Origin of the sequence: Acidovorax sp. PRC11 (genome assembly GCF_031844105.1) — a bacterium.
Classification (GTDB): Bacteria; Pseudomonadota; Gammaproteobacteria; order Burkholderiales; family Burkholderiaceae_C; genus Paracidovorax.
On the sequence record NZ_JAUZUQ010000004.1, the window covers coordinates 108,573 to 166,243 of the forward strand.

Below are 57,671 nucleotides of genomic sequence, written 5' to 3' on the forward strand. Positions count from 1 at the left end.
GCCGTCGGGCGTGCGTGTAGGACATGCTCTGCGCCGCGGGGCGCAACGGCACACCGGGATTTTCAGCAGGGGCCACCGGCAGGCGAGGTCCGCCTGGGACCTGTCTTACCCATGCTATACATCGACCCACGTAACTGCCATCCCAGAGGACCGCATGCCCCTATCGATCCACTCCTTCCTGAAACCCACCGTGGCAGCGCTGGCGATCGCCGGCGGCGGCGCGGTGTGCGCCCAGGGCACGCCCATCGATGCCGCGGCGTTCGACGCGCTGGTGGCGCAGGGCCCCGTCGCGAGCGCCGAAGCCATCGCCGCGAGCCCGTGGGCCAGCAAGATCAAACAGGCCGGCACGCTGCGCCTGGGAGGCACGCAAACGTCGAACCTGTTCTCGCTGCTGAACGAGAAGGACGGCAAGCTGCGCGGCTTCGATGCGGGCATCGCCCAGCTCCTCACGCGCTACATCCTGGGCGATGCCTCCAAGGTCCAGTTCACGCAGGTGAACTCGTCCACGCGCGAGCAGGTGCTGATCAACGGCCAGGTGGACACGGTTATCGCCACCTATTCCATCACGCCCGCGCGCGCCGAGAAAATTTCCTTCGCCGGGCCGTACTACACCTCGCAGGCTGCGGTGCTGGTGAAGGCGAACAACCAGGCCATCCAGTCCTACAACGACCTGGGTGGCAACAAGGTCGCCACGCAGGCGGGCTCCACGGGTCCGGCGATCCTCGCGCAGTTCGCGCCCAAGAGCACCGTGCAGGAGTTCCAGACGCACCAGGAGGCGCTGGATTCGCTGCGCCAGGGCCGCGTGGCCGCCTACGTGACCGACTACACGCTGCTGCTCAATACCCTGAGCCTGGGCACCGGCGACGCCAAGCTCGCGGGCGCCCCGTTCGGCGCGCAGGACCCGTACGGCATCGGCCTGCCCAAGGGCTCGGACGGCGTGGCCTTCGTCAACGCGTTCCTGAAGAAGATCGAGGCCGACGGCACCTGGGCCAAGCTCTGGACGATCGCCATCGGCCAGCGCACCGGCAGCACGGCCGTCCCGACGCCGCCCGCGCTGCCCTGAACCGATGGGCGAGGTTGCCAAGCTCCTGGCCGACCACGGGCCTGCCTTCGGGCAGGCCCTTTTGCTGACCTGGAAGCTCACCGCGCTGTCGTTCGTGCCGGGCGTGCTGCTGGGCTTGGGGGTGGCGATGCTGCGGCTCTTTCCGCTGCCGCCGCTGCGCTGGGTGCTCACCCTCTACGTCGAGACCTTCCGCAACATCCCCAGCGTGGCGCTGCTGATCTTCATCGTGTTCGCGCTGCCCGATCTCGAGTTCGTGATCGACTACGAGCCCAGCGTGGTCCTGACGCTGGTGCTGGTCTGCTCCGCGTTCACGGCGGACTACGTGCGCTCGGGCATCAACACCATCCCCGGCGGGCAGATCGAGGCCGCGCTCAGCCTGGGGATGCGGCCCGCGCGCATCATCTGGTCGGTGGTGCTGCCGCAGGCGCTGCGCTCGGTGGTGCAGCCGATGACGTCGCTGCTCATCGCGCTGATGCTGTCCACCTCGCTCGCGTCGCAGGTGCCGTTCCCGGGCCGGGAACTCACCACGCTCGTCTCCAAGATCGCCACCGACTCCGCCGCCGGCATGGCCGCCTTCGCCGTCGCGGCCGCGATGTACGTGGCCACCGGCCTGCTCATCGCCTGGGCCGGCGCGGCGCTGGACCGGAAGCTGCGGATCCTGCGATGAACCGATCCCTCGAAGACATCCTGTTCGGCGCGCCGACGCCCCGGGCCCGCACCCTCAGCCGCGGGATGAGCGTGGTCGCGGCGGGCGTGCTGCTTTTGCTCGCGGCCGGCATCGTATGGCGCTTCCATGCCGTCGGGCAGCTCGATGCCCGCTACTGGAAATTCTTCGCCTGGCCGACGACCTGGGCCTTCCTGGCCAAGGGCCTGCTCGGTACGCTGGCCTCGGCGGCGATGGCCGCGGTGATCGCGCTCTCCCTGGGCCTGGTGCTGTTGGCGGGGCGCCTGGCGCGGACGCGCCTCGTGCGCTGGCCGGCCGTGGCGGCCATCGAGTTCCTGCGGGGCACGCCGACGCTGCTGCTCATCTACGTGTGCTTCCTGGTGCTACCGTCGGTCGGCATCAAGCTCAGTACCTACTGGATGCTGACCCTGCCCATCGGTTTGAGCACCGCCGCGGTGGTGGCCGAGGTCTACCGCTCGGGCGTGCTCGCCGTGCCGCGCGGCCAGGCCGATGCCGCGCGCAGCCTGGGCATGACGGAGATCCAGGTGTTTTTCTCGATCGTGTTCCCGCAGGCGCTGCGCTACATCGTGCCGGCGCTGGTCGCCCAACTGGTGATCGTGGTGAAGGACACCACCTTCGGCTATGTCGTCACCTATGGCGAGTTGATGCAGAACGCCCGCGTGCTCATCGCCAACTACCACTCGCTGGTGCCGGTGTACCTCATCGTGGCGGCGCTGTACTGCCTGGTGAACTACGCGATCTCGCGGGCGAGCCGGCGGCTGGGGCGGCCGGTGCATTGAGAGCGGCCGTGTGCCGGGCGGCTGCTGACGGCGCCCGAACCCGATCCGGCGATTCCCGCCGCGGCTATGCCTGGCTGCTGCGCGCGACCAGCGATGCCGCCAGCAGCCGCGCGGACTTCGCGCTCACGCCCTTGCCCGTGATCGACAGCGCCGGCGAATGGGCGAGCATGCGTGCAAACACCGCCTGCACTTCGTCCGCGCGGATGTCGCCGATCAGCGCGATCGTCTCGTCCAGCGGCGTGGCGGTGCCGTGCGCGAACACTTCCTCCACGGCCCGCTCCATCGTCGCGAAGGGCCGCTCGCTGGCCCGCACGCGGGAGACGGTGAGCTGGTTCTTCGCGCGCTCCAGGTGCACCGGGTCGATCGCGGATGCCTGCGCCTGCAGCAATTCGCCCGTGGCACGCACCAACGCTTCGACCTTGTCCGGCGTGGTCACCGCATGCATCACGAAATTGAGCCACGCGTCGCCACTGTCGATCGTGGCATCGGCGTTGTAGGCCAGGCCCAGCCGCTCGCGCACCGTGTCCACCAGCGGCGAGGACATGCCGCCGCCGAACAGGTTCGCCGCGAGCGCTGCGGCCAGGCGCCAGCGTGGGGGCAGCAGGGCCTGCACCGTGCATGCATCCTGCCATTCCGGCGCGCAAGGACCGGGCAGCGGATAGGCGATGTTCAGGAACACCTGCGACACCTGCGTGAAGCGGCGTGCCACGGCCTGGCCGACGTGCGGGGCGGGCGCGGGCGGCTGCACCCCGGCGTCGGCCTGTGCCCCCGATGCGGACACAGGCGCGGGCATGGCAGAGAACAATTCTTCCGCGCGCCGCATCCATGCATCGACGTCGAAGTTCCCCGCAGCCGCCACGATGGTCTTGCCGGCCACGTAGTGCCGCTGCACGTGCCGCACCAGGTCATCGCGCGTAAAGCCTTCGATGTTCTCCACCGTGCCGATCACCGGCATGCCCATCGGATCGTCGCCCCACAGCGCGCGGTCCAGCAGATCGCTGGAGCTGTCCTCCGGGTCCTCGTCGTACTCGATCGCCTCCTGCCGGATCACGTCCAGCTCGCGCTGCAGCTCGGCCTCGGGGAACGTGCTGTGCAGCACGATGTCCGCCGTCATGCCCAGCAGCTGCAGCGCATGCTGCCCCAGCCCGGTCATGAAGTAGCCGGTGCTGTCCTTGCCCGTGTAGGCGTTCACGTCCGCGCCCAGCCGCTCCGCATCGAGGTTGATCGCCTGCACCGACCGCGTGGCCGTGCCCTTGAACGCCATGTGCTCCAGCACGTGGCTGATGCCGTTGGTCTCCGGCGTCTCGTCGCGCGAACCCACGCGCAGGAACACGCCGACGCTGGCGCTCTGCACGTGGAGCATGGGGAGGGCGAGGAGGCGGACGCCGTTGGGGAGGGTGTGGAGGAGGGGAGAGGAAGAGGGAGAAGGAGAGGGGGAGGACGAACTCCCCATGGATGTGCGCGCGCTCATGCCTGGGCCCATGGGTTGATGACGGTGACGCCTGCCGCTTCGAAGGGGCTGGTGTCGCGGGTTGCGACGGCAAAGCCGTTGGCCGCAGCAATGGCGGCGATGTAGCCATCGGCCGTAGCGATAGCCAGGCCGGCGCTGCGTGACTTTGCGATCAGCTTGGCATAGGACTGCGTGCAGGCCAGATCGAAAGGCAGTACCCGGCCCGCGAACAGGGGCAGCACGCGCTTTTCCAGGTTGTCCTGGAGGCCTGCGCGCCGCTTGCCTGCCGGCAGCAGGGCGACGCCCGCCCGCAATTCCGCCACCGTGATGGCGGAAAGGAACAGGGTTTCCATGGCCTGGGCATCGATCCACTCGATCACGCGCGGCTCCGGGGCTTGCCGCAGCGGCTCCGACATCACGTTGGTGTCCAGCAGGATCATTCGAAACTCACCGGGCGGGAGGGCGCCTTGTCGCGCACCTGTTCGAACACCGCGAATTCCTCATCGCTCAGCCGGGCTTGGCGCCCCATGTCGGCCAGTAGCGAACCCAGTTTCACACGCCCCTGGGGGCTGATGGCGGATTCGAGGATGTCGCGCACTTCGGCCTCCATGCTGTGGCCGTGTCGGGCGGCACGGACGCGGAGGGCGCGGTGTACTTCTTCGGGGAGGTTGCGGACGGTGAGCATGGCCATGGTGGGGTTCTCGAGTGCGTTCGATGCATGCATTTTATGACAATGCATGCAAATGGCTTGGCTCCGTCCCCTGATGTCATCAAAACCAACGCCAGCCCCCGAGGCAACGGCTCCCCGAGCACCCACCGCTGGTCAGCTTCGTCCATCACCGTCACCTTCCCGCATATCCGGCGACTGAGGTGGTGCGCTGTCGGCCTGTCTGGCGCAATGGCTACAGCGTCGTGTCGTCGGTGCTGCAGGGCGGCCACCTGTGGCAGTGGATCGTGGTGGTGATGCTTACCAAGATCGTGGCGACTGCGCTGAGTTCGGGCAGCGGCGCCATCGGCGGCGTGTTCACGCCCTCGCTGTTCGTCGGCGCCACGGCCGGCAGCGTGCTCGCCCAGCTCGCGGCCCTGGCGCTGCCCGCCGCCTGGGTGGGCGACCCGCGCGCTTTGGCCCTCATCGGCATGGCCGCCGTGCTCACCGCCGTGACCCATGCCCCGCTGATGGCCATCGTGATGGTGCTGGAGATGACGAACCAGTTCCAGATGACGGTGCCGGTGATGCTGGCCTGCGTGGTTGCGTATGCGGTGAGTACGCAGTTCGGGGGGCGGCCGTTGTATGGGAATCCGATTGAGGAGCAGCGGTGAGGGGTGGAGCGGGGCGGGTTTGTGGTGTCGGGATTGCTTTGTGGCTCGCGGCCGCTTGTCTATGACCGATTCAGGCTGATCTCAGTCATTCGCATATGCCGGCCTAGATGGCGGAAACTAGCAGCAACGGTCTTTCATCCGAGCGCTTCATCTAAGATCGGCGCCGGTGCATGTGCAAATGGCTGCCGACCGGCGACAAGGGCCCAAGCTGTTTCATAATCCCCAGGAATGCAAGCAAATTCAATCGCTCTGGGTTCAGGCGCCCAAGGTGCGGTTGAGCCGCTGCTTCGCTGGGCCGGCAGCAAGAAAAAGCTGCTTCCGGTGTTGCTAGCTGCCGTGCCAGCCGACGCCGAGCGCTACATCGAGCCCTTCGCGGGCTCGGCCGTCCTCTTCCTGCGCTTAGGGGCGGCGCATGCGGTTCTGAGCGACCTCAACGAATCGCTGATTGAGACCTACCGCGTCATTCAGCGCTGCCCACGTGCCGTGTGGGAGCGGGCTTCGATGCTCGGCGACACACCTGAAGACTACTACGCGATCCGCGCGGTCCCGCGCGAGCATCTGAACGTCTTTGAGCGCGCGGCACAGTTCGTCTACCTCAACCGCTACTGCTTTAATGGCGTATATCGCACCAACCGAGCAGGCCAGTTCAACGTAGCACGCGGTAAGGGTCACCTCTTCATGCCTGACCTCAATGCGTTCAAGGCGTTCGCGGGACGACTGCGCGAGGCCGAGCTGCGCTGCAGCGACTTCGAAGAGATCCTGGGCGAGGCAGCGACTGGAGATTTTGTCTATCTCGACCCACCATATGCCCTCGGTGACAAGAGGGATCGCGGCGAGTACGGCTGTGACGCCTTCCGCGAGAAGGACGAGCGTCGGTTGATCGCCGCGCTGCTCGCAGCTGACCGTCGGGGCGCAAAGATCCTGCTGTCTTATTCGCCGGCAGCGACCGTGTTGCAAGCTCTCAAGAAATGGCGCCGCCATAATCTCACCGTCGTACGCAACGTGGCTGGCTTCACTGCGGCCCGTAGGTCGGCCGACGAGGTGCTGCTGTCCAACTACGATTGGTCGCGCGGTTAGGATCTCGATAAACCAATAGTCAAGGGAGCGCGTAGTGGAGGACGCTACCGAGCGAGAGCAAAGCCCCGTCGAGGCTGTCTTCGCGATTTTGGGTGATCCGCACTTCACTGAAGAGCACGGGTCCCACCTCAAGATTAATAAGGGTGGTGAGCTGGCCAGCAACGTCCCGACCACTAACCCTTGGGCGGGACTCAATGACCTGGTCGCTTCTCGAGGGCTGAAGGCCGACGCTATCCTGTGTCCGGGCGACATCGCCTTTCAGAGCAGCGCCATCACGCTGTCTGCCGGCTGGAAACACATGGTCGACCTGGGCGAACGCATGGGCTGCGAGCACGTCATCTGTGCCACAGGAAACCATGACGTGACCTCCCGCAGCCAGGCTGAAAACCTAAAGAAAGCGGTGATTCGCAACCTGAAGGCAGGCTACGGCCCGTTCGAACAGCTGAAGTGTTTGCACCCGCCCTATCCGTCGGTGACGCGTGGGGACACAGACCACCTGCAGGGGCGAGACCATCGCGTGCGCTATTTCGGCGCCGGCCTGTTGCTGGTGACGGCAGCCAAGTACCAGATACTGATCGTGAATAGCTGCGGCGAGCACGGGCACGACGAGTTCGAGCACGAGCGCGGCACCTTCCCGCCCTCGGCCGTCAATGAACTAAAGGCTGCGCTGAAGCAGTGCGACCCGGCGAAGATCAGCGTAGCTGTCATGCATCATCCTCCGGAATCGCATACCCAGGATGGTGCTGGCGCCCACGATTTCGTGGACAACGGGCAGGAACTGCTAAAGCTCCTGGCCGACCAAGGCGACTGGCTGGTCGTGCATGGGCACAAGCATGAGGCCCGGCTGAGACAGGCATCGGGCAGTGGCCTGCAGCCCATAGTTTTCGGGGCGGCGAGCCTGGCCATTCACATTGAGGCAGTCAAGGGCACTGTGAGGAACCAGTTCTACCTGCTCAAAGTCCGCCTGGAGCCTCGCGGCCTCATAGGCCGGTTCCAGACCTGGGACTGGTCCACCGGGCGTGGCTGGGAGCCTGCTAGGCCGGATGGCGACGGCATCTACGACGGTGCGGCCTTCGGCGCGCGCGAACCGGGTCGGGTGATCACCGACATCGTGGCGCTGTCACCCTTGCCTATGGACTGGAGCGAGGTTATACGCCGAGTGCCCGACGCGGATCTGCTGCCCCCCGAGGCCCGCAATCAGGTTCGCCAGCGCCTGCGCGCGCGGCACAGCCTGCACATCCACATCGACAGCAAGGACGGCCAGTGGACCAAGCTTGAAAAGGTAGCATCATGAGTCGCCAGACCTTCCTTGAACCATTTAACGCCAAGGCGATGTCCTACGCCGAGGTGGCGAGGACGTTTGTGCCGTCCACGAAGTTCACGCAGCTAGCCGGTGCCTGGAATTCGGTGCTGGTGGGTCCGCGAGGCGGGGGCAAGACTACGCTGTTCAAAATGCTCAGCGTGGAGGGACAGGAAGCCTGGACCGGCGCTGCCGCCGAACCATACAAAATGACGGTGGGTTACACCGGCATCTACGTTCCCTCGGATATCGCCTGGGGCACGATGCTTGAATCGCTGATGGAGGCTGGCCAGGGCGAGACAGTCGGCGTGCTGTTCTCCGAGGCCGCCTTCGTCACACACGTGCTACTTGCCGTGGCGACCGGCATGGACAGGCATGTGGCGCTGAACCCCGTGCAGCACCCTGAACTTGGCGCCGACGCCACGACGTGCGGGCCGACGCAGGTCGACCTGGAGCGGGCGGTCGCAACAATCGCGACGTTGTGGAAAGTCCAGCCCATATCGCTGTCTCCTGCTAGCCTGGTCGACGCCTTGAGGGCGCGGCTGCTCGACATCAAGCGCGACGCCCGGCTGCGGGCCAAACTCAAGCTCACCGGCATCCCGACCCAGGAATACCTCGGCATGGATATGCTGGAGTCAGCCTCGCAGGCACTGCAGGCCTTTGACGTGGCCTATCAACAGCCGGACCATCGCTGGTGTCTCCTGCTCGACGAGTTCGAGGTGGCGCCCATGCACCTGCAAAAGACGGTGCTGGCCGCGATGCGCGCGAGCGGCGCGCAAAAGCTCCTCTTGAAGGTGGCTCTCGCTCCCTGCGGCCCAGACCTGCTATACGAGCAGCAGTCCGGTGCCCCACCCAGCCAGAACAACGACGTGCAACAGGTCGAGCTCTGGTACGCGGACAAGACCGAGGCCAGCGAGTTCTGCCAGCAGGTGTTCTTGTCGCGTAGCAGCTCCTACCCCGCACTAGCCGGCAAGATGCCGAGCGAGGTTTTCGGCACCTCGGCCTACGCCGTGGTCGACGACAGCGAGGACGCAGCGCAGATTGGCCTGTTCACGCTAGCAGGGCGCAACAAGAAGCAGGTGGCCGAGCAGTTCCAATCGCTAGCTGAGAAAGACTCGACTTTTCAGGAGTTCCTGCGTCGCAAGCAAATCGATGTGTCGCGTGAGTTGGGTATGCAGCCCAGCGATCCCCACGGCAATACCCTGCGCAAGATTGCACCGTTGGTAGCCTTCCGCAATGCCTACAAGGGCAAGAGCGTCGGAAAGAAGCGCGGCGTGAAGCCATTTAACACGGCCTACTCCGGCTGGGAATCTATCGCGGCGATCAGTGAGGGCAACCCGCGCTGGCTGATCGGTCTCATCACCCGCATCATGTCCAATAGCGACCAAGCCCAATTTCCGGTGCCGACGCCGCAGCAGACTGCCGGGGTGCAATGGAACTGCCAGCGCTATGCCGAAATGTTGCAGTCTGTCGCCAACGAGCAATTCGGTTCCATCAAGACCTCCACGCCTATCTACGAGGTGCTGTCCAAGATCGGTGACTACTTCCACAACCGGCTCGTCAGGACGGCCTTCGTCGAAGACCCGCCCATGTCGTTCATCGTAGATGAGCGAGTCAGCGACGACGTGGAACACGCGCTGCGCATCGCCATTAACCATGGTGCTATCGTCTGCTATCAAATAGCTGCCGATGTCGGTGGATTCCGTACCCTACGCGGCTTGCGGTTCCGACTGACCTATTTGCTGGCGCCGGTCTTCAAGCTGCCGATGCGCAAATCGAAGTCGGTCTCGCTGTCCACCATTCTGTTGGCCAAGCCAGAAACACCGATGAGCCAGAATGAGCCTACCGGCGAGTTGACACAGGGGGACCTATGGGCGAACTAGCCGTCCGCAACCTGAGGCAAAAGCGAATCGAAGGAGTAGGCCCAACCGTAAGCGTGGGCGAGGCGCCGACCCTGATGGTCATTGCCGCCGACTCCGGTTCGCGCCGGAGCCACCTGCTTAATTTGCTGCAGGACGAAATCGCCTCTATCGACTCTCGGGTCATCGCAGTCTGCGACGCACCTGTAACTCCCGATCCCAAGTCGCTGCGCCGCAAGCAGGTTGAGCAGCTGACCTGCGCCGCTGCATGTGAGGCTGTTCGCACCCTGGCGCGCGATGCGAATGGTGTCGCATCGCTCCTCATTGACCTGTCCTGCTTGGCCCGACAGCACATCGGCGGGCTTTTCGCCGCGGTCAAGGACCTAGCCAAGGAAGGCCCGGTCGAGCTGCAGATTGCCTACAGCCTGGCGCGGTTCGTAAAGCCGCCTGTGCACTGGTCAACAGCCATCCGCCGCATCGCCCCAGTTAACAGCGAGTTCGCCGGTTGGACGGCCGCGCCGGATAACCCGATCGAGCTTGTCATCGCGCTCGGCTACGAAAAAGGCAAGGCCATCGGCGCGGCGGAGTATCTGGAGCCGGGCGACACATGGCTCTTCGTGCCGACGTCACCGGAGGAGAAGTACCTCCGCGAGGTCAAGCTGCAGAACAAAGAGCTGCTGCTTGAACGTAAGACCAAACAGCTGGAGTACGAGGTGTTATCGCCAGTCGATGCCTATCACGCGTTGCTATCGCTGGTACGCGGCATGCGCAACGTGGCGCGCCCCATCCTGCTGCCCTTTGGCCCCAAGATCTTTTTCGGCCTGTCCCTCCTTGTCGCGATGGTGATCGGCGAGGCCGCCGTTTGGTTCGTCGACGGTGAGAATACCAGCAGCTCCGATATGAGCCAGCCATCGCGTCATGCAGTGATCATGGGTTGCCGCATCGAACCAATCTCGGAAACTGCTGCTATTGCTTAGACGTCGCGTCGACAATTGTTTCGATGGGACCAATGACTGTTCGAGCCGGGCAACGTGAGCACGCGCGATCACGGCGACTGTCAGCTCCCGCTGCAGAGCTGTCTTTCCGAACGCGTAGGGTGCCGAGGCTTGTGCGGCCCAGGTAGAGCAACAAGGCGGGCGATGCAATTGCGCGGCGCCGCTGCAGTTGCAAATCACCCGCGCACCAACACCAGCCCCGGCGGCAACGCCTCCCCGAACACCCGCCGCTGGTCCGCTTCATCCAGCACCGTCACCTCCCGCACCATCGCCACCCAGCCCGGCGCAGCATGTGCGGCCTCCAACTGCCCGGCGATCTGCGTGCGAAACTCCTCCGGCAAATCCCGCGCCCGGTCCCCCGTGGCCTGCGCGATCTGGGCCACGGCGAAGGCCGCGGCCTCGTGCCGGGCCCAGTCGGGCGCGATGTCGGCCTCGATCTGTGCGAGCCAGCCCTGCACGGTGTCGGGGGGCAACACGTGGTGCACGCTGGCATACAGCGGCTGGCGCGCGCCCAGGCGGCCCAGGGCCCACCAGAGTTCGGCCGTGGGGCGTTGTGGTTGCTGTTGTCGCTGTTGTTGTTGCTTCAGCCGCTGCAGCAGCCAGCCGCCGAACTGCGTCTTGTCGGCCGGCTGGATGCGCTCGAACGAGGCGGCCATGCGCAGCAGTTCGTCGGGCGCCTGCATGCGCGGACCTTCAGGAGCGGGGATGTCGGTGCCGCCCGGGGGCTGCAGGTAGTAGGCGATGACGTCGTAGACCATCTGCTGCTGTTCGGCGTCCAGGCCGCCCGCGATGCGGCGCCAGAGGGTCCACCATTCGGACCATTGCTGGCTGTCGTCGCTGTGGGCGATGCCGGGGCCGAACAGCTCCCACATCTGCTGCATGCGCCAGCCGTCGAGCGGGTCGCCGAAGCCGGGGCGCAGGGTGAAGCCGACGAGGTTGAACCAGGTGCGTTCGTGCTGGGCGGAGCGGCGGCGGCGCTTGGCGCCCTGGAGCAGGGCGCCGAAGAGGGTGCGCAACAGCGGCGTGGGCCAGGTGGTGCGGTCGCCGAGCAGGCGCTCCAGGGTGGCTCGCAATTGGCGGACCTCTTTCGCATCCACGCCCTGTTGCTTCTTGCCACCGTAGACGCGGTCGATGGCGGCGAGGGCTTGGGGCAGGCGCGGGTGGGTGGCTGTGGTTTTAGCGTTGGCGTTGGATGGGGCTGCGGCGGAGGAGGACTTTGCGCCGGCATGGGTGCCGGAATCCGAATCGCCATCGGCCTGCACATCCTGCGTGGCTGCATCGCCGCGCAATTGAAATTCGAGCTGCCAACGCCGGGGGGGCTGGGCGCTTTTGCCGTCGCTGTCGGCTCCTTCCGCGTTCACGGCGACGCAGTGCATTTCCAGCGTGCCGACATCGGTGATGCGGGCTTCGAGCTGCACCTCGACCTGTGCGGCACCGCCAGCCTGCGCTTTTGGCAGCACGGTGGCGATGGGGGGCAGGCGCTGCAGGCCTTCGTCACCGTCCTGCAGGGTGACGAGGTCCCCGGCTTGGTGGTGGCGATCGGCGGCGCTGGTGGCCAGGTTGAAGCGCACGGGCCGGCCCAAACGCAGGTGGAACCGCCGGTCCGCGAGCCGCACGGTGTCGCCTTCGGGGGTGCCGTAGGGCAGCACGCAGACGCCCTGGCCGCCATCGAGCGTAAGGTAGTAGGCGCGGGCCGCGCTGCTGCGGATGCGGGGTGCGCTGCCGGCGCGGGCCATGGCGTAGGCGACGGCGCCGCGTGCGACGGCGGCGTCGAGGCGGGGTTCATCGACCGCCAGCAGGCGGATGGGCGGGGCGCCGGCCGGCTGCCAGCCGCGCAGGGTGGCGAGCAGGCGGTCGCGCAGGGCCTGGGCGTGGAACACGCCGCCGTTGAGCAGCACGGTGTCGGGCAGGGCGCCGCCCTGGCGCTGCAGGAAGGCGGCGATATGGCGGGTGATGGCGGCGTCGTGGGCGTAGGGCAGGCCGAATTCGACGAGGGCGCCGCGCGCACGCAGGGGCTGCGCATCCGCCGCGACCTGCGGGAAGAACCCTTCCACCAGCAGCCGGTCCACGTCGGCGCGCGTGAGGGTGGCGGAGCGCGCGCCGCCGATCAGCCGGCTGCCGCTGCCCTGGAGCGTGACGGTGGTCTCCGCGGGGCCGTCCGGGGCGAGCAGGCGCTCCTTGGCGCTGCGGCAGCGCTGGGTGAGCTGCGCGAGCTGGATGGCCGAGAGCGGGGCATGCGCGGGCTGGCCGGGGTGGCTTGTTTGGCCCGCGGGCCCGCCCGACAGCCGCGGCTCGATCCAGCGCGCGAGCGCGAGGTCCATGTTGTCGCCGCCGAGCACGAGGTGGTCGCCCACGCCGGTGCGCGCGAGCTGCGGCTGGCCGGCGGCGTCCAGCGTGACGTCGATCAGCGTGAGGTCGGTGGTGCCGCCGCCCACGTCCACCACGAGCAGGCGGCGGGTGTCGGCCAACTGGCTCGCGAGGTCGGTGCGGTGGGCGAACACCCAGTCGTAGAACGCGGCCTGCGGTTCTTCGATGAGGTGGACTGCTCCCAGGCCGGCGAGCGCGGCGGCTTGCAGGGTGAGCTGGCGCGCGCCTTCGTCGAACGAGGCGGGCACGGTGAGCACGGTGGGCTGCTGCGCGAGCGGAGCGTCGGGGTGGGCGTGGTCCCAGGCGTGGCGCAGGTGGCGCAGGTAGCTGGCGCTGGCCTCCAGCGGGGAGACCTTGGGCACCTCATCGGGCGCGCCCCAGGGCAGGATGGCGGCGGTGCGGTCCACGGCGGGGTGCGACAGCCAGCTCTTGGCGCTGGCCACGAGCCTGCCGGGCGTCTGCTGGCCGAGTTCGCGCGCGAAGGCGCCGAGGATGGCGGGTTCCTGCGATGGCCAGGGCAGGGGCAGGTCGGCCTGGGCGAGCGCGCCTTCGGCCGCATGGAAGCGCAGCGAGGGCAGCAGGGGCCGCGGCGCGACCTCGCCGGCCGCGATGCTCTGCGGGATGGGGAAGACCTGGATGTCGTCCGCGCCCAGGGGCGCGAACGCGAGCACGGTGTGGGTCGTGCCCAGGTCGATGCCGATGCGGAAGGCGGCCGCCATCACGCGTCGCGGACGTCGAACTCCACCTTCCACTGCGCACCGCCCGAAGCCTCGGCCAGCAGTTCCAGCGTGCCGATGTCGGTCACGCGCGCGCGCAGCTGCACGGGCACGACCTCGCCCGCGGCGCGGCCTTCGGCGGGCAGCGTGGCCTCGATCTGCGCGAGTTCCTGCAGTTCCTCGGGCGACCAGAAGTCCAGCAGGGTGCCGGGCTGGTCGCCCCGCCGCACGGACGATCCGAAGAAGCGGAAGCGCACGGACTCGCCGACGACGAGGCCCAGTTGCTGCGGCGGCAGCGGCGCCTCGGAGCCTTCCTCCATGCCGAAGGGCGCGACGCACAGGGCCTGCACGGGCGGTTCCAGGCCAGGGACGGCAGGCATGCTGGATTCGATGCCGACGTAGTAGGCCTGGGCCGTGCCGCCGCGGATGCGGATGCCGCGGCCCTGGCGCACCTGGCCGTAATAGGCGGCGCCGCGCGCGACGGCGTGGTCCATGTCGGCGCCCTGCAGCAGGCGGGCAGTGGGTGCGCCGTCGGCGGCGAGCCAGGCGTTGAGCGTGGAGAGCACCCGATCGGCCAGCAGTTCGGACTTGAACACGCCGCCGTTGAACAGCACGGCCGTGGGGTGCAGGAAGGTCGCGCCCTCGGGCTGGGCGAAGCCCGGCAACTGCGCGGTGGCGCCGACCTGGCGGCCCAGCAGCGCGGCGAGGTGGCGGGTGACGGCGGCATCCTGCGCGTAGGGCAGGCCGATCTGCGTGAGGCCGGCGCGCGGGCGGGTGATGGGCCGCGCGCTGCTCTCGACGGCCGGGAAGAAGCCTTCGAGCAGGATGGTGGAGAGCAGTTCGCGCTGCAGCTCGGTGCGGATGGAGCCGCCGATGAGCTTGGAGCCGCGGCTGGGCACGACCAGGGGCACGCTCTGCAGGCCGGGGTCGCTCAGCAGTTGCTCCTTGGCCAGGCGGCACGCATAGGTGAGTGCGCGCATCTGCCAGGGGTCGAGCTGTTTGCCTTCGGCGGCCAAACCGCGCGCGACGCCGTGGGCGAGTGCCAGGTCCATGTTGTCGCCGCCGAGCAGGATGTGTTCGCCCACGGCCACGCGGTTCAGCTGCAGGTTGCCCGCGTCTTCGGTGACGGCGATGAGCGAGAAGTCGCTGGTGCCGCCGCCCACGTCGACGACGAGGATCACGTCGCCCACCTGCACCTGCTTGCGCCAGTCGCCCGCGCTGCCCGCGATCCAGCTGTAGAGCGCGGCCTGGGGTTCTTCCAGCAGCGTGATGCCGTGGTAGCCCGCGGCCTGGGCGGCCTCGGCCGTGAGTTCGCGCGCGGCCGGGTCGAACGATGCGGGGATGGTGACGGTGACGGACTGCTGGTCGAACGGTGCCTCGGGGTGGCGGTGGTTCCAGGCGTCGCGCAGGTGCTGCAGGTAGTGGGTGCTGGCGGCCAGCGGCGAGATGCGTTCGACCTCGGGCGGCGCGTCGGCCGGCAGGATGCCGGCGCGGCGGTCCACCCCGGCATGGCCGAGCCAGCTCTTGGCGCTGGAGACGAGGCGGATCGGGGTGAGCGCGCCGTGGCTGCGCGCCCATTCGCCGGTGATGCGGCCGGGCGCGGCGTTCCAGGGCAGGGCGAGGTCGCCGGGCGCGAATTCGCTGTCGTGCGGCACGTAGAGGAAGGAGGGCAGCAGGGAATAGTCCTGCACGGCCCCGGGGCCGCTTTGCTGGGCGACGGGCAGGATCTCGGGTGCCGCGCCCTCGCTGTGCAGATCGACCCAGGAGAGCGCGCTGTGCGTGGTGCCGAGATCGATGCCGATGGCGTATTTCGCTTCGCTCACAGCTCGACCTCCGCGGGCGCGATCACGCGCGTGTCGTGCCCTTCGGTGAGGGCGGGCAGGCGCACGGCGGCGGCGCGCCAGCCCTTGTGCTGCAACGTGCCGGTGAAGGGCGGCTGGCCGACCACGTTGCCGGTGACGCGCACGGCGGCGGCGTCGAAGCCGGCCGGCAGCGTCAGGCGGCTGCCTTCGGCCTCGGTGCGCACGGGTTCGAGATCGAACGTGTCCTGCAGCACCTTGCGGGCGCCGCCGTGCAGCAGGCGCGCAGCGCCGCCCACGTCGGCATCGGAATAGGCGCCGATGTCTTCCTGCAGGAAATCGACGAAGCGCGCTTCGCGCTGCAGCAGGGCGAGCAGTTGCAGGGCGGCGTCGACATCGGCGGTGGCTCGCACGGCAGGCGGGGCGGGCACCGGAGCCGGGGGCGGTGGTGCCTGCACGGGGGCCGGTGCGGGAGCGGGCGGCGGCACTTCGCTGGCCAGCGGCGCGCCGCTGCGCAGCGCCTGCACGCGCGCGGCCAGGCGGCCGTCGCCCAGCAGGGCGAAGAAGCTGCCGATGGCGAGGGACAGGCGGGAGAGGAAGGGGAGTTCTTGGGGTTCGGTCATGGGTCGGTCGGTGGTGGCGCCCTGGGGGCGCAACAGCGGCGGGTGGGCCGGACGGGCGCCGGGCCGTTCAGCCGCTATTGTCTTCAATGCGGGAAGGCCAGCGGAAAACCGGATTTTTCTCCGGGGGGTACTCCCGTGTTCCGGACGCGATGGGCGCTGCCACCGAGTGCTTATCCGCTGCCGGGGCGCGAGCAGCACAATGCACCATGCCCCGGACTCTCCGCATTCGCGATGCTGCCGCCGCTGCCCTGGTGGCCGCCGGGTTGGCGGCCGGCTGTGGGCGTGAGCTGCCTGAACCGCCCGCGCCGCCGAATGAGGTGGAATCGGCGCTGGGGAATGCCAAGCCGGGCGAAGTGTTCCAGGGCCTGCTGGCCGGGCAGCCGGTGCACCTGGTGGTGCACGATTGCGAGGTGTTCCGCATCCAGGATGCAGGGAGAGGCAAGCCAGCCTGGGAGCGCGTGCTGGCCCCCGAGCCCTATCCCTTCTTCACGCGGTGCGAGCGCCAGTCGCTGGCCGCCGACGCGGGTGGCGTGACGGCCGTGCTGGGCCGCATGGCGCTGGGCGCAGGTGGGTGCTGCGCGGCGGGCGGCACCTACCGTTCGGTCGATGGGCAGGCCTGGAAGAAGGTCCGCTGAGCCGCCCGACCGCCGCGGAGCACGTTATTGCATGAACCAGCCGTGGCTCACCACCAGCGACTGGCCGGTGAGCGCATTCGTGGGGAAGGCGGCGAACAGCAGGGCGGCGCGCGCGACGTCGTCGGTGGTGGTGAATTCGCCGTCCACGGTGTCCTTCAGCATGACGTTCTTCACCACTTCCTCTTCGGTGATGCCCAGCGTTTTAGCCTGTTCGGGGATCTGTTTTTCCACGAGGGGCGTGCGCACGAAGCCGGGGCAGATCACGTTGGCGCGCACGCCCTTGGAGGCGCCTTCCTTGGCGACCGTCTTGCACAGGCCGATCAGGCCGTGCTTGGCCGTGACGTAGGGGGCCTTGAGCTTGGAGGCTTCCTTGGAGTGCACCGAGCCCATGTAGATCACGCTGCCGCCGCGGCCCTGGGCGTACATGTGCCTGAGGCAGGCGCGCGTGGTGAGGAAGGCTCCGTCGAGGTGGATGGCGAGCATCTTCTTCCAGTCGGCGAACGTGAATTCTTCCACCGGGTGCACGATCTGGATGCCGGCGTTGCTCACCAGGATGTCGATGCCGCCGAAGGCCTTGGCGGCATCTTCGACGGCGGCGTCCACCTGGGCCTCGTCCGTCACGTCGACGGCGACGCCCAGGGCCTGGGCGCCCGTGGCCTTCAGTTCTGCCGCGGTGGCGTCGGCGGCGTCCTTGTTCAGGTCGGCGATCACGATCCTGGCGCCTTCCTTCGCGAAGAGGGTGGCGATTTCCTTGCCGATGCCGCTGGCCGAGCCGGTGATGAAGGCGACCTTGTCCTTGAGTTGCATGGGGTGCTCCTGAAGTGGGTGGTGATGGAGGATGGAGGACGGAAAAGTGTTCAGGCGAGGCAGTCGTGTTCGACGGTGCCGAGCGCCAGCGTCATGTCGGCGATGCGGTGCACGGCGGTTTCCACTTTGCGCACCGGCAGGTCGGCCACGGGGGCGAGCGCGTGGGAATGCGCGATGCCGGCGAGCACCGGGCCGGGATCGGGCTGCCGGTATTCGAGGCCCATGGTAGCGCTGGCCACGCGCACGCGGCCGTAGTCCAGCGTGCCGACGATCACGTCGGTTCGTGGCTGAACGCGGGGTGGGCGAGCTTGTTCGGAAAACCCCACAGCTCGCCTCCGCCGGCCATGGGCGGATGGTCGCCGAGGTACATCGCGGGTACGTGGGCCCCTTGCTCGACCCCGCTATCGGTGCGCAATCGGACCGGATTCACCGGGCCCGATTCGGTGGAGCAGGGCGGGGTCGCGGCGCGGCGTGAAGACGCCGGGAATGCCGAACCACACGGCCGAGGCGGCGCTCCACTGGTTGAGCAGGGCCCGGTCGCCCAGGCCCTTCGGGCACCTGCTGCCCGGAGCCCGAAGAGACGAGGTTCCAGAATTCCCGCAGGCGCCCGACGCGGCGCTCCGGCGCATTGCCCGCGATGAGCGCGGCGTTGACATACGCATTTCCGGCCCGGTGGCCGGTGCGTGGTACCTCAGGAGGCCGCGTGGGGGAGGGCCAGGTGCTGCCCGGGTGTGCGGGTCGCCGGGCCGGCCGGGGTGGCACCGAGGCGGAAGAAGGCGACGGATTCGACCAGGTTGTCGGCCTGGCTCTTCAGGCTGCCCGCGGCGGCGGCCGATTCCTCGACCAGCGCGGCGTTCTGCTGGGTGACCTGGTCCATCTGCACGACCGCTTCTCCCACCTGGGAAACGCCCTGGCTCTGTTCATTGCTGGCGGTGCTGATTTCCGCGACGATATCGGTCACGCGGCGGATCGATTCCACGACGTCCGACATCGTCGCGCCCGCACGGTCCACCTGCATGGTGCCCTGTCCGACGCGTTCGACGCTCGTGGAGATCAGCTCCTTGATCTCCTTGGCGGCGGCGGCGCTGCGCTGGGCGAGGTTGCGCACTTCGCTGGCCACTACCGCGAAGCCGCGGCCCTGCTCGCCGGCGCGGGCCGCCTCCACGGCGGCATTCAGCGCCAGGATGTTGGTCTGGAAGGCGATGCCGTCGATCGTGCCGATGATGTCCGCGATCTGGCGGGAACTCTCCTCGATGCCCTTCATGGTCTCCACCACCTGGCCGACCGCCTCGCCCCCCTGCGTGGCCACGCGCGAGGCCTGGATCGCCAGGCCGTTGGCCTGGCCGGCGTTGTCCGCGTTGCGCCGCACCGTGGAGCTGAGTTCCTCCATGGAAGCCGCGGTTTCTTCCAGCGCGGAGGCCTGCTGCTCGGTGCGCGCGGAGAGGTCGTGGTTGCCCTGCGCGATCTGCGAGCTGGCGGCGGCCACGGCCTCGGCGCTGCTGCGCACGCTGCCCACGACCCGCGCGAGGCTGTCGCGCATGTCCGCCAGGCGGTGCACCAACTGGCCGACTTCGTCCCGGCCCCCGGTGTCGATGTGCACGGCGAGGTTGCCCGCCGCCACTTCCGACAGCGCGTCGCCCGCGAGCCGCAGCGAATCGCGCAGGCGCCGCACCAGCGCCGCTCCCATGGCGAGGGCCAGTACGACGCAGGCGGCGACGGCGGCCAGCATGCCGGCACGGAGCTTGCCGTAGAGGGCGGTTGCGTCGTCGTTCTCGTGGCGCGCACCCTCCAGCTGCACGTCGACCAGCTTGGCGATGACTTCCTGCAGCGGATCGATGGCGGGGTACATCTCGCGGGCTGCGTAGTCCGCCAGCTGCTGCCGGTCGCCCGCGAGCATGAGCGCCGACAGTCGCGCCGTGGCGATGTCGGCCGTGGCCAGGAGCGGCTTCATCTGCTCCATCAGCCGGGTTTCCTCGGACATCAGCTGGGTGTCGCCGAACGCTTTCAGATTCGCCCGGACGGTGTCGGTCGCCTGCCGGATCTGCTGTGCGCCGTGGGCGCCGGTGAATGCACCGTCGCGGACCTTGTGGGCCGCATCGACGACGTTCACGGCGTACATGTCGGACACCGCCTTCAGGTACTTCAGGGGCAGGACACGGTCTTCGTAGACCGAGTGGAGACCTTCGTTGGCGCGGCCCATGCCGTAGAGGCCGAGCGAACCCAGAATGGCCAGCGCCGAGCAGAGCACGGCGAGAAGAAGGACAAGGCGCGTGGTGAGTTTCATGGTAAGCAGGCTGGGGCTTGCAGGGGCGTGATTGCCGAGTCTGCCACATTTTGGATATTTTCTATCATTTCAACTATATTGGTGTGAGCTATTGACAAGTCGAAAATCTTAGAAGAATGAAAGGTGCCGGGGCCGCTGCCCACTTCTGCATAGTCGAGTGAAGACCAGGACTTGCGGCACACCGCTCACAGGGAACTGTAAATATTCAAATACAAATAATTCCTATTCCACAGATTTTTTGTATCATCGCTTTCCACCCGCCGGAACCCTTTCGGCCACCACAGGAAAGCGATCCCTATGTCCTCGCCGTTGTCAGACCCTTCCCTGGCCGATGTGTTCGTCGCCCACCGGGCACAGCTGTGGCGCGTCGCACGGCAGATCGTGAACACCGAAGACCTCGCCGACGACGTGATGCAGGATGCGTACCTGAAGCTGGCGGAAGGGCCTCGCGACCGGGTGGCGGAGCGGCCGATCGGCTACTGCTGCCAGGTGGTGCGCAACCTGGCGCTGGACTACTGCCGCCGCCACCGCGTGGAAGCCAGCTACCGCACGTTCGACATCGACGTCGAGACGGTCGACGTGCCCTGCCATCGCTCCCCCGACCGCCGCATGTGCGAGCAGCAGGTGATCCATGCGATCGACGAGGTGCTCTCGCAGCTGCCTGCGCGCACGCGGATGGTGTTCGAGCTCTACCGCATCGAGGGGCTGACGCAGCGCCAGATCGCCGAGCGCCTGGGCTGTGCGCTGGGGCTGGTGAACGGGCTGATCGCCGATGCGGCCCGGGCAGTCGCGCGTTGCCGCGTCCACATGATGCCGGCGCCGTAGCAGACCGCTGCGCAGCCGCCGGAATACCCCGCGGGCGGCGTCGGACGGGCCGGCAGGGCGCCGCTGGCGATGCGCTAGGCTCGGCGCATGACTGCACCGTACGACGAGGATCCTGTCTGGGAAGCGGCCTGGGCATGGGTCCAGCGTGAATTCGACCAGGAAACCTTCGATGCGCCGGCACGCGAGGCCCTGGCGGCCTGGCTGCGGGCCGATCCCCTGCACCGCGCGCGCTACGACGAGGCCGCGCGGCTGTGGCTGCTGGCGGGCATGGTGCCGCGCCGCACGGGGGAATAGCGCTCCCGCATCCCTTCCGCATCCTCGATCGCACGGGGTGCGGTGAACACTTCGGCCCGCCAACCGTCTTGTGAAGGCAGGCCCGCCCCGCGCACCTTCCTTCCCGTGTCGTCGCGAAGGGCATGGACGGCGGCCCGATGTTCAACCGCACAAGGGATGCACCGATGTCTACGAGCTGCTTCGACCGCGAGGACGAAACCTTCATCGTCCTGATCAACCACGAGGAACAGTATTCGATCTGGCCCCACTGGAAGGCCGTGCCCGAGGGCTGGCGGGTGGTGGAGGGCGTGCGGGGCGACAAGAAGACCGTCGTCGCCTATGTGGACGGCGCCTGGACGGACATGCGGCCGAAGTCGCTGCGCGACTGGATGGCGCAGCAGGATGCGGCCGCGCCCGCCGGGGGCACTGCGGCCGCGGCGGCCTGACGGCGATGGTGTACGGGGCGGATCGGGCGGACCCGGTGGTTCCTGGAGACCTGGTGCTGCTGTGCCTGCCCTGCGCGGGCGCGAGCGCCACGATGTACCTGCGCTGGCAGCGGAGCCTGACCGCGCGGCTGCGGGTGGTGCCCGTGGAGCTGCCCGGCCGCGGCGCGCGCATGGGCGAGCCGTTCGCGGCGTCGTACGACAGCCTCGTCGGGCCGCTGGCGCAGGCCTGCCTGCGGGCGGCGGGCGGCGCCCGGTTCGCGCTCTTCGGGCACAGCATGGGCGCCTTGCTCGCCTATGGCGTGGCCTGCCGCCTGCAGGCGGAGCTGGGCGTGCGGCCGGCGGCGCTGGCGGTGTCGGCCTGCGCCGCGCCCGCGGTGCGCAGCGGCGAGCGCTACGCGGAACCGCTGGACGACGCGCGGCTGATGGCGGACCTGCGAGCGCAGGGCGGTACGCCCGACGCCGTGTTCGCCGAACCTGAACTGCTGCGCCTCACGCTGGACGTGCTGCGGGCCGACTACCGGCTGTGCCACGGCTTCCGCCGGAGCGCGGTCGGCGCGCCGCTGGCGTGCCCGGTGCATGTCTTCGGCGGTGTGCGCGACCGCATCACCGAGCAGGAGCTGCGGGCCTGGTCGCTGGAGACGCACGGGCCCGTGACGCTGGACCGGTTCGAGGGCGGGCACTTCTTCCTGCGCGAAGGCGAGGCCGGTTTTCTGCGGGTGCTGGCTGCGCGGCTGTTGCAGGCCGAGGCCCTGGAAAGGTCGCCGGAGTCCCTGGCGTCCGCCGCCTGAGACGCACAGCCCCGAACCGGCCCCGCGCCGCCTTTTTCTTTGTTGTCGATCGTCCGGCAGCCGATGCGTGGCATGCGGCGGGCCGGCAGCGCCCTGCGCGCACGAGGAGTTTCCATGCATGACTTGCCGACACCCTTCCGGCCATCCCGGATCGAAGCGGCGGGGCGGCCCGCGGGGCCGGACCATTTCGTCGAGCGGCTGCGCACGCTGGCGCAGAGCCGGCCCGACGCGCCCTGGCTGACCGTGGTCGACGAGGTGGCCGGGGTGCGTCGCGAAGTGACGCTCACCTACGCGGAGTTCGCCCGCCGCGTGCACGCCCTGGCCGCGCGGCTGCAGCAGCGGTTCGCGCCGGGCGACCGCGCGCTGGTGCTGCAGGACAACGACGAGCACTATGCCGTCAGCATGCTCGCCTGCTTCCACTGCGGCGTGGTCGCGGTGCCGGTATTCCCGCCGGAATCGCAGCGGCCCCAGCACCTGGCGCGCCTGCAGGGCATCGCGCGGGACTGCGGCGCGGCCTGCGTGCTTACCACGCAGCCTTGGGAGGCACTGGTGCGCACCGGCTTCCCGGGGCTGGAGGTGATCGCGGGCGATGCGGTGGACCTCGCGCTCGCCCAGGCCTGGCAACTGCATGAACCGGCCGACGACGATCTGGCCTTCCTGCAGTACACCTCCGGCTCCACGGGGGACCCCAAGGGCGTGATGGTGACGCACGGCAACCTCGTGGCCAACGAGCGCGCGATCCAGGAAGGCATGGAGGTGGGGCCCGCGGACTGCTTCGTCACATGGGCGCCGCTGTTCCACGACATGGGGCTGATCGGCGGGCTGCTGCAGCCGCTCTACAGCGGTGCCGCGCTGGTGCTGGTGTCGCCGCGCTACTTCCTGGAGCGGCCGGCGCGCTGGCTGGAGCTGGTGTCGCGCTACCGCGGCACGGTGAGTGGCGGGCCGGATTTCGCCTACCGCCTGTGCGTGGAACGGGTGAGCGATGCGCAGGCCGCGGGGCTGGATCTGTCCTGCTGGCGCGTGGCCTACAGCGGCGCGGAGCCCGTGCGGGCCGACACCATGGCGGCCTTCGCCGAACGCTTCGCGGCGCAGGGGTTCGACGCAGGCGCGGTGCATGCGTGCTATGGCCTGGCCGAAGCCACGCTCTACGTGACGGGCGTGCGGCTCGGATCGGGCCTGTGGGCGCGCGATTTCTCCGCGCAGGCCCTGGCCGTGGGCGCCGCGACGCCCTGCGGTGCGGGTGATGGAACCCTGCTGGTGGGCTGCGGCAGCCCGGCGAGCGGCCATGCGGTGCAGATCATGGACGTGGCATCGCTCGCGCCGGCCGATGCCGGCTGCGTGGGCGAGATCTGGGCGGGCGGGCCGAGCGTGGCGGCCGGCTACTGGGGCAAGCCGGAGGCGACGGCCGCCACCTTCGTGGAGCACGGCGGGCGGCGCTGGCTGCGCACCGGGGACCTGGGCTTCGTGCACGGCGGCCAGCTCGTGGTGACCGGGCGCACCAAGGACCTGATCATCCTGCGCGGCCACAACGTCTATCCCCAGGATGTGGAGCGGACGATCGAGGCCGGGGTGGAGGCGGTGCGCAAGGGCCGCGTGGCGGTCTTCGCGGTGCAGGGGCCGCGGGGCGAGGGCATCGGCGCGGCGGTGGAGGTGTCGCGCGGCATGCAGAAGCGGGTGCCGCCGCGCGCGCTGGTGGAGGCCCTGAGCGCGGCCGTGAGCGAGGCGGTGGGCGAGCCGCTGTCGGCCGTGCTGCTGCAGCAGCCCGGCACGCTGCCCAAGACCACCAGCGGCAAGCTGCAGCGCAGCGCCTGCCGCGCGGCCTGGATGGAGCGCAGCCCCGATGCCTATGCCATCTACGAATGGGGCGGCTTCGTGCGGGGCGGGCCGGATGCCGAGGCGCTCCCGAACGGCGCGCCGGAGGCGCTCGATGAACTCGAATCCGAAGTCGCGTCCATCTGGCGGGACGTGTTGCGCGACGGCGCGCAGCCGCCGCTGGCTCGCGATGCCCATTTCTTCGTGCTGGGCGGCAATTCGCTCGCGGCCACCCAGGCGGCGGCGCGCATCGCGCAGCGTTTCGGCGTGGCGTTCGCACCGCGCGTGCTGTTCGACCATCCGCGCCTGGGCGCCTGCGCGCAGGCGCTGCGCGACGCACTGGCGGCCGGCAGCGGCGGGGTGCCGAGCGCGGTGGAGCCGCTGCCGCCGGCGCTGCGCGGCACGCCCCGGCCGCTGTCGCCTGCGCAGGCGCGCCAGTGGTTCCTGTGGAAGCTCGCGCCCGCGGACGCGGCCTACCATGTGGGGGCGGCGCTGTGGCTCGACGGCCCGCTCGATGCCGCGGCGGCGCGGGCTGCGCTGCAGGACGTGGTGCACCGGCAGGCTTCGTTGCGCACCGTGTTCGGTGAAGGCGCGGACGGCGTTCCCCATCAGCAGGTGCAGGACGCGCTGCGGGAACTCCCGCTCGACCTGGCGGACCTCCGGCGCACCGCCTGCGCGGATCGGACCGACGCCGTGCGCGACCGGCTGGACGCGCTGCAGGCCCGGCCGTTCGATCTGCCCGGCGGTGGCGTGCCCTGGCGCGCGGCGCTGCTGCGGCTGGACGACCGCACCCATGTGCTCGCGGTGGCGATGCACCACATCCTCTCGGACGGGGCTTCGATGCCGCTGTGGGCCACCGAATGGCTCGAAGCCTACGGCGCGCGCCGCCAGGGCCTGGATGCCCGGAGCGTGCCGGCGCTGCAGTACATCGACTACGCGGCCTGGGCGCAGGCCCGGCTGCACGCGGGCGAGGAAGCGCGCCAGGCGGCCTGGTGGCGGAAGCGCCTGGCGGGATGGAACGCGTCGCCCTGCGAGGTGCGTCCGGACCATCCCCGCCCGGCACGCGCCCGCTACACCGCACGCCGCCATGCCGTCGAGGTGCCCGCGGCGGTGGTGCAGGGGCTGCAGGCGCTGCGGGCCCGGGAGGGCGCGACCCCGTTCATGGTGCTGCTGGCGGCTTTGCAGGTGCTGCTGTCGCGCTACACCGGCCAGCCGCGCGTACGTGTGGGCGCCGCGGTGGCGCAGCGCGGCGTGCCGGGGGTGGAGGGGCTGATCGGCCTGTTCGTGAACACCCTGGTGCTGCCCGCCACGGTGGATGTCCGCGCTCCCCTGCACGCCGCGCTGCGCGAGGCCCGCGAACTGGTGCTGGGGGCGCAGGCGCACCAGGACCTGCCGTTCGACCGGCTGGTGGACATGCTGCGGCCGGAGCGCGGCGCGGGTGCGAATCCGCTGTTCCAGGTGATGCTGAACCACCTTGCGGAAGACGACCGGCTGCTGCAGGCGGTGCCGGGGCTCGCCGTGCGGGCCGAGCCGCTGCAGGGCCCGCACGCGCAGTTCGAGCTGGTGCTGGAAGCGCGAGAAAGCGCGGACGGCGCGCTGTCGCTCGGCTGGGTGTTCGCGCAGGAACTGTTCGAGCCCGCGACCATCGAGCGCCTGTCCGGCCACTTCCTGGCGGTGCTGGCGGCGCTGGCCGAGCACCCGGAGCAGCCCGCGGGCGAGGTCGAGTTGCGGCCGCCTGCCGAGCGTGCGCAGATCGATGCCTGGAGCCGCAATCCGCACCGGGAAGGCACGGCGGTGCCGGTCTTCCGCGCGCTGGAGGCGCATGCCGGGCGCCAGCCGCAGGCGACGGCGCTGCTGTTCGGTGACGAGGCCATCGGTTATGCGGAGCTGAACGCGCGTGCCAACCGGCTCGCGCACCATCTGCTGCGCGACGGGTTGCAGCCGCAGTCGATCGTGGGCATCTGCATGGAGCGTTCGGTGGAGATGGTGGTGGGCATGTTCGCGGCCATGAAGGCCGGGTGCGCCTACCTGCCGCTGGACCCGGAGCTTCCGGCCGGCCGGCTCGGCGACATGCTGGCGCACAGCGGTGCCGGATGGGTGCTGTCGCACGCTGCAACTGCCGGGCGGGTGCCCGCGCTGCCGGGCCTGCGGACGATCGATATGGCGGGCCTGCAGGTTCCGGAAGTGGGCAGGCCCGGCGATGCGCAGAACCCCGGCATCGCGGTGCACGGCGAGCAACTCGCCTACGTCATCTACACCTCGGGCTCCACGGGGCGGCCGAAGGGCGTGGCCGTGCGCCATGCCGCGCTGCACACCTGCATGGCCTGGATGCAGTCCACCTACGGGCTGGCCGCGCCCGACACGGTGCTGCACAAGGCGCCGTTCGGCTTCGACGTGTCGTGCTGGGAGATCTTCTGGCCGCTCACGGCGGGTGCGCGCCTGCTGGTGGCGCCACCCGGCGCACACCGCGATCCGGAGCGGATCGTGCAGCTGATCGAGCGCCACCAGGTGACCACGCTGAACTTCGTGCCCGCGATGCTGCGGGCCTTCCTGGACCATCCGGGCATCGAGCACCGCACACGGCTGCGGCACGTGATCTGCGGCGGCGAGGCGATGCCCGAAACCCTGCAGCGCGAGGCCCTGCGCCGCCTGCCGGGCGCGACGCTGCAGAACCTCTACGGCCCCACGGAAACGACGATCCACGTCACCCGCTGGACCTGCCGCGACGAAGCCGGGGCGGTGCCGATCGGCCGCCCCATCAGCGCGACCGAGGCCTGGGTGCTCGATGCCCAGCTGCAGCCGGTGCCGCAGGGCGTGGCGGGCGAGCTCTACATCGGCGGGGACCTGCTGGCGCGCGGCTACCTGGGCCAGCCGGGGCTGACGGCGGAGCGCTTCATCGCGCACCCGCTGGCCGCGGGCGCACGCCTCTACCGCACCGGCGACTGGGTGCGCTGGAACGCCGAGGGGCAGATCGACTACTTCGGTCGCATCGACCACCAGGTGAAGCTGCGCGGCCTGCGCATCGAACTGGGGGAGATCGAGTCGGCGCTGCGCGCGCAGCCCGGCGTGAAGGACGCGGTGGCCGTGGTGCGCGGCGCGGCCGGTGCCGAATCGCTGGTGGCGTACGTGGCCCCCGCGGCGCATGCGGCGGGCGATGGGGGCGCGGCGGGCGGGACCGATGTGGCCGGGCTGCGCGCGGCCCTGGCGCAGCGCCTGCCGGGCTACATGGTGCCGCGCGCGATCGTGGCGCTGGAGGCCCTGCCGCTCAATGCCAACGGCAAGGTGGACCGGGCCGCATTGCCCGAGCCCGTGGCCGCGCCGGCCCGGGGCGCCGCAGCCGCCGCGCCGCAAGGCAGCACGGCGCACCGCCTGGCGGCGCTGTGGAGCGAATTGCTGGGCGTGGCTTCCGTGGGCCTGCGGGACAACTTCTTCGACCTGGGCGGCCACTCGCTGCTGCTGGTGCGTGCGCACCGGCGGCTGGAGGACGAATGGGGCTGCCGGCTCGCGCTGGTGGAGCTGTTCCAGCACCCCACGGTGGAATCGCTCGCGCGCCGCATCGACGAAGCCCTGGCCAGCGTGCACGGCGATGGCATGCAGGCCACGCACCGCGCCGCCGCGCAACCGTCCGACGACCGTGCGCGCCAACAACGCGCGGCACTGCTGCAGCGCCGCGCCCAACTCCAAGGAGCCCGCGAATGAACGCACCTCTCGATCTGTCCTCCGTCTCTCCGCAGGCCCCGAGCGGCCTGGAGATCGCGATCGTCGGGATGGCGGGGCGCTTTCCCGGCGCGCCAGACGTCGATACCTACTGGCAGCGCATCCGCGACGGCCTGGAATCGGTGAAGACCTATTCGGATGCGGAGCTCGAAGCGCTGGGCGTGCCCGAAGCGCTTCGCCGCGATCCGGACTACGTGAAGGCCGGCGTGCCGCTCGACGGGCACGACCTGTTCGATGCGGAGTTCTTCGGCTTCACGCCCCGCGAGGCCGAGCAGCTCGACCCGCAGCAGCGGCTGTTCCTGGAGAGCGCCTGGGCCTGCCTGGAGCATGCCGGCTGCGATCCGGCGCAGTGGGCGGGCAAGGTGGGCGTGTATGCGGGCGAGGGCCCCGGCGTGTACCTGATGCGCCATCTGCTGCCCTCCGCGGGGCTCGATGCGGGCTCGGGCATCGCCGACGTGCTGGGCCTGATGGGCGCCAACGCTCCCAGCTCGCTGTGCGCCCGCGTGGCCTACAAGCTGGACCTGCGCGGCCCGGCGGTGAGCGTGCAGACGGCCTGCTCCACGTCGCTGATGGCGGTGCACATGGCCTGCCAGTCGCTGCTGGGCCAAGAATGCGACATGGCGCTGGCGGGCGGCGTGTGGCTGAACCTGCTGCAGCAGGGCGGCTACCGCTACCAGTCCGGCGCCATCCTCTCGCCCGACGGGCACTGCCGCGCGTTCGACGCCGATGCGGCGGGCACGGTGATCGGCAGCGGCGTGGGCGTGGTCGCGCTCAAGCGGCTGGAGGATGCGCTGCGCGATGGCGACACGGTGCATGCCGTCATCAAGGGCAGCGCGGCCAACAACGACGGCGCGGCCAAGGTCGGCTTCACCGCGCCCAGCGTGGACGGGCAGGCCGAGGTGATCCGCACGGCGCAGCTCATCGCGGGCGTATCGGCGGACACGATCGGTTATGTGGAGGCGCACGGCACCGGCACGGCGCTGGGCGATCCCATCGAGATCGCCGCACTCACGCAGGCGTTCCGGGCGGATACCCAGCGTACCGGCTTCTGCGCGGTCGGCTCCGTCAAGACCAACATCGGCCATCTCGATGCGGCCGCGGGCGTGGCCGGCCTCATCAAGGCCGCGATGGCGCTGAAGCATGCGGTGCTGCCGCCGAGCCTGCACTGCCGGCAGCCGAATCCGCGCATCGATTTCGCGTCCAGCCCGTTCTACGTGAACACGGAGGCAACCGCCTGGCCGCAGGGGGCGTTCCCACGGCGCGCGGGCGTGAGTTCGTTCGGCATCGGCGGCACGAATGTGCACGTGGTGCTGGAAGAGGCTTGCGCGCCGCCGGCGTCCGCGGGCGAAGGTCTGCGGGATCTGGCCGGCACGGCGGTGCAGGGCGCGGTGGAGCCGGAGTGGGAGGTGCTGCTGCTGTCCGCGCGTTCCGAGGCCGCGCTGCAGGCGCAGCGCCGCCAACTGTCCCAGCATCTGCGCGGCTCGCCACAGGAACCGCTGGCGAACATCGCCCACACGCTGCAGTGCGGCCGCCGCGCGTGGTCCTGGCGGATGGCCGTCGCGACGCACGAACCCGGCCTGGCGGCGCAACGTCTGGAAGCTCCGCTGCCCGCGCCGGTGCACGTGGCCGCAGAGGCCCCCGAGGTGGTGTTCCTGTTCCCCGGATCGGGCGCGCAGCATGTCGGCATGGCCCAGGCGCTGGACCGCCGCAGCGCGGTCTTCCGGAAGGCGCTGGATGTCTGCGCCGACGTTCTGCAGCAGGAGACGGGCGCTGACCTGCGGGCACTGATCCATCCGGCGCCGGGGCAGGCGCCCGAAGCCGCCGAACGGCTCGCCCGCGTCGAGTGGATGCAGCCCGCGCTGTTCGCGGTGGAATACGCAATCGCGCAATGGTGGATGTCGTGCGGCGTGCGGCCCGCGCTGATGCTGGGCCACAGCCTGGGCGAGTACGTGGCGGCCTGCCTGGCGGGAGTGTTCACGCCCGAGGACGCGATGCGCATCGTTATCTGGCGCAGCCGGCTCCTGGCCGGCCTGCCCGAAGGCGCGATGACGGCGGTGCCGCTGCCCGAGCCGGAAGTCGCGCCGCTGCTGGCGCTCGGCTGCGACCTGGCCGCCGTGAACGGCGACGGACTCTGCGTGCTGTCCGGCGCGCCGGCGGCCATCGATGCGGCGGAAGAGATGCTGCGCGCGCAGGGGCATGCACCGCGCCGGCTGCACGTCGCCGTGGCCATGCATTCGCGCAGCGTCGATCCGATCGTGGCCGAACTGGAGCGCCGCATCGCCACGGTGCCGCGGCAGGCACCGCGCATCCCGGTCCTCTCGAATGTCACCGGCCGCCCGATCACGGCCGAGGAGGCCACGAGTCCGGCGTACTGGGGCCGGCACCTGCGCGGCACGGTGCGCTTCCGCGAGGGGCTGGACGCGGTGTTCGCGCAACCGGGCCGCGTGGTGCTGGAAGTGGGGCCCGGCGAATCCATGGCGGGCCTCGCGCGGCGGCATTCGCAGGCGGCTTCGGCCGCCGGCATCTGGGCCACCCTGGCCCACGCCCAGCAGCGCGACCGCGACGGGCAGCAGCTCGCGCAGGCCCTGGCGGGGCTGTGGATGGCGGGGGTGGCCATCGACTGGCCCGCGACGCGCGGCGGTGCGCGCCGCCGGTGCGTGCCGCTGCCCACCTACCCGTTCCAGCGGCAGCGCTTCTGGGTGGAAGCCGGTGCGCCGGCGCCCCAGCGTGGGGCAGAGGCGCCGCCGCCGCACAGCATCTGCTACCTGCCCGCATGGCAGCGCAGCGCCGCGGCGCCGCACGCAGAGGGGCCCGGCCGGGGCGACACCGTGCTGCTGCTCGGCGGCGCGGAACTGCCGTTGGCCGAGCGTCTTGCGAAGTCCTTGTCGGAACGCGGTGCGCAGGTGGTGCAGGTGGGTGCGGCCGAAGTCTTCCGGCGCGATGGTGCGCAGGCGTTCGCGCTGCGGCCGGACGAGCGCGCCGACCATGCAGCGCTGTGGCGCGAGGTGGGGCCCGTCTCGCATGCCTTCCACCTCTGGGGGCTCGACGTTGCGCGCAACGCCGCCGAGGAGCCCGCATGGGAGCAGGCGTATTTCAGCCTGATGGCGATGGCCCAGGGGCGCGACGACGCGGGCCGGGACGAACCGCTCTCGCTCACCGTGGTGGTCGACCGTGCGGAAGAAGTCGCGGGCAGCGAGCCGCTGGAACCCGGCAAGGCGGCGGTGGCGGCCCTGGCGCGCGTCATCGGACAAGAGATGCCGCGCATCGCATGCCGCGTGGTGGATGTGCTGGTGCCGCGCGCCGGCAGTGCCGCCGAGGCGCACCTGGCCGAGGCGCTGGCGGGCGAGCCGGCGCGGCCGCAGGACGAGTTCTGCGTGGCCTGGCGCGGTACGCAGCGCTGGGTGAAAACCTGGGAGCCGGCCGCGCCGCCGGCCGCCCGTGCGCCGCGCCTGCGCCAGGGCGGCGTGGTGCTGATCACGGGGGGGCTGGGCGGTGTGGGCCTGGCCCTGGCCCGGCACCTGGGCCGGCGCCACCGTGCGCGGCTGGTGCTCCTGGGGCGCACGCCGCTGCCGCCGCGCAGCGACTGGGAGAGCCTGCTCGCGCGCACCGGCCTGCCCGCCGCGCAACGCCGCAGGCTGCTGCAGCTGCAGGCGATGGATGCGGAGGGCACCGAATGGATGGCCGTGGCGGCGGATGTCACCGATCCCGCGCAGTGGCGCGCCGCGCTGCAGGCCGTGCATGCGCGCTTCGAAGGCGTGAACGGCGTGGTGCATGCCGTGATGGAGCCCGGCGGCGGCATGCTGGCCACCCGCACGCGGGCCGAGGTGCGGGCCGCCTTCGCGCCGAAGCTGCAGGGCACGCGGGCGATGGTGGAGGCGCTGCGCGGTGAGCCGCTGGATTTCGTGCTGCTGTGCTCTTCCGTCGCGAGCTGTGTCGGCGGGCTGGGCCGCAGCGACTATGCGGCCGCCAACGCCTGGCTGGACGCCTTCGCCACCGCCTGCCGGCGCGAGTACCCGTGGCCGGTGTTCTCGGTCGGCTGGGATGCGTGGCGCGACGTGGGGCAGGGCGCGGACATGGACGTGCCCGAGGGCATGGGCCTGGACGAGCGCACGGGCACCGGGGTGTTCGACCGGATCGTCGACGGGCCCGCGCAGCCGCACACGGTGGTGTCGGTCACGCCGCTCGCGCAGCGGCTGCGTGCGCTGGACGGGCTGGTGGAGGCGCTGGAGGCCGTGCCGCAGGCGCCGGCGACCGTGCCGGGCGCCACGCATGCGCGGCCGGCGCTGTCCACCCCCTACCGCGCGCCGGAGGGCGGGCTGGAGGAGCACCTGGCATCGCTGTGGACCGAGGCCCTCGGCATCGGCGGCATCGGCGCCGACGACAACCTCTTCGAGCTGGGCGGCGACTCGCTGCTGGCGATCCGCCTGCTGGCGCGCGTGCGCAGGGCCTATGGCGTGGACATCCACCCGGCGGCGTTCTTCAAGGCGCCGACCGTCGCCGACCTCGCGCAGCACGTGGAGCTGCGGCTGATCGAGGACATCGAGCGCGACGCCGCAGCTGCGGGCGCCGCCACCCCATCTTCCGTTTCCCTGCAGGCCGATTGACATGAGCGACAGCCCCCTTCTCTCCCAGCGCCGTGCGCGCCTGTCCCCCGAACAGCAGGCCCTGCTGCGCCAGCGGCTGCGCGCGCAGCCCGCCACCCCCGACGACGGTGGTGCCGGGACTGCCAAAGCGTCCCACGCCGATTCGCTGCCATCCAGCGGTGTGCCACCGGGCGCCGAGGCGCCGATGTCCTGGGCCCAGCAGGGCCAGTGGTTCCTCTGGCGCATGGACCCCGGCAACACCGCCTACCACGTGGGGGGCGGGCTGGACTTCGACGGGCCGCTGGATGCCGGGGCGCTGCATGCGGCGCTGCAGGCCCTGGTACGGCGCCACGAGGCCCTGCGCACCGTCTTCGGCGAGGGTGGGGACGGCACGCCCTGGCAGCGCGTGGAGCCCGCGCGGGACATCCCGCTGCCCTGCACCGATCTCTCGGCGCTCGCGCCGGCCGAGCGCGGTGCCCGGCTGGAAGCTCTGGCGCGCGACGTGTGCGCGACGCCCTTCGATCTGCGCCGCGGCCCGCTGCTGCGCTGCGCGCTCGCGCGGTCGGGCCCGCGATCGCACCGCCTGCTGTTCATGATCCACCACATCGCCTCGGACGCGTGGACGGTGGAGCGCATCCTCGACGAGTGGGCGCGCGGCTACGCCGATGCGCTGCAGGGCCGCGCACCCTCCGATGCCCCGCCGGCGCTGCGCTACGTGGATTTCGCGGTCTGGCAGCGGCAGTGGCTGGAAGGGCCGGACGCCGCACGGCACCGGGCGTACTGGACGCATCAGCTCGCGGACGAGGCTCCCGTGCTGCAGATCGGCCGCGCAGCTGCCGCGGTGGCTTCCGCCAACGCACCGCAGCCGCGGGACGCCACGGCGGCGCAGCACCTGCTCGCCGTGCCCGCGCCGCTGGCCCAGGCCCTGCGCCAGCGCGCCCGCACGCACGGCACCACGCTCTTCTGCGTGCTGCTGGCGGCGTTCCAGGCGCTGCTGTTCCGCCATGCCGGGCATGCGGTGCAGCGCGTCGGCGTGCCCGTGGCGGGGCGCAACCGGCCGGAGACCGCCGACGTGGCCGGCGTGTTCATCAACACCGTGGTCATGCAGGCACGGGTCGAACCGCGCATGCCGCTCTCGGCGCTGCTCGCGCAGGTGCACGCCACCGCGCTGGAGGCCCGCGAGCACGAGGACCTGCCGTTCGAGCACGTCGCCCAGGTGCTGCGGCCCGAGCGGGGCGCACAGGGCAGCGGGCTGTTCCAGTGCATGTTCAACCACTTGGGCGAAGGCGGCCGGCCGCTGCAGGGGTGGCCGGGGCTGGCGGTGCGCCGCGTCGATCCGGGCCTGCGCGCCGCGCCGTTCGGGCTCACGCTGGAGACCATGGAGGATGCCGGCGGCCACGTGCTCGCGGCATTCCGCTACGACGCGACGCGGTTCACTCCCCAGGCAATGGCCGACATCGCCGGCCACTACGGGCGCATGCTGGACTCGTTGGCGCACCATCCCGAGCAGCCGGTCGGCGAGGTCGCCATGCTGGGCGATGCGGAGCGCGAGCGCCTGCGGGCCTGGTCGGTGAACGGCGACCCGGCGGAGCCGGATCTGCCCGTGCACCGCATGTTCGAGCGCCAGGCGGCGCTGACGCCCGAAGCGCCCGCCCTGGTATGCGGCGACCGTTCCTGGACGTATGCGCAGCTCGACGCGCGCACGACCCGCCTGGCCGATCGACTGCGCGCACTCGGCGTGGGCCCGGAGACGCTGGTGGGCGTGGCGCTCGCCCGCGGCACCGACATGGTGGAGGCGCTGCTCGCGGTGCTGAAGGCCGGCGGCGCCTACGTGCCGCTCGATCCCGAACTGCCCGCGGACCGCATCGCCTACATGCTCGGCGACTGCGCGCCCGCGCTGGTGCTGACCGATGCGGCCCACCGGGCCTGCCTGCCGGAGGCGATGGCGCAGCCCGTGGTCCTGCTGCCGCTGGAGGAGGTACCGGAGGGCAAGGGAGCGACCGCCCCGCTTCCGCCCGTGGCCCTGCATCCCGAGCACCTGGCCTACGTGATCTACACCTCCGGCTCCACCGGCCGACCCAAGGGTGCCGCCAACCGCCACGGTGCGCTGTCGAACCGGATCGCCTGGATGCAGCGGGCCTACGGCCTCGGCCCGGGCGACACGGTGCTGCATAAGACGCCGTTCGGCTTCGACGTGTCGGTCTGGGAGTTCTTCTGGCCGCTCGCCGTGGGTGCGCGGCTGGCGGTGGCGCCGCCCGGTGCGCACCGCGAGCCCGCGCAACTGCAGGCGCTCATCCGCAGGCATGCGGTGACGACGCTGCACTTCGTGCCATCCATGCTGCAGGCCCTGCTCGCGCAGCTGGACGTGGCGGCCTGCGCCAGCCTGCGGCGCATCGTGTGCAGCGGCGAGGCCTTGCCGGCCGAGGCGCGCCGCCAGGTGCTGGAACGGCTGCCCTGCGTGGCGCTGCACAACCTGTACGGCCCGACCGAGGCCGCGATCGACGTCACGCACTGGACCTGCCATGCCGAAGAGCGCGGTCCCGTGCCGATCGGCCGGCCCATCACCGGATTGCGCACCCATGTGCTCGATGCGGCGCTGCAGCCCGTGCCCGAAGGCGCGGCGGGCGAACTCTGCCTGGGCGGCATCGGCCTCGCACGCGGTTACGCCGGCCGGCCCGGCCTCACCGCCGAGCGTTTCGTGGCCGATCCGTTCGACGCGGGCGCGCGGCTCTACCGCACGGGCGACCTCGTGCGCTGGCGCGAAGACGGCGCCCTGGAATACCTGGGCCGCCTGGACCACCAGGTGAAGATCCGCGGCCAGCGCATCGAGCTGGGCGAGATCGAGGCGCGCCTGCTGGCCTGCCCCGGCGTGCGCGAGGCCGTGGCGGTGGCGGTGCCCACCCCCGCGGGCATGGCGCTGGCGGCGTACTGCAGCCCGCACGCGGGCGCCGACCTCGGCGGCGACGCGTTGCGCGCCCGGCTCGCCGGCGAACTGCCCGAGGCCATGGTGCCGGTCCGCATCGCGGTGCTGCCCACCCTGCCGCTGAGCCCCAACGGCAAGGTGGACCGCAAGGCGCTGCCCGCGCTGCAGCCCGATGCCGAGGCCGCCTACGTCGCCCCGCAGGGCGCGGTGGAAGAAGCGCTGGCACGCATGTGGTGCGAATTGCTGGTGCTGCCGCGCGCCGGTCGCGCCGACCACTTCTTCGCGCTGGGCGGCCATTCGCTGATGGCGATGCAGCTCGTGGCGCGCGTGCGTGCGGGCCTGCAGGCCGAGATTTCGGTGCGGGACGTCTTCCTGCACCCCGTGCTGGCGGACCTGGCGCGGTGCGTGGACGCCGCGTGCCCGCAGCGCCCCGTGGCCGACGCACTGTCGCGCCTCGATGCTTTCCTCGACGATATGGAGATGGCCGGATGAGCGACATGGATGCACTTCTTCCCCAGGTCCGGATGGCCCGGCGCTTCCTGCGGCTGACCGATGCGCAGCGCCGCGCGGCCTACGCGAAGATGCAGGCCGAGGGCTTGGCGATGGACCAGTTCCCGATCCTGCCGCGCGAAGGGGCAGTGGGCGAGGGCGATACCGGCCAGGCCCCGCTGTCGTATGCGCAGATGCGCCAGTGGTTCCTGTGGCAGATGGAGCCGCAGGGCTCGGCCTACCACATCACCGGCGCATTCGTGCTGCGGGGCGACCTCGACGTGCCCGCGCTGGAGGCCGCGTGGCGCGACGTGATCGGCCTGCATCCCGCGCTGCGCACCGTGTTCCGCGCCGATGCCGCGGGGCACCCTCTGCAGCGGGTACTGCCTTCCCTGCCGTTCGCGGTCCACCGCATCGATCTGGCGGACCTGCCGGAACCCGAGCGCCACGCCCGCGCCGAGGCTGCCGCCCGTTCCTGCTGCGAGACGCCCTTCGATCTCGGCGACGGCCCGCTGCTGCGGGTGGCGCTGCTGCGCATGGGCGCGGCGGAGCACCGGCTCGTGGTCGCCATGCACCACATCGTGTCCGACGGATGGTCGCTGCGCGTGCTGGTCGAATCCTTCGCCGACCGCTACCGCGCACGCCGCGCGGGCGAAGGCGGGGCGGAGGGCAGCGCGGAGGCCGCCCCCGCGCAGCCTGCGGGCACGGTGCAGTACACCGACTATGCCCTCTGGCAGCGCCAATGGATGGAGGCGGGTGAAAAGGACCGGCAGCTCGCGGTCTGGCGCGCCCGGCTGGGAGGCGAGCAGCCCGTGCTGCAGCTTCCCGCGGAGCACCCGCGCCGCGCCGATGGCCGCTACCGCGCGGCCATGCATGCCTGGGATCTGCCCGCAGACCGCGCGCGGGCCTTGCGCACCGCGGCCCAGGCACGCGGCCTCACGCCGTTCATGGCGCTGCTCGCGGCCTTCCAGGTGGCCCTGCACCGCTGGAGCGGCCAGCAGGACGTGCGCGTGGGCGTGCCGGTCGCCAACCGCGGGCGCATCGAAACCGAAGGCCTCGTGGGCCTGTTCGTGAACACCCAGGTGCTGCGCCTGCCATTGAACGGCCGCATGCCGCTGTCCACTGCGTTGGACTCCGTGCGCGACGCGGCCCTGGAGGCGCAGGCCCACCAGGACCTGCCCTTCGACCAGCTCGTCGAGGCCCTGCAGCCCGGCCGCAGCCTGGCCGCGCCGCCGCTCTTCCAGGTGATGTTCAACTACCAGCAGCACGACCACCGTGCGCTCGATCGGCTGCCGGGGCTGGCGCTGCAGCGCTGGGACATCCCGGGCCAGACGGCGCAGTTCGAGCTGATCCTGGGTGCGGTGGAGGACGGGCAGGGCGGCATGCGGCTGGAATTCCACTACGCGCGCGAGCTGTTCGGTGCCCGCACGGTGCGCCGCATGGCCGGCCACTACGAGGCGCTGCTCGCGGCCGTGCAGCAGGTGCTGGAAGGCATGGCCGACCCGTGCGTGGGCGACGTGCCCCTGCTGGCCGACGGCGAGGCGCGCGAGCTGCGCGCATGGGGCGAATGCCCGCGCGGCGAACCGTATGCCGAGCCCGTGCACCGCCGGTTCGAGCGCATGGCGCTGCAGCAACCCGATGCGGTGGCCGTGGAAGCCGGCGATGCCGCCTGGAGCTACCGCGCGCTGGACCGCCGTGCCAACCACCTCGCCCACCGCCTGGCGGCCCTGGGCGCGGGGCCGGAACGCCGCATCGGCATCGCCCTGTCGCGCTCGCCGGAACTGGTGGCCGGGCTGCTGGCCGTCCTCAAGACCGGCGCGGCCTTCGTGCCGCTGGACCCGGCCTATCCCGCCGACCGCCTCGCCCACATGGCGCGCGACAGCGGCATGGCGCTGCTGCTCACCGAACGCGCCCTCGTCGGGTGCATCCCGGTGCCGCCGGGTGTGCCCTGCATCGCCTGCGAGGACGAGCCCGGTGCCTGCGATGCCGGTCCCTCTGCGCCGGTCGGCCCGCGCCAACTGGCCTACGTGATTTATACCTCCGGCTCCACCGGCCTGCCCAAGGGCGTGCTCGTGGAGCACGGGCCGTTCGCGGCGCACTGCGTGGACACGGCGGCCTGCTACGAAATGGGGCCGGGCACGCGCGAGCTGCACTTCCTCTCGTTCGCCTTCGACGGCGCGCACGAGCGGCTGTTCACCGCGCTCGGCTGCGGCGCCGCCGTCGTGCTGCGGGACGATGCGCTCTGGACGGCCGAAGACACCCTGCAGGCCCTGCGCACGCGCGGGATCACGCATGCCGGCTTCCCGCCCGCCTACCTGGCGCAGGTGGCCGATTGGGCCGCACGCGCGGGCGGCGAGGCTCCCGCCATGGAGCTGATCTCCTTCGGCGGCGAGGCGATGCCGCGCGGCGGCTTCGACGCCGTGCGCCGGCACCTGCGGCCGCGCCTGCTGATCAACGGCTACGGTCCCACCGAGGCGGTCGTCACGCCGATGCTCTGGAAGGTGGACGCCCTGGCGTCGTTCACCGAGGCCTATGCGCCCATCGGCCAGCCGATGCCGGGCCGCACGGCCTACGTGCTGGATGCCGACCTGCAGCCCGTGCCGCGCCACATGCCCGGCGAGCTGTACCTGGGCGGCACGGGCCTGGCGCGCGGCTACGGGGGGCGGCCGGGGCTCACGGCGGAGCGCTTCGTGGCCGATCCGTTCGGGGCCGGCGGGGGGCGCCTCTACCGCACGGGCGACCGGGTGCGCTGGCGCGAGGACGGCCAGCTCGAATACCTGGGCCGCACCGACCACCAGGTGAAGGTGCGGGGCTTCCGCATCGAGCCGGGCGAGATCGAATCCGCATTGCGCGCCGCGCCGGGCGTGGGCGAAGCCGTGGTGGTGGCCCGCGAGACCGCACAGGGCACGCGGCTCGCGGCCTATGTGGCCCCGGGCGCGGCACCCCTGCCCGGTGACGCACTGGACGAGGCCGCGCTGCGCGCGCACCTGGAGCGCAGCCTGCCGGATTACATGGTGCCTTCGGCCATCGTCGTGATGGAGCGCCTGCCCACCGGCCCGGGCGGCAAGGTGGACCGCAAGGCGCTGCCGGAACCCGCAGAGGCCCTGCCTGCGCAGGCGGGCGGGGCGCCGCGCGGCGAAGCCGAGCAGGCGATCGGCCGCGTCTGGTGCGAGGTGCTGGGCCGTGCCGGCGTGGGCCGCGACGACAACTTCTTCGAACTGGGCGGCGATTCGATCCTGAGCCTGCAGATCGTGGCCCGGCTGCGGCTGGCCGGCTGGCGCGCCACGCCGCGGCAGCTGTTCGAACGGCAGACCATCGCCCGGCTCGCAGCCGTCGTGGAGCGCCTCCCTTCCGGCGGCGAAGCCCGCGCTGCAGGCCCGGCGCAGGGCGAGGTGCCGTTGTTGCCCTTCCAGCGCGACTTCTTCGCCATGCCGATGCCGGCCCGCCACCACTGGAACCAGGCGGTGCTGCTGCGCAGCCCCGAGCCTTTGCAGGCACACGCCCTGCGCGGTGCATTGCGCGCCGTGGCGGAGCGGCACGACGCCCTGCGCCTGCGCTTCACGCGGCAGACAGGCACCGGGGGCGCTGCGGGCGAGGCGTGGACGCAGCGCTATGCGGACGCTGCCACGGCTTGGCATGAGTGGGACGACGTGCTGTGGGTGCGCGCTGCCGACGGCCCCGCGCAGCTCAGTGCGCTGTGCGAGCAGGCGCAGTGCAGCCTCGACCTGGAGCACGGCCCGCTGCTGCGCGCCGTGGCCGTCTCCCTGCCGGGCGGGGATGCGCGGCTGCTGCTCGTCATCCACCATCTCGTCGTGGACGGGGTGTCGTGGCGCATCCTGCTGGACGATCTGCAGCAGGCCTACGCCCGTGGCCTCGCGGGCATCCCGGCCGCGCTGCCGCCGGCCTCCAGCGGCATCGCCGATTGGGCGGCCGTGCTGCAGCGCTATGGGCAGGAGCATGCCGACGAACTCGCGCACTGGACCGCCCTGGCCGGGAGCCCTTCGCAGCTGCCCTGCGCACGCCCCGAAGGCCCGCGCACGGTGGCCCACCAGCAGACCGTGTCCTTCCGGTTGGACCGCGCCGCCACCGAGGCGTTCCTCGCGCACGCGCCCGCCGCCTACCGGACCCAGGCCAACGACCTGCTGCTCACGGCCCTGGCGCGCGCGCTGTGCCGCTGGAGCGGCCAGGAACGCATGCTGGTGGACATCGAAGGCCATGGCCGCGAAGACCTCGATCCCGCGGTGGATCTGTCGCGCACCGTGGGCTGGTTCACCTCGCTCTACCCGGTGGCGCTCGATGCACGCGGCCCGCTGCGCGACGCCGTGCGCCGCGTGAAGGAAGCCCTGCGCGCCGTGCCGCGGCGCGGCGTGGGCTACGGCGCGCTGCGCCACTTCGGCACGCCGGCCCAGCGCGGAGCCCTGCAGGCCTTGCCGCGCGCGCAGGTGGTGTTCAACTACCTCGGCCAATTCGACGACAGGCCGCAGGACGGTACCGCGGGCGGCTGGACGCTCGCGCCCGAGCCCTCCGGCGCGGGCGTGGATGCCGGTGCCCCGCTGCTGCACGAGTTCACGGTCAACAGCCGCGTGCTCGCGGGCGCGCTGTCGGTGGACGTGCTCTTCAGCGGCGCGCGCCACGATGCCGCCGCCGTGCGCGGCTGGATGGCCGAATGCGAACGGGAGCTGCGGGCGCTGATCGGCCACTGCGCGCAGGCGCCGCAGGGCGCCACGCCCTCGGACTTCCCGCTCGCGGGGCTGGACCAGCCCGGCCTGGACGCGCTCGCGCTGGACTGGGCGCGCGTGGAAGACCTGTACCCGCTGTCGCCGCTGCAGGCGGGACTGGCCTTCCAGTGCCTGCTCGATCCGGCATCGCCCGCCTACACCAACCAGCTGCGGCTGGATTTCGAAGACCTGGACGCACCGCGGCTGCGCGCGGCCTGGGCCGCGGTGTTCGACCGGCACGACGTGCTGCGCAGCGGCGTGCTCGCGCAGGGCGGCCGGCCGCTGCAGTGGGTGGAGCGTGCCCCCGCGCTGCCGTGGCACGAGGAGGACGCCCGCGGTGCCGGCGAGGGCCTGCAGGCACGGCTGGACGCCCGGGCGGCCGGTGAACTCGCTCGCGGCTTCGACCTGGCGGCGCCGCCGCTCACGCGCTTCGTGCTGCTGCGCACGGGGCCGCGCAGCCACCATTTCATCTGGACGCTGCACCACGTGCTGCTGGACGGCTGGAGCACGTCCCGCGTGCTGGCCGAGGTGCTGGCCCACTACGGCGGCGCGGCCCGGCCCGCAGCGCCGCAGCGCTACGCGGCCTACATCGGCTGGCTGCAGTCGCGCGATGCGGCGGCCGACGAGGCCTGGTGGCGTGCCGCGCTGCAGGATGTGGAGGAGCCGACCCGCCTCGTCGAGGCCCTGCCCGTGTCCCGCGCGGCCACGGGGGCGGGCACGCCGGCCGAGCCTGCGCGCGCACTGCGCAGCTTCGACGCCATGGCCACGCGGCGGCTGCAGGACTTCTGCCAGCGCGAACGCGTCACGCTCAACACGCTGGTGCAGGCGGCATGGGCACTGCTGCTGCAGCGGCACACGGGGCAGGGCACCGTGGTGTTCGGCACCACCGTGGCCGGCCGGCCCGCCGAATTGCCCGACGCGGAGCGCATGGTCGGCCTGTTCATCAACACCCTGCCGATGGCCTGCACGCCCGAGCCGGGCCAGCCGGTGGGCGACTGGCTGCGGGCCCTGCAGGCGCAGGCCCTGGGGCTGCGCGAGCACGAGCACACGCCGCTCTACGACGTGCAGCGCTGGGCCCGGGCGGAAGGCAGCACGGGCCTGTTCGACACGCTGCTGGTCTTCGAGAACTACCCCGTGGACGAGGCCCTGGGCCGGGAGCTGCCCGGCGGCCTGCAGGCCCGCGTGGCCGCGCAGCGCGAGGAAACGCATTACCCCGTCACCGTGGTGGCCCTGCTGGAGCCCGTGCTGACGCTGCAGCTGCGGCACGACCCGTCGCGGCTTTTGCCCGAAGCCGGCGAAGCACTGGCCGACCGGCTCGCGCACCTGCTGCAGGCGCTGGCGCAGGATGCAGCGGCCCCCGTGGGCGCCGTGCGCATGCTCGGCAGCACGGAGCGCGCCGCGCTGCAGGCCTGGGCCATCAACGGCGAGCGGCTGGATGCGCCCGAGCCGGTGCACCGCCAGTTCGAAGTGATTGCACACCGCCATCCGGACGCGCCCGCGCTGGTCCATGGCGACGTCTGCCTCAGCTACGCGGAACTCGACCGCCGCGCGGACCGGCTGGCCCGCCGGCTGCGCGCGGGGGGCGTGGGGCCGGAGACGCTGGTGGGCGTCGCGCTGCACCGCGGCGTGGAGATGGTGGTGGCGCTGCTCGGCGTGATGAAGGCCGGCGCGGCCTATGTGCCGCTGGACCCGGAGCTGCCGCGGGAGCGCATCGCCTTCATGGTGGATGACTGCGCACCGGTGCTGGCCCTGGCCGGCGCCGACACCGTGCCGCTGCTGCCCGCAGGCCTGCCGGTGCTGCAACTGCCGCTCGATGAAACATCGCACGAAGCGGAAGCGGCCGAACAGGGCCCCGACGAGCGCCATGCTGCGTGGCGTCCGGCGCTGCATCCGGAAAGCCTCGCCTACGTGATCTACACCTCCGGCTCCACCGGCCGTCCCAAGGGCGCGGGCAACCGCCACGGCGCGCTCGCCAACCGCATCGCCTGGATGCAGCAGGCCTACCGCATCGGCCCGGGCGACACGGTTCTGCAGAAGACACCCTTCGGCTTCGACGTGTCGGTGTGGGAGTTCTTCTGGCCGCTGGCCGTGGGCGCGCGCCTGGCGATGGCCCCTCCCGGCGCGCACCGCGAGCCGCGGCAACTGCAGGAACTGATCCAGCGGCACGGCGTGACCACGATCCACTTCGTGCCTTCGATGCTGCAGGCCTTCCTCGCCCATGCGGACCTCGGCGCCTGCACGGGCCTGCGGCACATCGTGTGCTCCGGCGAGGCGCTGCCCGAGCCGCCCGTGCGGCAGGTGTTCGAGCGGCTCGGCCCCGTGGGCCTGCACAACCTCTACGGGCCGACCGAGGCGGCGATCGACGTCACCCACTGGACGTGCGCGCCGCACGATGCGGGCCCGGTGCCCATCGGCCGCCCGATCGCCGGCCTGCACACGCACGTGTTGGACGCTTCGCTTGCGCCCGTGCCCGCGGGCGTGGCCGGCGAGCTGTACCTGGGCGGCGCGGGGCTGGCCCGCGGCTATGCCGGCCAGCCGGGGCTGACGGCCGAGCGCTTCGTGGCCGATCCGTTCGGGGAAGGCGGCCGCCTCTACCGCACGGGCGACCTGGTGCGCTGGCGCGACGATGGAGCCCTGGAATACCTGGGCCGCCTGGACCACCAGGTGAAGATCCGCGGCCTGCGCATCGAACTCGGCGAGATCGAGGCCGCGCTGCTGGAGCAGCCGGGTGTGCGCGAGGCCGTCGCGGTCGCCGCGCCCGCGGTGCCGGGCGGTGCGCTGTCGCTGGCGGCCTGGTGCAGCGCGCATCCGGGCACGGTGCTGGAGCCGGAGGCTCTGCGCGCCGCGCTGGCGCGCCGCCTGCCGGAGCACATGGTGCCGGCGCGCATCGCCGTGCTGGACGCACTGCCGCTCAACGCCAACGGCAAGGTGGACCGCAAGGCCTTGCCCGCGCTGCAGGCCCCGCAGGCGCCGCACCACGAGCCGCCGCAGGGCGACACCGAGGCCGCGCTGGCGTGCATCTGGGCCGCGGTGCTCCAGCAGGACGTGTCGCGCTTCGGACGGCAGGACCACTTTTTCCAGTGCGGCGGCGACTCTCTCGCGCTGCTTTCGGTGCAGGCGCAGGTGCACCGCCAATGGGGCCTGCAGCTGCCGCTGCGGGCGTTTTTCGAGAACCCCGTGCTGGCCGCGATGGCCGCCCGGGTGGACGCCGAGCATCGGCCGTCCGCCGACGGCGAGGCGGCCGACGTGCTGCGCATGGCCGCGCTGCTGGACGCGCTGGAGGCATGAACGCCATGGACCTGGACACACACCGCATCGCGGAGCGCTTCGCGCAACTGCCGCCCGACAAGCAGCGCATCTTCCTGCAGGCCCTGCAGGGCCAGGGCGTGGACTTCGCCCGCCTGCCGATCGTCCCGCTCCAGGATCGATCCAAGGCGATGGCCTCGCACGCCCAGTGGCGGCAGTGGTTCCTCTGGCAGATGGACCGGGGCAGCGCGGCCTACCACATCATGGGCGCGCTGCGGCTGGAGGGCACGGTGGACGAGCCGGCGCTCGCGGACAGCATCGACGGCCTGCTGGAGCGGCACGAATCCCTGCGCACCGTCTTCCAGGCCACGGAGGACGGGCTCTGCGTGCCGCGCATCCTGCCCGCAGCGCCGGGCGGCTGGGCGTTCCTGCGCGCCGACGTCTCGGCCAGCGGGCCGGAAGCCGCGCAGGAGCAGGCCGATGCCGAGGCCCGGCGGATCAGCGCGCTGCCCTTCGACCTGGAGCACGGCCCGCTGCTGCGCGTGGGCCTCATCCGCATGGGGCCTGCTACGCACCTGCTGGTGGTGGCGATGCACCACATCGTCTCCGACGGCTGGTCGATGCGCCTCTTCGTCGAAGACCTGCTGGTGCTCTACGGCGCCCGGCTGCGCGGCGAGCCGGCCCCGCTGGCACCGCTTCCGCTGGCCTATGCCGACTACGCCACCTGGCAGCGCCACTGGCTGGACGCGGGCGAGCGCGAACGGCAACTGGCCTACTGGACCGAGCGGCTGGGCGGTGCCACGCCCGTGCTGGAGCTGCCCGCCGATCGGCCGCGCCGACCCGGTGCGCGCGCGGCCGCGGCGCGGCACGCCGCACAATTGCCTGCGGAGGTGGTGCGCCCCTTGCGGGACCTCGCCCACACCACCGGCACGACGCTGTTCACCGTGCTGCTGGCGGGCTTCCAGGTGCTGCTGCACCGGCTCACCGGCGAGAGCGACATCCGTGTCGGCGTGCCCGTGGCCAACCGCCACCGGCCGGAGATCGACCGGGTCATCGGCCTGTGCGTGAACACCCAGGTGCAGCGCAACCGGGTGGACGGCCGGGCCCCGCTCTCCGCCGTGCTCGCGGCCGCCCGCGAATCCGTGCTGGATGCGCAGGCCTGCCCGGACCTGCCTTTCGAGCAGCTCGTGGAGGCGCTCTGCCCCGAACGCGCGGCCGGCGTGAACCCGCTGTTCCAGGTCATGCTGGACCACGCACCGGCCCGCACCGTGGACATCTCCCGGCTGCCCGGCCTCGTCGCCCGCGAGCATGCACTGGACATACCCGAGGCGCAGTTCGACCTGGTGCTGGGCACGCGCGAGGCGCCGGACGGCGGCCTGCAGGTGCAGTTCGTGTACCCCGGGGACCGCTTCCTGCCGGAGACCATGGCGCGCTTCGCGCAGGCCTACGCCGCGATCCTGCGGGCTTTGGCCGAAGACCCGCAATGCGCCGTGGGCGACGTGCCCATCCTCGGCGTGCAGGAGGCGGCAGCCCTGCAGCGCTGGAGCGCCAACCCCTGCGAAGAGCCGCACGATGAGCCCGTGCACGCCGCCATCGCCCGCCAGGCGCGCGAGCGGCCCGGCGCGGCGGCGCTGCTCTTCGGCGACGACGTGCTGGACTATGCGGCGCTCGATGCCCGCGCCAGCCGCCTCGCCCACCGCCTGCGCGCGCTCGGCGTGGGGCGGGATGCCCGCGTGGGCATCTGCATGGAGCGCAGCATCGGCATGGTGGTCGCCTGGCTCGCGGTCTTGAAGGCGGGCGGCGCCTACCTGCCGCTCGATCCCGACTACCCGTCCCAGCGCCTGGCCTACATGGTGGAGGACAGCGGCGTGCGCTGGGTGCTGGAGCACGGCGCCACGCGCGGCCTGCTGCCGCAGGCCGATGGCGTGCTCCGGGTGGACCTCGACATGCTCGATCTCTCCGCGGAGCCGGCCACCGACCCGGCCGTGCCCGTGCACGGCGAGAACCTCGCCTACGTGATCTACACCTCCGGCTCCACCGGCCGGCCGAAGGGCGCGGCCATCCGGCATGCGGCCCTCGCCAGCTGCATGGCCTGGATGCAGCGCACCTATGCGCTCGCGCCGCACGACGCGGTGCTGCACAAGGCGCCGTTCGGTTTCGACGTGTCGGTCTGGGAGATGTTCTGGCCGCTCACCGTCGGCGCCCGGCTCGTGGTGGCCCGCCCCGGCGACCAGCGCGATCCCGAGCGCATCGCCGAGCTGATCGAGCGCCACGGCGTGACCACGCTGAACTTCGTGCCGTCGATGCTGCAGGCCTTCCTCGCGCACCCCGGCATCGAAGCGCGCACCGGGTTGCGCCACATCATCTGCGGCGGCGAAGCGATGCCCGTGCAGACGCAGCGCGAGGCATTGCGGCGCCTGCGCGGCGCGACGCTGCAGAACCTCTACGGCCCGACCGAAACCACCATCCACGTCACGCAGTGGACCTGCCGCGACGACGGCCGCAACGCCGTGCCGATCGGCCACTCGGTGAGCGGCACGCAGGCCCACGTGCTCGATGCCCAGCTCCACCCGGTGCCCATCGGCGTGCCGGGCGAGCTCTACATCGGCGGCATCAGCCTGGCGCGCGGCTACCTGAACCGCCCGGGGCTGACGGCCGAGCGCTTCGTCGCCGATCCGCGGGGCGGGCGCGGCGGGCGGCTCTACCGCACGGGCGACCTCGTGCGCTGGAGCGCGCAGGGCCACATCGAATACCTCGGCCGCATCGACCACCAGGTGAAGATCCGCGGGCTGCGCCTGGAACTGGGCGAGATCGAGGCGCGGATCGGCGCCCACCCCGGGGTGCGCGAAGCCGTGGTGGTGGCGCAGGGCCACGGCGCGGGCGCGCGGCTGGTGGCCTACCTGGTGCCGCGCGAAGGCTGCACGGTCGAACCCGCGGCACTGCGGCGCGGCCTGGAAGCGGCGCTGCCCGACTACATGGTGCCGCGCGACGTGGTGGTGATGGAGGCGCTGCCCCTGAGCGCCAACGGCAAGGTCGAGCGGCAGGCCCTGCCGCCACCGCAGGAGCCGTCCGCCACCGCCGCACACGGCCTGCCGGACGAGCCGGTGGCGCGCGCGCTCGCCGGCCTGTGGCAGGAGGTGCTGCAGGTGCCGGCGGTGGGCGGGCACGACAACTTCTTCGAGCGGGGCGGCGATTCGCTGCTCAGCCTGCAGCTGCTGGCCCGCATCCGCAAGGCGTTTCCCCATGCGGACCGCTTCGGCCTGGCCGACGTCATGCAGTCCGCGGACCTGCTCGACATGGCACGGCGGCTGCACGCCGTGCCGGAAGCGCCGTCCCACGACGCCGTCTGCCTGCAGGCGGAGGGCGACGGCGTGCCGCTCTTCTGCCTGCCGGGGCTGCTGGTCGGCACGCGTGAATTCCTGCCGCTCGCGCAGGCGCTGGCCGGCAGCCGGCCGGTGTTCGGCTTCGTGAGCCATGTCCACACGCGCCACCGCTGGCAGGGTTTCGACATCCCCGCACTGGCGGCGCGCTATGCGGATTTCATCGCGGCGAATGCACCCGAGGGGCGCTGCGCGCTGCTGGGCTGGTCCATCGGAGGGGAACTCGCCTGGGAGGTGGCGCGCCAGCTGCAGTGCCGGCCCCAGGGCCCGGTGCAGGTGGTGCACTGCACGATGGTGGACGTGTTCGAGGGTGAGCCGCTGGCCTCCACGCGCGTGCTGACCCCGGAGGAGCGCGAGCGTGCGGACGAGGCCCTGGCACGGTGGCTGGAGCGGTCGGCGATGCGCGCGCACTGGGATGCGCTGCTCGCGCGCATGTCGGCGGCAGAGCGGGCCTGGGTGGCGGAACGCATGCTGGAGGGCACCGGGGCCTTCCCGCTCGATTTCATCGAAGGCGGCGAGGGCGGCATGCCGCGCGAATTGCAGCTCTGGGCCACGCTGGACAGCCGCATGCGGCAGGCCCGCATGCACTTCGGCGTGCAGGATCTGGCGGTGCACGCCGTGCAGGCGCAGGCCTCGCTGCACCGCACGCCGGCGCTGCGCGACTGGCGGGCCCATGCGCGCGTGGTGGCCCACGACGTCATCGGAGGGGCGGACCACCTTTCCGTGATCCGCCACCCGGAGTTCTGCGAGCGCCTGCGCGCGCAGCTCGACGCGCTGGAAGCGGCCGTCGCGCTGTGATCCCAACCGGGGAGCCCCACCCGGCGCCCCGCACGCAAAAAAGCCGGACGCAACGCGTCCGGCTTCGTTTTTGGGAAAGACACCTGCCGGGCCCGCGGGCCCGGCGTGACGGTCAGAACCGGTAGGTGGCGGTGGCGATCACCGAACGCGGCGCGCCGTAGTAGCACGTCGTCGCGCCGCAGTTCGTGAGCGCGTTCTTGTCCGTCAGGTTGCGCAGGTTGAGCGCCAGGCTCCACTCGCGGAAGTCGTAGCCCACCATGGCGTCGTAGAACGTGTTGGAAGGCACGCGCGCCGGGGCGGCCTCGTTCTCGCCGCGCGTGCTGCCGCTGTACCGCGCGCCCAGGCCCACGCGGATGCCGCTGGCGAAGCGGTAGTCGGCCCACAGCGAGAGGCGGTTGCGCGGCACGGCCGAGGCCTGCCGGCCGATCTCCGCCGGGTTCGCGCTCTCGGTCACGATCGCCCGGTCCATGTAGGCGTAGGAGGCCGTGAGGTTCAGGCGCGGCAGCAGTTCGGCGTTCGCCTCCAGTTCCAGGCCGCGCACGGAAATCTCCCCGCGCTGCTGCGGCAGGAAGGTGGCCGCGTCGTAGGTGATGTAGTTCCGGCGGCGCAGGTCGAACACCGCGGCGCTGTAGCTCTGCTTGCGGCCTTCGGGCTGCCAGCGCACGCCGGCCTCGTACTGCCGTGCCGTCTCGGCGCCGAAGGGCTTGCCGGTGGTCGGGTCGATGGTGTTCGTGGGCAGGAACGACTGCGTGTAGCTCGCATACGGCGCCCAGCCGCCATCCATCAGGTAGACCACGCCGGCCCGGCCGGTGAACTTGCTGTCGTCGATGTCGAAGTTCATGCCGCTCGGGCGGTCGCGCAGCTTGCCCTTGGCATCGTCGTAGCGCCCGCCGAGGTTGAACACCCAGCGGTCGCGCCACTTGATCTGGTCCTGCACGTACAGGCCGGTCTGCGTGAGCGTGCTGATGCCGTCGAAGTAGGGCGCGGCGAGTTCGATCCCGCCCCCGCCATAGACCGGCGCGGCCGTGTCCAGCACGGGGGCGGTGCCGCCGCTGCGGCTCACCTGGTCCACGCGCGTGCGCTGGTAATCCAGCCCGAACACGATCTGGTGCTGCCAGTCGCCGGAACGCACTTCGGCCTGTACCTGGTTGTCCACGGTGAACGAGGAAATGCTCTCCTTGCTGGCGAACGGCGAACGCGACAGCCAGCGGAAGTTGGCCGGATCGCTGGGATCGGCGGCGTTGCGCGTCACGAACGTGCCCGGGTTGAGCTGGCGGTAGTCCAGGTCGAGGTGGGCCGCGCGCAGGTTCTGCCGCACCGTCCAGGTGCCGTCGATGCGGTGCTCGAACTGGTAGCCGACCATCTGCTGCTCGTGGTCGAATCGGTTGTAGTCTGGATCGCTCAGGTACAGGTCGGGCGACAGGCGCGTGCCGATGGCCGTGGGCAGCAGCGAGCCGTACGCCGGCTGCGTGCGCGTGTAGGCCCCGGCCCGCGTGCGGCTGAACTGCGAGAGCAGCGTGAAGCGCGTGTCGGCGTTCGGCTTCCAGGTGAGCGAAGGCGCGAGGTAGTAGTAGTCGTCCGGCATGCCGCCCGCGGGCAGCTCGGCATCGCGCACCACGCCCGTCAGGCGGTAGAGCAGGCTGCCGTCGGCATTCAGCGGGCCCGAGAAATCGCCCGCGACCTGCCGGCGCTGGTGATTGCCGATCTGCACCTGCAGCTCGCGCACCGGCTCCGCGGTCGGGCGCTTGCTCACCACGTTCACCACGCCGCCCGGGTTGCCCTGGCCATACAGCACCGAGGCCGGGCCGCGCAGCACCTCGATGCGCTCGGCACCGTAGTTGTCGGTCTTCCAGACCCCGAAATTGCCGCTGTTGCGCAGCGGCAGCGCATCGAGGTAGAAGCCCGGGCTGTAGGCATCGAAGCCGCGCACGGTGATCCAGTCGTAGCGCGAGTCCGCGCCGTAGGGCGCGATGCCCACGCCGGGCGTGTAGGCGATCGCGTCCTTCAGCGTCAGCGCGCCCATCGCCTCGATGCGGTCGGCCGTGACCACGGACAGCGACTGCGGCGTCTCGATGATCGGCGTGTCCGTCTTGCTGCCGGTGGCGCTGCGCTTGGCGATATAGCCGGTGACGCGGCCGGTCCCGCTCTCCTCGGTCTCGCCCTTCACCGTCACCGGGGGAAGGGTGGCCTGGGCGGACACGGCCTGCTGGGCCCAGGCGGCGGTGCCGCAGAGCGTGGCGGCGGAAGCTCCGAAGGCCGTGGCGATGGCGGTGTGCAGCAGCCTCTGGCGCGCGGCGGTCGGGACGGATGGATGGCGCATGGAAAGAACCCCTCTGTGAATGGAATGTGGACGAAACTGCGGAATGTGCGAATTCGAATTGTAATGAGAATGTTTCTTATTAACAAATAAGTAAGCGTCCCATTGCGCGCCGGTTCACGCGCGGGGCATCCACAGACCGTCGTAGAAGTAGTGCTCGCGCAGCAGCATCACGAGCTGCGCGCGCTTGTGCGGCAGATCGAACTCCTTGACCTTGGCATAGCCGGATTTGTCGAGGTTGCGGATCTGCTGGTGGTGGTCGATGCGCGGCTCGCCCATGGCGCGCTGCGTGCGCGGGTCGCACAGGAAGATGTAGTGCGAGATCGCCGTCAGCCACGCCGTGGCGAAGGCCTTGCCGCGGAACGCGGGATCGCCCACCAGCACGTGCCAGCCGCGGTCGTAGTCGTGCACGTCGTAGAACGGCGCGATGCGGCTCTCGCGCGCCCAGTAGATCTCGAAGTAAGCGAACGGCTCGCCGTCCAGGCTCGCGATCATCGAGTACATGTGCGGGTCCCGCGCGATCGCCTCCAGGTAGGCGCGGTGCTGCGCCAGATCGCCCTGCTCCTCCCAGATGACAGCCACGTCGGGATCGTTCATCCAGCGGTGAAAGAGCGGCAGATCCGCCTCGCGGTCGATCGCGCGGAACGAGAACGTGCGCCCCAGCCAGGGCACGAAGCGCTGGTAGAGCACGCCGGTGGGCTTCGGGGGGCGCACGGGGTGGTACTTGCCGTCCGTGAGCGCGAAGCGCTGCGCCATGGGCGGCGGCGCAGTGGGCATCCACAGCCCGGGCTGCTGCCAGAGCATGTCGCTGCAGGCGCGCCAGCCGCCGCCCTGGCGCGGCAGCAGCACGCCGCGGGCCGCCAGATCCTGCACCGTTGCCGGGGCCACGCCCGGTGCCCCGAACGCGATCTCGCGCGATCCCGGATGGGCAGCGAACACCGCGTCGAGCGCGGCCAGCGCATGGGCCGTGGCGACCGACTCCGCGTTGCCGTCGTCGGCGGTGGAAGGGGCCTGGGCGAGCGTCAGTGCATGCCCGCCGTCCGCCAGGCCCAGCCGCCAGGCCGAGCGGGTGCCGTGCGCGGCGTCGTGCACGATGAAGGTGCCTTTGTGGTCATGCACGGTGTGCGGCCGGCCCTGCGCGTAGGAGATGAAGGGGCGGGCCTCGGTGTCCGCATCTGCGCCGCTCGTGGATTCGGCATGGGGGTCAGCGAATTTCATACAGCTCCTGGGTCGTCGCAGTCACTGCAGCGGCGGGTGTGCGGGCGGATACGCCGGGTGTTGCGCCGAAGGGCGCGATGTGCGGCGCCAGCAGCATCAGCCCCTGGTGCAGCGCGGGGAACAGGCTCTGGCGGAAGTTGTTCCAGCGCAGCTCCAGGATGGTGTCGCCGGGCTCGATCGCGGTGCCCAGCACGTCGTAGATGACCTCGCCCGAATCGATGCCGTTGTCCACGTAGTGCAGCGAGGCACCGGTGCGCGACACGGTGGGCGCGGGCTCGATGGCCATGCGCTGCCAGTCCGTCACGCGCTCGCCGCGCGCCCCGTGCAGCGCGTCCAGCGTGGCGCAGGCGCCCCGGCGCCGGTAGGGCGACTCGGTGCGCGTGATGCCCGGGTGGATGTTGACGATGCGGCGGTGGAACGGCGCCCCGGGCCGCACCAGCGCATCCAGGATCACCAGCAGGCCGTCGAGCACCACCACGTCGGCGCGCAGCTCGCGCAACTTGGACAGCAGCGCATCCTCGAAGGCCTGCTTGCCCGCGGGCCGTTGCAGCGCACCGAGCGGCAGGCGCCGGTACGCAGACGGCACGGCGTGCAGCAGGTCTTCCAGCCGCCGTCCCTGCACCGTGAGGCCCTGCGGAACGATCCACGGCCGGCCCGGTTCGGGGCGGAAGCCGTAGTCGCGCAGCGCGGCCTGGTCGCGCGGCGATTGCGGATCGTCGTCGTAGACGATGCCCTCCAGCGTATAGGCGTCGCCCAGCGGCGTGGTGTCCAGGGCATGGGCCAGGTATTCGAGCGGCGAGCGCATGTAGCGCTGGCCGCCCCGGTAGTCGATGGGCCGGCCCGCGCGGTCGGCGGCGGCATTGCGCAAAGACAGGATGTAGACGAGCTTGGCCTGTGGCATGGGGTGGGATGAAGCAGGGTGGGAGGAAGAAAAAAAAGAGGACGAAGCCGGGGCACCCTGCGGTCAGGGCACCGCGGAGGTCCGCCGCAGGGCCGGGCCCGACGGCTCCTGAGGCTGCGCCTGTGCCTGCGCCGGCCGGTGCCGCGGGTCCAGCGGGCAGCGACCGCAGTAGCCGTCGCCCGGCAGCAGGTGGTAGAGGCAGCACTCGCGGTGCAGCGCCACCTCGTCGCCCCAGCCACCGTCCGCGCGTGCGATGCGGACGTGGCGCGGCGCGCGGTACAGCGGGTTGGGCCGGGGCGGCTGCGATGCCCAGTGCGGGGAATGGAGCAGCCGTGCGGCGTCGTGCGCGGTGCGCGGCTGCTGCGGCGCGAGCGCTGCCGCCTGTTCCAGCACCGCCTCCAGGTGGCGCGCGGCATTGCTCCACGCCACCTTGGCGGGCAGCCGCGTGTGGCGCTCCATCGCAGCGAAGAGCGGCGCGCAGTGATCCATCACCAGCGGCCCGTAGCGCGCTGCGGTGCCGGCTTCCGGCATGGCCACTCCCAAACCGCGCAGATGGAAATCCCGCACCAGGCCCTGGCCGTCGAAACGTATCCACAGGTCCTCCAGCGCCACGGGGAACACATGCCCCAGCACGCTCGCGGCCGCGGCCACGGGCGGCACCAGCGCGGCCAGGTAGCGCAGCGTCCACGTGGATGCCAGCGGGCGCAGATCCCGCCGCGCGCCCGCGTCCAGATGCCACACGCGGCTTCCGTAGCGGTGCAGCAGGCCGACGAGCGTGCCGGCGTCGCACAGGGCGGTCGCGGGCAGCGCATCGGCGGGCGGCGGGCCGCTGCACTGCAGACGCTCGCCGAAGGGCGCGAGTTCGCCCTGGAACAGGGGCTCCAGCAGAGGAATCACAAGGGCGCCTCCGGGCATGCGGAGGGCGCCGGTGGGGGCAGGGGAGCATGGGGCCATGGGGGCATGCCTGCAAGACGGTTCTGCGCCGCGCATGTTCACGCCGCGGTGCCTGCGCGGGCCCGGCCGTGAACATCCCGGCCGCCGTTTGCGTCTTGCATGCAGTGGCCCCGGCGGCCCGCCGTACCGGGCTGCCTGCCGTGGCCGTGCTCAGGCCCGCCGTGGCGCTGATCCGTTTCTCCCCGTTTCCTTCGCCAGCCCGTCACCGGGCAGAAAAGAGATTGCGTGCATGACCTCCACCCCCGCACCGACCGGCCGAGCCTCTGAGGTGGCGCACCTGCTGCGGCCGTTCCTTCCCTGGATTGCGCTCTCCACCGTCTGCGGCCTCGCCTCCGGCGCCGCCACGGTGCTGCTGCTGCGCACCGTGAACGACACGCTGAACCAGGAGGCCGGCCTGTCCGGCGGGCTGCTCTGGACCTTCGTCGCGCTCTGCGTGGCCGCGCTGGGCGGGCGGCTGATGTCCGACGTCTCCACCAATTTCGTGGGCCAGCGGCTGGTGGCGCAGGTGCGCATCAGCCTGGCGCGCAAGATCCTCTCGGCCCCGATCGACGCCCTGGAGCGCTACCGCACGCACCGCCTCATGCCCGTGCTCTCGCAGGACGTGGACATGATCAGCGACGCCGCCTTCGTGCTCTCCTCCGCGCTGATCGGCTCGGCCATCGCCCTGGGCTGCCTCGCCTACCTGGCCTGGCTGTCGCCCGCCCTGTTCGCACTGGTGCTGGTGGCGCTGGTGGTGGGCGCCACCCTGCAGATCGCCGCGCAGACCCGTGCCGAGAAGGGCTTCTGGAAAGCGCGCGAACACGAGGACCGGCTGCACAAGGCCTACCGCGCCATCAGCGAAGGCGCCAAGGAGCTGCGCATGCACCGCGAGCGCCGCAGCCGCATGCTGGGCGAGCAGGTCGAACGCATCGTGGCGCAGATCCGCGACGTGAACGGCCGCGCCATCAACACCTACGTGATCGCCGCGGCCTTCGGTGCGGCGCTGTTCTTCCTCATCATCGCGCTCATCATGGGCTGGGCCGCGTTCCGCCCTACCGAGCCGGCCGTGCTGAGCGGCTTCGTGCTGGTGCTGCTGTTCCTCAAGGGCCCGATCGACCAGATCGCCATGACGCTGCCGCACGTCGGCCGTGCCAAGGTGGCCTTCCTGCGCATCGCCGACCTGTCGGCCCGCTTCGCCACGCCCGAGCCGCACCTGCACCAGGACCGCCCCGCGCCGGCGCCCGTGCTGCACGAAGGCATCGCCCTGCAGGGCGTGCGCTATGCCTTCGACGCACCGGCCGACGGCGGCGCGCCGTTCGTGCTCGGCCCCATCGACCTGGAGCTGCGCCGCGGCGAGATGGTCTTCATCGTCGGCGACAACGGCTCGGGCAAGACCACGCTCATCAAGCTGCTGCTGGGCCTCTATGCGCCCCACGAGGGCGAGGTGCTGATCGACGGCGTGCCCGTCACCGCGGAGTCGCGCGACGACTACCGGCAGCTCTTCACCACCGTGCTCTCCGACTTCTACCTCTTCGAGGACCTGGCAGGCGCAGGAGAGGGCGGCGCGGGCATGTCGGCGCTGCCCCAGGCCGCGCGGCCCTACCTGGAGCGCCTGGAGATCGCGCACAAGGTGAGCATCCAGGACGGCGCCTTCAGCACCGTAGACCTCTCCACCGGCCAGCGCAAGCGCCTGGCGCTGGTGCACGCCTACCTCGAAGGCCGCCCGGTGATGGTGTTCGACGAATGGGCCGCCGACCAGGACCCGGCCTTCCGCCACCTCTTCTACACCGAACTGCTGCCCGAACTGCGCGCGAAAGGCCATCTGCTGGTCGTCATCTCGCACGACGACCGCTACTTCCACCTCGCCGACCGCGTGGTCCACATGCGGGCCGGCCGGATCGCCGAAACCCGCGTGCGCGCGGACCGCGAAACCCTTGCCGCCTGACGCGACGGCCATCCCTTTTTCCACCAGGAGTTGTCATCCCATGCAGCACACCCATGACCTGATCGGCATCGGCTTCGGGCCGTCCAACGTGGCGCTCGCCATCGCGCTCCAGGAGCACCGCGACGCGCACGGCCGCGCGCCCCAGGCGTTCTTCATCGAACGCCAGCCGGCCTTCGCCTGGCACCCGCACATGCTGCTGGACCAGTCGCACATGCAGATCTCCTTCCTCAAGGACCTCGCCACGCTGCGCAACCCGCAGAGCCGCTTCACCTTCCTCAACTACCTGCACGAGCAGGGCCGCCTGCCGGACTTCATCAACCTCAAGAGCTTCTACCCGAGCCGCCACGAGTTCAACGACTACCTGGGCTGGGCGGCGCGCCAGTTCGAGGGCCAGTGCGCCTATGGCGAAGAGGTGTTCGAGGTCCTGCCGGAGCCCGGCCCGGACGGCGCTGTCGAGCAACTGCGCGTGCGCTCGCGCAGCGCGGCCGGCCGCGTGCAGGAGCGCCTGGCGCGCAACCTCATCGTCGGCGTGGGCGGCACCGCGCGCATCCCGGAGGTGTTCCGCGGCCTGCAGGGCGACCCGCGCGTGTTCCATTCGAGCACCTACCTGCGCGACATCGCCCGCCAGGGCTCGGCGCGCAGCATCGCCCTGATCGGGGCGGGGCAGAGCGCCGCGGAAATCTTCATGGACCTGCAGGGCCGCGCCCATGCGCCCGAAGTGGACTGGGTAATGCGCGCGCGCGCCATCCGCCCTTCCGACGACAGTCCCTTCGTCAACGAAATCTTCAACGCCGACTTCACCGACTACATGTTCGGCCGGTCCGGCCCGGAGCGCGAATCGCTGCTGCGCGAATACGCCCACACCAACTACGCCGTGGCCGACCTGGAACTGATCCAGCAGGTCTTCAAGACCTTCTACGAACAGCGCGTGACCGGCGGCCGGCGCCTGCGCATGCTGCGCCAGCACGAAGTGCGCGCCGCGCGTGCCGATGCCTCCGGCGTGTACTTCACCTTCCATGACCGCGAATCGGGCGAGGAACGCACCGTGCGCTACGACGCCGCCGTGCTGGCCACGGGCTACGAACGCGCCGCCCACCGCGACGTGCTCGCGCCGCTGGAGCCCTACCTGAGCGACTTCACCGTGGACCGCCACTACCGCGTGCAGGCTGCCCCGGGCTTCCGGCCCGCGATCTTCCTGCAGGGCGCCTGCGAATCCAGCCATGGCCTGAGCGACACGCTGCTGTCCGTCACAGCCGTGCGCACCGGAGAAATCGGCCAGGTGCTCGCCGCCGCGCTGCCCGCGGCCCGGGAGCCGCTGCGCACGCGCGGCCCGCACGCCCCGGCGCGCGGCAACGCGGGGGACGTCGAGCGGGAAACGCAGCACCTGCATGTGGCCTGAAGCCGCCGGAGCCATGCCCGCAGCGGCGGTGCCCGGCACCGGCAGAGCAGGGCCGCTGCGGCTGTCCCCGCCATGCGGACCCTCCGGGCCATGCCGTCATCGTCCATGACCCTGCCCTTTCCATGGGCCCTGCCGCCGCAGGTGCCCCCCGCCATCCGCGCCTGGCGTGTCCCGCTCCATCTGGAGGCACCGATCCCCGCGGATGACTGGGCCGTGCTCTGCCCCGCCGAGGCCGACCGCGCCGCGCGCCTGCGGCAGCCCGCCGACCGCGTGCGCTCCGCCTGCACCCGTGCCACGCTGCGCCGCGTGCTGGGCGAGCGCATGGGCCTGGCTCCGCAGGACGTGCCCCTCGCGGCTGGCACCCATGGCCGGCCGGCGCTGGTGGAGTGGGAAGGGCTGGATTTCAACGTCTCGCACTCTGGTGAATACGCGCTCATTGCCATGGTGGATGGCCCCTGGGCGGTGGGCGTGGACGTGGAACGCTGCGACGCCTTCGCAGACCCTGTCGCGCTCGAATCCCTGGTGCTGTCCCCCCGCGAACGGGCCGCGCTGCCCGCCGCACGGCTGGATTTCCCCACCGTCTGGACCGTGAAGGAAGCGGTCCTCAAATGCCTGGGGCTCGGCGTGGCCGAGCACCTGCCGCACGTCTGCGTGGAGCGCCGGGAGGCTGGTGGGGTGGGCGTAGTACTGGAGGGCCCGCTGCGGGACCCGGCCGTACAGGCCTGCGTGCTCGCCGCGCCGCCCGGCTACGCCGCCGCCCTGGCCTGGGCCGCAGCGGGAGCAGGCATGCCCCGCTGACCGGGCACGCCGTTTGCCGCGTGCCTGACAGGCGTTTCCCCCTCCGAGCACGGCCCTGTCCGCCATGCCGGGGGAGGGGAGGCGCATCGGCAAATTTGCAGCAAGGAGCGACCATGCCCGCCACGAATTCCCGCACCCCCTGGCCCTTCCCGACGGCCGACGCCCATCCCTCCCCTGCGCCTGTCGCCAGCAAGGACGGCCCAGCCTGCGGTCTGCAGGTGCAGACCGTCGAGGAAGACACGCTGGACAGCGCCGTGGAAGAAACCTTCCCCGCGAGCGATCCGGTCTCCGTCGTCAGCACGAAGTCCGTTTCCGCCGACGAGGGCGCAGGGAAAGACCCGAAGGCCCAGCGTTGACGACAACGCCGATGCCGACGCCAGCACCGGCAGTTGCTAGGCGGCCC

General features: G+C 71.3%; 36 protein-coding genes. 22 read left to right on the forward strand and 14 right to left on the reverse strand.

Annotated elements, in window-relative coordinates:
• The first annotated feature begins 154 nt into the window (after positions 1-154).
• From Q9R47_RS06195 to Q9R47_RS06205, 3 genes are read left to right on the forward strand one after another with little or no spacing between them, the layout of a single operon-like run.
• Positions 155-1,063, forward strand: coding sequence for a glutamate ABC transporter substrate-binding protein (locus Q9R47_RS06195; protein ID WP_311232335.1), 909 nt, complete (start codon positions 155-157; stop codon positions 1,061-1,063).
• Positions 1,064-1,067: 4 nt separating this feature from the next.
• Positions 1,068-1,730, forward strand: coding sequence for an ABC transporter permease subunit (locus Q9R47_RS06200; RefSeq protein ID WP_311232336.1), 663 nt, complete (start codon positions 1,068-1,070; stop codon positions 1,728-1,730).
• Complete coding sequence (locus Q9R47_RS06205) at positions 1,727-2,527, forward strand: amino acid ABC transporter permease (RefSeq protein WP_311232337.1); 801 nt, start codon at positions 1,727-1,729, stop codon at positions 2,525-2,527. The genes Q9R47_RS06200 and Q9R47_RS06205 overlap by 4 nt, the downstream gene beginning before the upstream one ends.
• 64 nt (positions 2,528-2,591) lie before the next feature.
• Here the strand turns inward: Q9R47_RS06205 and Q9R47_RS06210 are convergent, their stop codons facing one another.
• The 3 genes from Q9R47_RS06210 to Q9R47_RS06220 all read right to left on the reverse strand — a co-directional run bounded on the left by Q9R47_RS06210 (position 2,592) and on the right by Q9R47_RS06220 (position 4,668).
• Entirely contained in the window at positions 2,592-3,890 is a 1,299-nt protein-coding gene (locus tag Q9R47_RS06210) for a M16 family metallopeptidase (RefSeq protein WP_404977102.1), read from the reverse strand.
• Positions 3,891-3,994: 104 nt separating this feature from the next.
• On the reverse strand, positions 3,995-4,417 hold the full coding sequence (locus Q9R47_RS06215; RefSeq protein WP_311232338.1) for a type II toxin-antitoxin system VapC family toxin: 423 nt from the start codon (positions 4,415-4,417) through the stop codon (positions 3,995-3,997).
• Positions 4,414-4,668, reverse strand: a complete 255-nt coding sequence (locus Q9R47_RS06220) for a FitA-like ribbon-helix-helix domain-containing protein (protein WP_311232339.1) — start codon at positions 4,666-4,668, stop codon at positions 4,414-4,416. Before Q9R47_RS06220 ends, Q9R47_RS06215 begins: the two co-directional genes overlap by 4 nt.
• Before the next feature lie 182 nt (positions 4,669-4,850).
• On the opposite strand from Q9R47_RS06220, the gene Q9R47_RS06225 reads away from it, so the two are divergent.
• The 5 genes from Q9R47_RS06225 (at position 4,851) to Q9R47_RS06245 (ending at position 10,510) form a co-directional block, all read left to right on the forward strand.
• The gene (locus tag Q9R47_RS06225; RefSeq protein ID WP_311232340.1) at positions 4,851-5,297 is read left to right on the forward strand and encodes a chloride channel protein; all 447 of its coding nucleotides are present in this window, start codon (positions 4,851-4,853) and stop codon (positions 5,295-5,297) included.
• Positions 5,298-5,525: 228 nt separating this feature from the next.
• Positions 5,526-6,374 (forward strand): Dam family site-specific DNA-(adenine-N6)-methyltransferase, encoded by an 849-nt coding sequence (locus Q9R47_RS06230; protein ID WP_311232341.1) that lies wholly within the window; start codon positions 5,526-5,528, stop codon positions 6,372-6,374.
• 34 nt (positions 6,375-6,408) lie between these two features.
• Positions 6,409-7,668, forward strand: a complete 1,260-nt coding sequence (locus tag Q9R47_RS06235) for a metallophosphoesterase (protein WP_311232342.1) — start codon at positions 6,409-6,411, stop codon at positions 7,666-7,668.
• Positions 7,665-9,557, forward strand: coding sequence for a hypothetical protein (locus tag Q9R47_RS06240; RefSeq protein WP_311232343.1), 1,893 nt, complete (start codon positions 7,665-7,667; stop codon positions 9,555-9,557). Before Q9R47_RS06235 ends, Q9R47_RS06240 begins: the two co-directional genes overlap by 4 nt.
• 74 nt (positions 9,558-9,631) lie before the next feature.
• Positions 9,632-10,510 (forward strand): hypothetical protein, encoded by an 879-nt coding sequence (locus Q9R47_RS06245; protein WP_311232344.1) that lies wholly within the window; start codon positions 9,632-9,634, stop codon positions 10,508-10,510.
• A 194-nt stretch (positions 10,511-10,704) separates the two neighbouring features.
• Here Q9R47_RS06245 and Q9R47_RS06250 read toward each other — a convergent pair whose 3' ends face one another.
• Genes Q9R47_RS06250 through Q9R47_RS06260 form a run of 3 tightly spaced genes read right to left on the reverse strand, consistent with a single transcriptional unit; the run spans position 10,705 to position 16,033 of the window.
• Positions 10,705-13,614, reverse strand: coding sequence for an Hsp70 family protein (locus Q9R47_RS06250; RefSeq protein ID WP_311232345.1), 2,910 nt, complete (start codon positions 13,612-13,614; stop codon positions 10,705-10,707).
• Positions 13,614-15,434 (reverse strand): Hsp70 family protein, encoded by a 1,821-nt coding sequence (locus Q9R47_RS06255; protein ID WP_311232346.1) that lies wholly within the window; start codon positions 15,432-15,434, stop codon positions 13,614-13,616. The genes Q9R47_RS06250 and Q9R47_RS06255 overlap by 1 nt, the downstream gene beginning before the upstream one ends.
• On the reverse strand, positions 15,431-16,033 hold the full coding sequence (locus Q9R47_RS06260; RefSeq protein ID WP_311232347.1) for a DUF2760 domain-containing protein: 603 nt from the start codon (positions 16,031-16,033) through the stop codon (positions 15,431-15,433). Before Q9R47_RS06260 ends, Q9R47_RS06255 begins: the two co-directional genes overlap by 4 nt.
• A gap of 206 nt (positions 16,034-16,239) precedes the next feature.
• Between Q9R47_RS06260 and Q9R47_RS06265 the strand changes: the two genes are divergently transcribed.
• Positions 16,240-16,668: a hypothetical protein gene (locus tag Q9R47_RS06265; protein ID WP_311232348.1), complete on the forward strand. Its 429-nt coding sequence runs from the start codon at positions 16,240-16,242 to the stop codon at positions 16,666-16,668.
• A 24-nt stretch (positions 16,669-16,692) separates the two neighbouring features.
• On the opposite strand, the gene Q9R47_RS06270 is transcribed toward Q9R47_RS06265, so the two are convergent.
• From Q9R47_RS06270 to Q9R47_RS06280, 4 genes are all read right to left on the reverse strand, one after another.
• A complete protein-coding gene (locus Q9R47_RS06270; protein WP_311232349.1) occupies positions 16,693-17,475 on the reverse strand; it encodes a 3-hydroxybutyrate dehydrogenase in 783 nt (260 codons plus the stop codon).
• A 50-nt stretch (positions 17,476-17,525) separates the two neighbouring features.
• Complete coding sequence (locus tag Q9R47_RS06275; RefSeq protein WP_404977103.1) at positions 17,526-17,750, reverse strand: hypothetical protein; 225 nt, start codon at positions 17,748-17,750, stop codon at positions 17,526-17,528.
• Complete coding sequence (locus Q9R47_RS24295; protein ID WP_404977104.1) at positions 17,747-17,890, reverse strand: acetoacetate decarboxylase family protein; 144 nt, start codon at positions 17,888-17,890, stop codon at positions 17,747-17,749. Before Q9R47_RS24295 ends, Q9R47_RS06275 begins: the two co-directional genes overlap by 4 nt.
• 276 nt (positions 17,891-18,166) lie before the next feature.
• Positions 18,167-19,759, reverse strand: a complete 1,593-nt coding sequence (locus Q9R47_RS06280) for a methyl-accepting chemotaxis protein (RefSeq protein ID WP_311232350.1) — start codon at positions 19,757-19,759, stop codon at positions 18,167-18,169.
• A 297-nt stretch (positions 19,760-20,056) separates the two neighbouring features.
• On the opposite strand from Q9R47_RS06280, the gene Q9R47_RS06285 reads away from it, so the two are divergent.
• From Q9R47_RS06285 to Q9R47_RS06325, 9 genes are all read left to right on the forward strand, one after another.
• Entirely contained in the window at positions 20,057-20,584 is a 528-nt protein-coding gene (locus Q9R47_RS06285; RefSeq protein WP_311232351.1) for a sigma-70 family RNA polymerase sigma factor, read from the forward strand.
• 87 nt (positions 20,585-20,671) lie between these two features.
• Entirely contained in the window at positions 20,672-20,878 is a 207-nt protein-coding gene (locus Q9R47_RS06290) for a DUF4880 domain-containing protein (protein WP_311232352.1), read from the forward strand.
• 164 nt (positions 20,879-21,042) lie between these two features.
• On the forward strand, positions 21,043-21,303 hold the full coding sequence (locus Q9R47_RS06295) for an MbtH family NRPS accessory protein (protein WP_311232353.1): 261 nt from the start codon (positions 21,043-21,045) through the stop codon (positions 21,301-21,303).
• 35 nt (positions 21,304-21,338) lie between these two features.
• On the forward strand, positions 21,339-22,091 hold the full coding sequence (locus tag Q9R47_RS06300; protein ID WP_311232354.1) for an alpha/beta fold hydrolase: 753 nt from the start codon (positions 21,339-21,341) through the stop codon (positions 22,089-22,091).
• A gap of 114 nt (positions 22,092-22,205) precedes the next feature.
• Positions 22,206-27,602, forward strand: coding sequence for a non-ribosomal peptide synthetase (locus Q9R47_RS06305; RefSeq protein WP_311232355.1), 5,397 nt, complete (start codon positions 22,206-22,208; stop codon positions 27,600-27,602).
• A complete protein-coding gene (locus Q9R47_RS06310) occupies positions 27,599-32,224 on the forward strand; it encodes an SDR family NAD(P)-dependent oxidoreductase (protein WP_311232356.1) in 4,626 nt (1,541 codons plus the stop codon). Before Q9R47_RS06305 ends, Q9R47_RS06310 begins: the two co-directional genes overlap by 4 nt.
• Position 32,225: 1 nt before the next feature.
• On the forward strand, positions 32,226-35,618 hold the full coding sequence (locus Q9R47_RS06315) for an amino acid adenylation domain-containing protein (RefSeq protein WP_311232357.1): 3,393 nt from the start codon (positions 32,226-32,228) through the stop codon (positions 35,616-35,618).
• Between the two features lie 5 nt (positions 35,619-35,623).
• On the forward strand, positions 35,624-43,621 hold the full coding sequence (locus tag Q9R47_RS06320; protein WP_311232358.1) for a non-ribosomal peptide synthetase: 7,998 nt from the start codon (positions 35,624-35,626) through the stop codon (positions 43,619-43,621).
• A gap of 5 nt (positions 43,622-43,626) precedes the next feature.
• The gene (locus Q9R47_RS06325) at positions 43,627-47,757 is read left to right on the forward strand and encodes an amino acid adenylation domain-containing protein (RefSeq protein WP_311232359.1); all 4,131 of its coding nucleotides are present in this window, start codon (positions 43,627-43,629) and stop codon (positions 47,755-47,757) included.
• Positions 47,758-47,869: 112 nt separating this feature from the next.
• Here the strand turns inward: Q9R47_RS06325 and Q9R47_RS06330 are convergent, their stop codons facing one another.
• The 4 genes from Q9R47_RS06330 to fhuF form a co-directional block, all read right to left on the reverse strand.
• A complete protein-coding gene (locus Q9R47_RS06330) occupies positions 47,870-50,077 on the reverse strand; it encodes a TonB-dependent siderophore receptor (RefSeq protein ID WP_311232360.1) in 2,208 nt (735 codons plus the stop codon).
• 114 nt (positions 50,078-50,191) lie between these two features.
• The gene (locus Q9R47_RS06335; protein WP_311232361.1) at positions 50,192-51,292 is read right to left on the reverse strand and encodes a GNAT family N-acetyltransferase; all 1,101 of its coding nucleotides are present in this window, start codon (positions 51,290-51,292) and stop codon (positions 50,192-50,194) included.
• Entirely contained in the window at positions 51,279-52,193 is a 915-nt protein-coding gene (locus Q9R47_RS06340; RefSeq protein ID WP_311232362.1) for a formyltransferase family protein, read from the reverse strand. Before Q9R47_RS06340 ends, Q9R47_RS06335 begins: the two co-directional genes overlap by 14 nt.
• 63 nt (positions 52,194-52,256) lie before the next feature.
• Positions 52,257-53,090, reverse strand: a complete 834-nt coding sequence (gene fhuF, locus Q9R47_RS06345) for a siderophore-iron reductase FhuF (protein WP_311232363.1) — start codon at positions 53,088-53,090, stop codon at positions 52,257-52,259.
• Positions 53,091-53,376: 286 nt separating this feature from the next.
• Between fhuF and Q9R47_RS06350 the strand changes: the two genes are divergently transcribed.
• The 4 genes from Q9R47_RS06350 (at position 53,377) to Q9R47_RS06365 (ending at position 57,624) form a co-directional block, all read left to right on the forward strand.
• The gene (locus tag Q9R47_RS06350; protein ID WP_311232364.1) at positions 53,377-55,071 is read left to right on the forward strand and encodes a cyclic peptide export ABC transporter; all 1,695 of its coding nucleotides are present in this window, start codon (positions 53,377-53,379) and stop codon (positions 55,069-55,071) included.
• Between the two features lie 40 nt (positions 55,072-55,111).
• Positions 55,112-56,470: a lysine N(6)-hydroxylase/L-ornithine N(5)-oxygenase family protein gene (locus tag Q9R47_RS06355; RefSeq protein WP_311232365.1), complete on the forward strand. Its 1,359-nt coding sequence runs from the start codon at positions 55,112-55,114 to the stop codon at positions 56,468-56,470.
• A 105-nt stretch (positions 56,471-56,575) separates the two neighbouring features.
• Positions 56,576-57,268, forward strand: a complete 693-nt coding sequence (locus Q9R47_RS06360; RefSeq protein WP_311232366.1) for a 4'-phosphopantetheinyl transferase superfamily protein — start codon at positions 56,576-56,578, stop codon at positions 57,266-57,268.
• 113 nt (positions 57,269-57,381) lie between these two features.
• Positions 57,382-57,624, forward strand: a complete 243-nt coding sequence (locus Q9R47_RS06365) for a hypothetical protein (protein ID WP_311232367.1) — start codon at positions 57,382-57,384, stop codon at positions 57,622-57,624.
• Positions 57,625-57,671: the final 47 nt, after the last annotated feature.

Bases quoted from the DNA above. Each gene is read 5' to 3' on its own strand.
- Q9R47_RS06195 (WP_311232335.1), top strand. From the start codon at position 155: ATGCCCCTATCGATCCACTCCTTCCTGAAACCCACCGTGGCAGCGCTG.
- Q9R47_RS06200 (WP_311232336.1), top strand. From the start codon at position 1,068: ATGGGCGAGGTTGCCAAGCTCCTGGCCGACCACGGGCCTGCCTTCGGG.
- Q9R47_RS06205 (WP_311232337.1), top strand. From the start codon at position 1,727: ATGAACCGATCCCTCGAAGACATCCTGTTCGGCGCGCCGACGCCCCGG.
- Q9R47_RS06210 (WP_404977102.1), bottom strand. From the start codon at position 3,890: ATGCTCCACGTGCAGAGCGCCAGCGTCGGCGTGTTCCTGCGCGTGGGT.
- Q9R47_RS06215 (WP_311232338.1), bottom strand. From the start codon at position 4,417: ATGATCCTGCTGGACACCAACGTGATGTCGGAGCCGCTGCGGCAAGCC.
- Q9R47_RS06220 (WP_311232339.1), bottom strand. From the start codon at position 4,668: ATGGCCATGCTCACCGTCCGCAACCTCCCCGAAGAAGTACACCGCGCC.
- Q9R47_RS06230 (WP_311232341.1), top strand. From the start codon at position 5,526: ATGCAAGCAAATTCAATCGCTCTGGGTTCAGGCGCCCAAGGTGCGGTT.
- Q9R47_RS06240 (WP_311232343.1), top strand. From the start codon at position 7,665: ATGAGTCGCCAGACCTTCCTTGAACCATTTAACGCCAAGGCGATGTCC.
- Q9R47_RS06245 (WP_311232344.1), top strand. From the start codon at position 9,632: ATGGTCATTGCCGCCGACTCCGGTTCGCGCCGGAGCCACCTGCTTAAT.
- Q9R47_RS06250 (WP_311232345.1), bottom strand. From the start codon at position 13,614: ATGGCGGCCGCCTTCCGCATCGGCATCGACCTGGGCACGACCCACACC.
- Q9R47_RS06260 (WP_311232347.1), bottom strand. From the start codon at position 16,033: ATGACCGAACCCCAAGAACTCCCCTTCCTCTCCCGCCTGTCCCTCGCC.
- Q9R47_RS06265 (WP_311232348.1), top strand. From the start codon at position 16,240: ATGCCCCGGACTCTCCGCATTCGCGATGCTGCCGCCGCTGCCCTGGTG.
- Q9R47_RS06270 (WP_311232349.1), bottom strand. From the start codon at position 17,475: ATGCAACTCAAGGACAAGGTCGCCTTCATCACCGGCTCGGCCAGCGGC.
- Q9R47_RS06280 (WP_311232350.1), bottom strand. From the start codon at position 19,759: ATGAAACTCACCACGCGCCTTGTCCTTCTTCTCGCCGTGCTCTGCTCG.
- Q9R47_RS06285 (WP_311232351.1), top strand. From the start codon at position 20,057: ATGTCCTCGCCGTTGTCAGACCCTTCCCTGGCCGATGTGTTCGTCGCC.
- Q9R47_RS06290 (WP_311232352.1), top strand. From the start codon at position 20,672: ATGACTGCACCGTACGACGAGGATCCTGTCTGGGAAGCGGCCTGGGCA.
- Q9R47_RS06295 (WP_311232353.1), top strand. From the start codon at position 21,043: ATGTCTACGAGCTGCTTCGACCGCGAGGACGAAACCTTCATCGTCCTG.
- Q9R47_RS06305 (WP_311232355.1), top strand. From the start codon at position 22,206: ATGCATGACTTGCCGACACCCTTCCGGCCATCCCGGATCGAAGCGGCG.
- Q9R47_RS06310 (WP_311232356.1), top strand. From the start codon at position 27,599: ATGAACGCACCTCTCGATCTGTCCTCCGTCTCTCCGCAGGCCCCGAGC.
- Q9R47_RS06315 (WP_311232357.1), top strand. From the start codon at position 32,226: ATGAGCGACAGCCCCCTTCTCTCCCAGCGCCGTGCGCGCCTGTCCCCC.
- Q9R47_RS06320 (WP_311232358.1), top strand. From the start codon at position 35,624: ATGGATGCACTTCTTCCCCAGGTCCGGATGGCCCGGCGCTTCCTGCGG.
- Q9R47_RS06325 (WP_311232359.1), top strand. From the start codon at position 43,627: ATGGACCTGGACACACACCGCATCGCGGAGCGCTTCGCGCAACTGCCG.
- Q9R47_RS06330 (WP_311232360.1), bottom strand. From the start codon at position 50,077: ATGCGCCATCCATCCGTCCCGACCGCCGCGCGCCAGAGGCTGCTGCAC.
- Q9R47_RS06335 (WP_311232361.1), bottom strand. From the start codon at position 51,292: ATGAAATTCGCTGACCCCCATGCCGAATCCACGAGCGGCGCAGATGCG.
- Q9R47_RS06340 (WP_311232362.1), bottom strand. From the start codon at position 52,193: ATGCCACAGGCCAAGCTCGTCTACATCCTGTCTTTGCGCAATGCCGCC.
- Q9R47_RS06350 (WP_311232364.1), top strand. From the start codon at position 53,377: ATGACCTCCACCCCCGCACCGACCGGCCGAGCCTCTGAGGTGGCGCAC.
- Q9R47_RS06355 (WP_311232365.1), top strand. From the start codon at position 55,112: ATGCAGCACACCCATGACCTGATCGGCATCGGCTTCGGGCCGTCCAAC.
- Q9R47_RS06360 (WP_311232366.1), top strand. From the start codon at position 56,576: ATGACCCTGCCCTTTCCATGGGCCCTGCCGCCGCAGGTGCCCCCCGCC.
- Q9R47_RS06365 (WP_311232367.1), top strand. From the start codon at position 57,382: ATGCCCGCCACGAATTCCCGCACCCCCTGGCCCTTCCCGACGGCCGAC.